Origin of the sequence: Chryseobacterium sp. Bi04 (genome assembly GCF_918698085.1) — a bacterium.
Taxonomy (GTDB): domain Bacteria; phylum Bacteroidota; class Bacteroidia; order Flavobacteriales; family Weeksellaceae; genus Chryseobacterium.
Genome location: NZ_CAKKLP010000003.1, coordinates 1 through 57671, shown reverse-complemented (window position 1 = coordinate 57671; position 57671 = coordinate 1). Strand labels below are relative to the sequence as shown.

The following is a 57671-nucleotide window of genomic DNA, read 5'->3' as shown; positions in this document are numbered from 1 at the left end:
GGTTCCTGCCAGGAAAAAGAAATCCCTTCCATCTCGCAGGCAGGTTCTTCTGTATACACCCGTAATTTCTGAAGATCATATTCAATGTCAGCTCTTACAATATCCTTTATAGTAAGCAGTATTTTATTGTTTGATCTGATATTCAGTTCTTCGTCAATTTCGATAACCGGCTTCTGGGTAAGGTAATGGCTCAGGCATAAAGTGGTTTCCCAGAAATTTATTGATCTTTTTTTTCCTTCACTTCCACAAATCTCGCAGGTTTCCATAGAAAGTGCGGTGTACTTTTGGGTAATATTTTTAATGACCGTGTTAAGCTCCTTATCTTCAGAATAGATGTAGCAACGGAGTTCTCCATATTTTTCTTTACCAAAAATATCTTTTTCAGTGTTCCAGCCTCCAATGGCAAATTCAAACAGCATTTGTTTGATCAGCGCATTCCATCCGGTGCTGTTCACCTGAAAATTTTTCAGATTACGTTCTATGAAAGCATTGATCACTTCCTGTTTCATGACAGTGTGCTTCCGGATTCTATTTCATAAGGTTCTTTATTTTTTTCAAAAATCCTGGTTAGCTCACTTCCTTCAACAGTAATGGAGTCTCCCGTTCTTCTGATCCAGTTTCCTTCTCTGAGTCCTACTACTTTACTATCATTCTGGGTAAGAAATTCTTTGATTCTGGTTTCTCTGGTTTCTCCGTTGTGTTTCAAATCCGGATTCGGATCAAGATAATGAGGATTAATATTGAACGGAACGAGTCCCATGCAGTCAAAACTTGGCGGATAAACAATCGGCATATCGTTCGTGGTTTTCATGTTTTGTCCACCAATATTACTTCCTGCACTGCATCCCAGATAAGCTTTACCACCTGTCACATTGTCTTTTAAAACAGACATCAGCCCTTCTTCATGCAGTGTTTTAACCAATAAAAATGTATTTCCGCCGCCTGTAAAATAACCTTTAGCCTGATGTAAGGCTTCAGCTTTATCTTCAAATTCATGAAGACCTTTTACTTTAATGCTGATGGTTTCAAAGAAGGAACGTACTTTTGCAGTATACTCATCATGAGAAATACCACCGGGTCTTGCAAAAGGAATAAAAACAATTTCGTCAATTCCTTTATATAACTGGATTAATTCTTCTCTTAAATATTCCAGATATTCTCCACCGAAAATGGTGGATGTGGAAGCTAATATGATATTCATACAGGGAAAATATATTGATTATTAAAAAAAATACTGAACTACAAAGATAAACTCAAACGGTAATGAATCAAAAATTAAACTAAAAAAAACATCAATCCCGTTAATATTTTCTAAAAAAACTTAAAGCTTCTAAAATTTGAGTTTTTATGGAATTATTATTGAATTTCAGAAGTTAGAATTTTAAATATAAGATTATGAAAACGGTTAAAGTTAATATTAAAAATCTATTTTTAGGTTTAATTCTAGTAGGAGGTACTAGTTTAGTAAGTGCACAAACCACTCAGGCAGACAGTACGAAGAATACGGCTAATACAGCTGCTGTGAGTCAATCGGGCAACTCTACTATTGAAGGTCTTAAAAAACAAATCGAAGCCAATCCAAAGGATACGGAATCGCTATCAAAACTGGCTGCGGCTTATCAGGATGCTTCAGACTGGACCAATGCGATTGATACATGGAAAAAAATATCTGCTTTGTTACCGGATTGGGCTCCGTCTTATTATAGCCAGGCATATGCCTACCAGTCTGCTAAAGATGATGCCAATGCAAAACTTGCTTACGAAAAGTATGTTGCTACGGTAAAACCTGAAGAAGTAGAGCAGAATAAGAAAAATCTGGCTTATGCCTATTTCTATATAGCTTTTGCAGAACAAAAAAGTGATCCCGGCAAAGCAAAAGAGCATATTGCTAAATCTTTACAGTATGACCCTACCAATCAGGATGCTATAAAACTTAGCAAGACTTTAAACTCATAAAATAAATAAAACCGGAAAATTTTCCGGTTTTATTATTTCTTGCCCTCTAATTTTTATTCTTTATTGTAATTGGAAACTATAAATTATCTCACCAGAATCTAAGATCCGTCATCTGAAATCTTGATTCTTGGCTCTTGATTCTTGGTTCTTTTTCCCCTAATCAATCCTTTTCCCAAAAAAGTCTGTTTCGCCGTGCAAATGCCGGATAATTTTTTCAATATTCCGCTGAATACCGGCTTCCGTTTTCAAATTATTGATATAGCGGATCAGTTCATGCCGTCTTGAAGGAATCAGTTTTTCAAAATTGGCTGTAGCCAGATTACTGTCCCTGATCGCCTGTTCCAACTGAGGATGGATGGCAACACTTCTGTCGGAATCATCATATTCCAATGTTACTTCAATGGTTTCGCCTATTCTTTTCGGAGAATTTTTCAACATGAGTAAATTCACATACAATCTCCATTCCCCTACATATTTCATCAGGTTCTGCTTAAACTCTTTACCGTTCACTGTTCCTTTTACCGGAATCGGACTCTTATTCCTTTCTGAATCCTCAAAAATCTGATCCAAAATTTCTTCAGGAACAAAAACAAAAGGATTAATCCCTATGATTTCCAGTGTTGCTGTAAAATGCTTTTTTTTCATGGAGTAACAAATGTACGATTTTAGAAATTAGACAAGAGACTTCGAGATTTGAGACTTATAGATTACCTTTCAAACAACAATTCCCATAAAGTTTCTCTAGATTTTCAGTTTCAGTTTTTCACACTCAAACACTCCCACCCTCAAACTCGTATCCCGCATCCCGAACCCCGGACCTCGTAACTCAAAATTCATACTCAGGAACTCAATTAATTCTCCTATCTTTGCAGAACTAAATCTATTTAATTTAACGAAATGAAATTTTTTATTGACACAGCTAATTTAGAGCAAATCAAAGAAGCTAAAGATCTTGGTATTTTGGATGGTGTAACTACCAATCCTTCATTAATGGCTAAAGAAGGAATCCAGGGAGCTGAAGCAATCAAAAACCATTATAAAACGATCTGCGAACTTGTAGACGGAGATATTTCTGCAGAAGTACTTTCTACAACTTATGAGGAAATGATCAAAGAAGGAGACGAATTGGCTGCTATCCACCCAAATATCGTAGTAAAGATTCCAATGATCAAGGACGGTATTAAAGCGTTAAAATATTTTTCTGACAAAGGAATCAAGACTAACTGTACGTTGATTTTTTCTGCAGGCCAGGCTCTTTTAGCAGCAAAAGCAGGAGCTACTTATGTTTCTCCGTTCTTAGGAAGACTGGATGATATCTCTACTGATGGATTAAACCTTATCCAGGAGATCAGACTTATTTTTGATAATTATATGTTTGACACTGAAATCCTTGCAGCTTCTATCCGTCACTCAATGCATATCATTGACTGTGCTAAAATTGGAGCTGATGTAATTACCTCTCCACTTCCTCCGATCTTGAGCTTGTTAAGACACCCATTAACAGACAGCGGACTGGCTCAGTTTATTGCAGATTCTCAGAAATTAGCATAAAATTGACAACAATCTAAAATATAAAAATCCCGAAACAATGTTCCGGGATTTTGTTTTAATAGCCTACTTATTTCAACAGGTCGAGCTCAAGGATATTATTTTCCTTCTGGATATCATTCCTTCGTTTTGTTTCTTTATCCCTTTTTTCTGAATCAGAAGCAGTGGTCATTTTTCCTGATGCATCTATTTCTTTAACAACAATCCCCTGGGCCATCATCTGTCTTTCGCTTTTCATCGGATCAGCACGATACTCTTTAAAAGCTTTTCTATATTTCTCTTCATTCACCGTAATGATCGGGTTAAATCGTGCTTTCTCTTTAGTACTCTTCCATTCATATCCTGCCGGAAGCTTTTTATTTCCTTTTAATTCAAATGAATGGGTGTGGGTAGTATCTTCAAGCTTTACAATTAATCCCGGAAGCCCGTGAAATTTATAGGGTCCATCCTGAATAGGAAGATCTGTGGTAAACCAGGCGGTCCATTTTCTGCCGATAAAGTCACAGACTGCCTTCTGGACGGTAAATTCTCCTATTTTTGTTTTATCTGAAAGAATGGTCCATTGTTGTTTTCTTCCATCTTTTACCATATATTCGTCAGCAACCAGGTTATTGAAAAAAATCACTGAATAATCCGGATATGTCTTTTCAACACTATACCGTATTTTACCTTTATATTGAATACCTGAGAGATTTAATTCTTTAGTTCCGGCCTTAAACTGTTTTTCCATAGTTGCAGCAATGAGAGAATCTGTTTCAAAGGTATCTTTACTGTAAAATTTTGAACCTTTTGAAACAACATCCAGCAGCATGATCTCCGTTTCCGGTTGATCTCCGGCAGTAGAATCTGTGACATACCGGTACTCATACATGAATCTCTGATTCTGTGCATTGGCTATCATGCCTACTAAAAGAATCGTTAAGGTGATTAGTTTTTTCATTGTTAGTTATTTTGTGTGATGTAATCTTATTTTTCTTCGGAAATATTTTTAACAACCCTGCAAGGATTACCTACAGCTACCACATTTTCAGGAATATCTTTAGTCACTACACTTCCTGCTCCTATTACGGAATTATCTCCTATGCTTACTCCGGGCAGAACAACAACATTTCCTCCCAGCCAGACATTGTTTCCTACAGTAATGGGATGAGCATATTCCAATCCTTTATTTCTCTGCTTTGCATCAAGTGGATGGCCGGCAGTATAGAAACTGCAATTGGGACCTATAAAAACATGATCTCCAAACCTTACTTTGGCACAGTCTAAAATAACCAGGTTGTGATTGGCATAAAAATCTTCGCCCACTTCAATATTATATCCGTAATCACACCAAAAAACAGGTTCTATGCAAATATTTTCCTTCGTACTTCCAATAATTCTTCTGATGAGCCGGCTTCTGTTTTCAGCGTCAGAGTTCTTCAATTCATTATATTCCTGGCACAGGTCTTTACAGGCAATACGCTCGCTGATCAGTTCCTTGTCATAGTTTGCATCATATAAAAGTCCGGCTGCACATTTTTCCTTTTCTGTCATAAGATGATAAGTTGAAAATTTATTTGTTGCTTAAAAGGTAAGAATATTTGCAATAATAGTAATAATAAGCCTGTTTAAAACTAATCAAGTTCAATAAGTATTCTTTTACACAGCAGATATTATTTTCTGATGTTGGCTATGGTCGATTCCTTAAAAAACAAAAACAGAATGCCGGTGACATTCTGTTTCAATAATAAATGATATAATTTAATTCACCAGGTCCGGTTCTATCGGATTGTTATCTTTTTGAAGCGATTCTTTTGTTCTTTTTTCCATTTCCCGGAAAACCTGACTGGGATCAGAAATTTCTTTTCCATCGGAGGTTTTCACCTTAAAGGCAAACTTAGTATTACCGTCTCCCCCATTTTTCATCATCAACTCTCTCATATTTTTAGTAGGATCATTCACATAGGCTTTCCATGCCTTTTTAAACTGATCTTTCGTTACCTCAATTTCTTTTCCGAATCCTAATATCTTTACATTTTCAGGAACCTGCATATCTTTTTCTGCATCTACAGATTTTACAGTTTTATTACCTATCAGCGTCATGCTGTGAGACCCCGTAGAATCTTCAATCTTTACAATAAGCCCTGGCAACCCGTAAAATTTATAAGGACCGTCCTGAAAAGGGATATCTGTAGTAAACCAGGCTGTCCACTCTCTTCCTCCAAAGCTTGTTGCTGCTTTCTGGGCATTATATTCTCCAATTTTTTGCTTATCAGGGAGTATTTTCCACTCAGGCTTTTTATCTTCCTTTACTTTATATCTGTCTGTAGAAATATTTTTGAAGAGAGAGGTTTTAAAATCCGGATATTCTTTGGTTACTTTATAAGAAACCTGCCCAGGTTTTTCCCGCCTGTTAACACTTATGTTTCCTCCTCCGGACTTCAGTTGTCTTTCAAGTTCGGCTCTTCCTATGGAATCTGCTACAAATTTATCATGGCTGTAATAACTGGATCCCTTTTTATCAATATCCAGCAACATCATTTCTTTTTTCACTTCTTCCTTATGATTGGAATCCGGAATAAAGTTGTATTCGTAAAAAAACCTATTGGTCTGGGCACTGGCGAAGATCCCCAGTAATATAAAGAACAGAATTTTATTTTTCATAATGATTTGTCAGTAAAAGCTTTGCCAATATCAATATTGACAAAGCCTGATGAAACGTTATTTCTTTGTCTGAATTCTTATTTCGTTCCGTGTGCCTTTAGCTTTGTTTTCTTTGAAAACAGTAACGCCTGCAATATTTTCAGGTTTTAAGGCATCCGCTTCTTCTTTAGATGCTTCTCTTCCATCTATATAGTATTTCAGATCATCCCATCCGCTTACCTTGAATTTTTTTATCCCATTCATGGCAATGTTCCCGTCACCATCTTTTTTAATATAATCCGCCTGCATTACCATCACTTTTGGAGAGCTGCCTACTGAGGTGAAACTTACTTTCCTGAAATTCTTTGTATTTTCCAAAGCGGCTTTTTCAGCTTTAATTCTTGCCTTCACTCCTTCTTTTCTGGCCACCTCACTTTCTAATCTTGCTTTAGCAGATTCTATTCTGGCTTTATCATTTTCTTTTCTTGCCTTTTCATTTTCCTTCATAGCATTTTTAGCCTCTTCCATTGCCTTTTTAGCTTCCTTCATCGCTTTTCGGACTTCTGCTTTTTCTTTTGGGCCCAGGTCTTTATAGAATACCGTTTTACTATTTTTAGAATATATTACAGTAGGACTTTTAGGCTCATCAGGAGAAGTAGGTCCTGCCAAAGGTTCAGGTATTTCAATCTCCATATTCTCAAGCGCTTCCATTTGATTTTTCCATTCAGGAGATTTGAAATATTCTTCCGTATCCTTAAGAGCTTTTTGGTCAGCAATCTTGCTTATTTCTGAAGCAAGTACATTTATTTCTTCAATTTTCTTATTAAAAGCATTGCTGCCGGGTTTCAGTTTATCCAGTTCCTTTCCTTTTTCATCCATCTTCTTTTGGATTTTAGACAACTTTTTATCATCATCAGAATCATTCGCCTTTATTTCCTGAATTTTCTTCTGTTCAGTTTCTCCGGGTCTTACTGTATCTTTTTGAATTTGTAAAACGGCATTTTTAATGGAGATATTCGTTTCTTCAATTTCTTTATTTTTAGCATTCACCATATAGGCAAAAGCCACTGAAAATAAAACCGGTAATGCAAAAATTCTTCGCGCATACCCGAATTTGGTGTTAGGTTTTTGTAACATTTTAAGTCTTTTTTTAAGGTTTGAACTTAGAAACGGACTGGCAGCAGGCAACTGTGTTCCGGAAAAGTGGCTTGCTAAAAGCATCTGCGCAAATGCTTTGGTGTCCGAATGTTTTACGGCTTTTTTGTCAGCCAGATATTCATGGATTAAATTAATTTCTCTTTTGATAAGGTGAAAAAATGGATTGAACCATAACACAGAGGTGATCACTTCAATAAAGATTTTATCAAATGAATGCTTCTGCTCAATATGTACCATTTCATGCTTTAAAATTTGTTCTCCGATATCAGAATTCAAGGTGATTGCATTCTTCCAGAAAAGGTTTTTAAAATATGAAAATGGGGCTTCTGTCAGGTCTGTACGGTAAAAATTAATGCCGTCAAAGCTTTCTTTCTGAAACTGTTTTTTAAACTGCTGGATTTTAAAAATCCCATAGCTCAGTTTTCCTATAAAATAGAGAGAAACCAGTCCCAGAGCTGAAAAAATAATGTTAAAATAAATGTGACCATGGTCTATATTTTTTGTTGTGTTAAAATTCTGAATCTTATCAAGAAGCATATACATATCATTATTTACTTCTATCGTAAAATCGTCTATCCTGATCAAAGGCAGCAATAATGAGATGAGTATTGCTGACAAAAGGTAAAATCTGTTATAATGATGAAATGTCTTGTCTTTTAAAGACAACTGATAATATAAAAACATTACACCAGAACATACAATTACTTTTCCAAAGTACAGAAGCAGTGTTTCCATGATTGTTAGCTTTTCTTTTTCAATTCATCTAATAGCATTTCAAGGTCCTGAACGGTCATTTCATTTTTCTCTACCAGAAACGAAACGGCACTTTTGTAGGAACCTTTAAAATAATTCTTCACAAGGCTTTTCATTGTTTTCCCCGAATATTGTTCTTTAGAAACCAACGGATAATATTCATGCTGTCTTCCGTAGACATCATAATCTACAAATTCTTTCTCCTTTAATACTTTCAAAATTGTAGAAACGGTATTGGTATGTGGTTTTGGCTCAGGAAAAAGATCAAGAATATCTTTAAGGAATCCTTTTTCTATTTTCCACAAATACTGCATTACCTGTTCTTCTGCTTTGGTTAAGGTTTGAATTTTCATATCCTTTTCATTTATCATTAAGGTGATATATGATCCATGCATCTTATATCACTAAGAAATTAGTTATACAAATGTAGATATAAAATTGAATCTAACAACTATTTTTTTAGTGATAAGAGATGCAAACATATTAAACCTCTGATAATCAGACAAATAAATTTACATTAAATATACATATTTTTTAATGGCAACAAATTATCAGCTATATAATCAGCAGAAAAGTGATGATTTCACCTTTAAATTCTTAAAACTTGTTAAAATTTATTAAATAAAATTAAAATGGATTTGTCTAAACCGGGAAATTATATTTATTTTAGTGCTTTAAAAATTTCTCATGAAAAGATATAATTTATTGATTGTACTATTACTGCTTATTTTTAACGTAACAACTGCACAAAAGAAGAATTCTCCGGCTGCTGATCTCAGTGTATTAAAGGAGACAAAATCTAAAATTGAGGCTACTGTTCCATTGGTAATGCAGCATCTTCAGAACATTGCTACCAAAGAAAGCGATAATAATATTGTCACAAACGGAAAAATTGCCGTGGGTAAAGAATATAAAATTTTGGAATCTGAATGGTTTTTATACAGAAACAATATGAAGAACTGTATTCTTAATAATTCTTCCAAGAAAGCTAAAAAATGTATGGAGTATCATACTCAATATCTGAGAAATACATTAATCAACTATAATAACTATATTACAAACCTTACCAAAAAAAATGGATACCTGGGAGTGGAAGGTGATACAAAATTTGATTTCAAACCTGCAGAACTTGCTACAAAGCTAAGTGAAGCTTATTTCAGTGCTAATGAGGCTGCCGGAAGGATGAAAGCAAATCAGAAAAGAGAGTTTTTGGATCAGACCATGTCTGATGATAATAAGCTGACTCCTTACGCTCAATTGGCTCCGTAATACAGAGGTAATGAATAAAAAAACAAAAGAGAATCACAAATGTGGTTCTCTTTTTATTTGAAGTAAAAAATCTCCGCCAAGCAGTTTTGTGGTACTAATCATAAAACCGTGGGGAAAAAGTAGAAAATGAGGCGGAGATTAATTTTCTTTCATAAGCTCTGTACTCAGCTGTCCTAATTCTGATTATTCAGAGCTCTTACAAAAATAGCTTTATGTCTCGTACAAGTAAAAGGATAGATGTAGAATTAAATAATAATAAATGTAGAACTAATACTACTATTTTATAGAAAAAACTAGAAAATGAAAAGCCCAAATCAGGCTACCGGCTATTATTTATCAACATATAAGATGAAATATCATACTTTAACACCGTAAGGTCAACACTTTACATCCCCTATCCACCCTCATTCTCACCTCCCAACTCTCAACTCTCAACTCTCAACTCATACCTCATACCTCATAACTCATAACTCCTCATCTATTTCCACCAGTAATAATAATTGTGAAGTCCGTCATATTCAAATCCACAACGTGGGTAAAGGGTATTTCCAATATCATTGGTTTTCTCTGTTTCAAGCATCAGTCCACATGCACCGGTCTCCTCACACCATTGTTTACAGCGGTCAATTAAAGCTACAGAGAGCCCTTTCCCTCTATAATCAGGATGTACAAACAGATCACTCAGCAGCCACTGTTTCTGTAGTTTGGTGTAATGAAAAAGCTTGTAAAGCTGGACAAATCCTACAGCTTTTCCGTCAGCTATGGCAAGAAACAGGTCTGATTCGCTGTTTAAAAACCTTTCTTTTAAAAAGGCCTTTCCTTTTTCCAGATCTGATTCCTGTCTGTAGAAGATACGGTAAAGATTAAACAGCTCTGCTGTTTCATTCAGATCTTCAAGACCCGCTTTTTTAATGGTGTAATTCATCGTTATACTTTATTTATATTAACGATGCAAAAGTATCTTTAAAGAGGACTGGTTTTATACTCCAGATTAAAGTTATAAAGCTAGTCCAGAACAAGATTTATTATGGTCATCCAGCCCATTTTCCGCATGCTTTGGATTTTATATTTATGAATAACATTAGATCTTTGCTATACATAAACAAAATCATGACAGATATTATTCAAAAAATCAACAATACAGACTGGCACTCTATTACTGAAGCTATGCATCAAAACGGTTATACCGTTATTCGTAATCTCTTATCAGAGGAAGATTGTAAGATGCTGAAGTCTAATTACAACCATTCAGAATCCTATCGTAAAACCGTTGTTATGGCCCGGCATCGCTTTGGCTTAGGGGAATATAAATATTTTAATTATCCCCTTCCTGCATTGATTCAAATGATACGGACCACCATATACCCTCATCTGGCTTCTATTGCCAATTCCTGGTTCAAGGCTTTACATATGGATACAACCTTTCCATTAGAGCATGCAGAATTCCTGAAGCAGTGCCACAGCAATGGTCAGCAGAAAGCAACTGTTTTAATCTTACAATATGAAAAGGGAGGTTTCAATACTTTACATCAGGATTTATATGGAGACCTGTATTTCCCAATCCAGATTGTTGCCATGCTCAGTGAGCCTGAAAAAGATTTTACCGGAGGTGAGTTTGTATTAACCCAACAGGTCCCAAGAGCACAGTCTAAAGCTATTGTTTTAAAACCCGGAAAAGGTGATGTGCTTATTTTTACCACCAATTTCAAACCTGAAAAAGGAACAAAAGGCTATTACAGGGTTAATATGAAACATGGGGTAAGCGAAGTAAAGGAGGGAAACCGATACGCCCTGGGAATCATTTTCCATGATGCTGCCAACTAAAACAATATGATACAGCATTCACAGCTATCAGATTCTGTTCTCAGAAGTAACATACACCACCGGAAAATTTGTTTTGGAGGAAATAAAAAACTAAAAATATATGGATTGCTTCATTGTAAGTCAGGCAAAAGAATGAACCGGGAAAACAGGGTTTTCTTTGTATCTGAGCAGGAAGCAATACAAAATAATTATCGCCCGTGTGGGCGGTGTATGAAAGAAAAATATAAAACTTGGAAAAATAAGTAGATTCTATTTAACACAAGGAGTTAATAAAATTTAAGCAAACAAGGTGTCATTCAGAGCGAAATGTAGTGTAGCGTCGTATCTATACTCTACTTTATGAGTTATCTGGTCTAGATTCCTGACGGAATGACAAAGAAAATGTTTGATCCCTTAGAGTAATCTTCCGGACCATTCTTACTTTTTATCAAGCAGCCTACCACATGTTAATTGTTTATTATCCATGTTTCATATTCTATGGATGTTCGTGATAAAAAAAAGAAGAAAAAAAGGATGAAAATCTGTTTAGAATAAGTAGAGATATCCTGAACCCATAGCATCATTAATTTTTTTCACCTCTTCAATTTCCCATTAATACTATCATATTAGAATATATTACATTAAACATCAATATTATGTGAAATAAATTAACATTATGTTAAATAAAATGATATATTAGTAACAAAACTATCACACATGAACAATGAAAATTTTAACACCCTTGAACTGCTTCGCAATCAGTTCAGGTATCCGTTCCCAACACTTAAAAATCCCAATGCCGAACAATTGCAGGAGATTACCGAGAAACAATGGATCGACGGGGAATACCTGTGGCTTTATGAGCAGAATCCCGATCTACGCAAAAAGTACAAAAAAACAAAGACGGCCCATATTGCGGCCCAATGGTTTCCAACTGCATCACCAGAACGGTTCAAACCCATTTGCAGGCTGATGCTGTGGACCCTCTACAATGATGACCTTTATGAAGAAAGTGAGCCTGAAGATATCGGACATATACATGCCCAATCAATTGCCATACTCAATGGCGAGATCAGTGCTGAAGATTCCGGAATACCTTTAGGACCTATGCTGGCCACATTAAGACAGGAGCTATTGCAGTTTATTCCTCAGGAATCGGTTTCCCGTTTTACACAAATGATCAGCAAATATTTTACAGGATTAGAAACCGAATTAAAATACAAGAAAAATAAAGCCTATCCCAGTGTGAGCGAATGTATTGCCTTACGTGAAAACTCTATCTGCCTTTATCCTTTCCTTCAGCTTACAGAGCTGGAAACAGGAATTATTCTTCCGAAGGAGATCCATGAGCACCCGGTGATCATCCGTTTACAGACACTGGCCTGTCATCTGGTTACCTTTTTCAATGAAGTACAGTCTGTATTGAAAGATGAGGCAACCGACAGTATTTATTACAATATTGTAAAGGTAATTCAACATGAACGTCAGATGTCTTTGAAAGAAGCCTGTCTTGAAGATTTGCGCCTTCATAATGAAGATCTGAAAGAATTCATAGAACTACAGGCTTCTTTGCCTGATTTTGGAATATGGCAGGATGCCGTTGTAAACTGGGTACACTATATGAGTATGGTGCTCAGTGGATGGAAAAATATATCTACAAAACTGGACCGTTACAATGCAATGGAGTTTCCAGAAGCGAGAGAACTGAAGGAAAAGCTCAACCATGTTAAATTTAGTAAATAGCAAAGTAGTATAAAATGTACTACAGCAATCTTTAATTGAAATTAAATTAAGTTTATTGTTTACTAAAATGCTTTCATTTTGACTACTTAACCATCCTATTAAAATAGATTTTAAATATTATGAATAGAGCTCATGTAAACTTTTATTTTAACCACAAATCGAAGATTCAACATAGCCGCAAAGTTTCTTGAACACTTAAGTTTAATAAAGCTCACATAAATTTTAAAAAAAATCAAATATTTTTTGCTTACGTGTACTTTTTATTTTTAATCAGCTTAAACTTAGAATAAACTAAAGTGTTTATAGTGTTTCACCCAGCTTTGTACCTACATTTTTAATTAGTTTAAACAGGCTTATATAGAAGAATTTGACGAAGCAAATTATTCCCAGGAAGTAATTATCTCTGGTCCGACATTATCAATCTACATGCAGAACAGATTAATTATTTTCATAAAAATTTAATATAATAAAAACAACTATGAAAACAGTATATGTCCCTATTCCCAGTTATCCATGGCCGAGAGTTTTCAGCCCTTTTACAGAGTTTCCCGAAGAGGAGAAATGGCTTAAAGAAGATTATGGTTTTTTGGAGGAAAAAACAAGAAACAGATACGGAAAGCAGCAGTTATATGATTTTGTCTTTAACATGTGGCCTGTTACAAGTAATCCTGAAATCATGCGTCCCATATTACGTTGTGGCTACTATCATACCATAATGGATGATTATGTAGGTATTATGCCGCTGGATGAGCTGAAAGCCTTCGCTGATCGCACTTATGAAATCATGCTGGAAAAAGACCCTCAACCAGATGAAATCGGTATTTTCCGCCAAATGGCAGCTGCCCGGAAAGAATGGATTGCAAATGGAATGCCGTTATTCTGGATAGAACGTATGGCAAGGGAGTTTCAAGAATATTTCACCTATGGTGTGATGGAAGAAACCCCATTTAAATTAAGCAATACCTATCCCTCGATTGGCCGTTATTTATTGATCCGAATGTACTCTATCGGACAGAAGGTCTTTGTTAACCTAACAGAGGCTGCAATGGGGCAAGCCCTACCCGTACACATTCACGAGCATCCTACCATGAACCGGCTAAGAGAGCTTCAATCAATGATCATTGCTATTCAGAATGATTTTGCATCGATAAGAAAAGAACTGGCTACAGATAATGAAACACTGAATATTATTCTGGTTGTAATGCATGAGTATAAAGTTCCATTGGAAGAAGCCATCGTAGAATCGCTCAAAATACATGATGAGATGGTTAGGGAAATTGATTCTATAACGACCTGTTTACCTGATTTTGGATTTTATCAGGAAATGGTAGAAGATTATATATATCATGTAAAGATAATGATCCATGGCCTCAATGCCTTCTATTATGAGTCGGGAACTAAACGCTATACTCAAGAAGGTTTTGCCATTGCCAAATATGGTACTGATGAACAGTCTCTTGATTTAGAGATAAAACATGTTGACCGTGAATATTGGATTAAAAATTTAAAAAACAACAATAAGCTTGTCTGATCTTAATCATCATCTTAAATAAACACGGAGTTCAGGATGTCAAATCAGAAAAACTGAAGGCAAAACATAAGATTATCAACTTACTTTATAATAATAAAACCATGAGAGAAGAATTAATAGTTCCCCAATGCCATTATCCCTGGCCAACAGTCAACAGCCCTATTGCCAATGCCTTTGATGAGGAAGAAAAAACCTGGTATGATGAGGATTACACTTTTATTTCTGAAGAAGGAATAAAAAGATGTAAACCTCAATTTCTGTCCCGGGTTGCTACTTATATGAATCCGACTTGTGATTCTATAGAACGTATGCGTCCTTGTGCAAGGTTGATGATCTATATCACACTTTTTGATGACTATTTCGGATTAACACCGGCAAAAGAACTTAAAGCAATGGCCGATAGAGTCTATGAAGTCATGATGGGGGATGAGCCGCATCCGGATGAAATTGGAATTCTGCGGCAGATGGCACAGGCAAGAAAAGAATGGGTGGCGAATGGAATGCCCCAATTCTGGATAGATCGTGTATCTATCAATTTTTATGAATTTATCATGTATGGCATGGCGGAGGAAATACCTTTCAAACAAGCTGAAATCAGAACCTATCCCCTGCTTGCTCATTACCTCAGTTTCCGGAAATATTCAATCGGTATGTGGCCTTATGGTGACCTTATAGATCCTGCCACTAATTTTGCACTGCCAGTTCATGTTTATAATCATCCTGTTGTACAGCGCTGCAGAGAGCTCCTTTCCCTGATTATTGTCATCCAGAATGATTTTGCCTCTCTGAAAAAAGAGCTTGAAATAGAAACTGAAAGTCTCAATATCATCTTTATTCTAAGTCATCAGTACAAGCTCTCTTATCAGGAAGCCTGTACAGAGGCTATGAGGCTGCATGATGCGTACGGCCAGGAGCTGGATGATCTTCATCAGTCGCTTCCCGATTTTGGGGAATTTCAGAAAGCAGCATATGATCATATCTATCACATAAAACTACAGATAAGTGGCTGTGCCAATTGGTATTATAATTCCGGTACAAACAGATATGAACCAAAAGGATTTATTGTACCTCAATATGGCAGAGAAGGAGATGATATTCTTATTCCGCACAGTATTTTTGTACAAAAATAAATCTGAATTAACGGATATATCTTTAGAGCTCAAAAACCTGTAAACTACCTTAAAAAGGTAGTTTTTTTATAAATATTATTCATCATATGCATAAGGCTGGCAATCGAACTGAAGTCCGGAAATGCTGATAGCGATAAGAAAATCGCCAATCAACCAATCTTGAAAAATCATCAATAATAAAATGTATCTACCCTCAATAGGGAATAAAATTATTTTATATATTTATCAAACCTCTTAAACAAATTTCAGGAAACGAAAACAATGATTGGAGGTGAAGAAGAGTTCCATACACTTTGCCCTCATAATTTTTAATACATGAAAAATTTACTTCTTTTTTGTTTTTTTCTACCTTCTATATATTTTTCTCAGAATATTAGATTGACCTATAACTATAAATTTGTGACAGATACTTTAAAAAGAGGCATCATCACTGATGAAATTGTAGTTTTAGACTTTAATAACAAAGAAAAGCAGTCTATTTTCACCGGGCTAAAGCATATTATATCTGACTCCACTATGGCAGTAATGTCTAAAAAAGGTGTTATGCTGTTTCCAGACGCCTCAATGAAAATAAAATATGTAGTTGAAAAAAATAGCGATGGCATAGTATACTTTTACACTCCTAATCATATGCCAAACACTGTTTTTAAAGTTAAAGATGACAGGAAAATAGATTGGAAAATTTCGGATGAAAAAGAAAAAATATTAGAGTACACAACTCAAAAAGCAACCGCTATTTTTGCCGGAAGAGAATGGAACGCCTGGTTTACTACAGAACTTCCAGTTTCCGATGGACCTTATAAATTTTGTGGTTTACCCGCGGCTAATTCTAAAAGTATATGATAAAACAAACACTCATTCATTTGAAATTATATCTGTAGAAAAACAAAAATCTAATTACGTTGTTTTAAATGATGACACTTATAAAGATGCAAAACAAATTACTTTAAATGAGTATAAAGAGATATCTAAAAAGAGTCCTTTGGAAAGATATAGGGATGAAGCTTTTACTGGCGATATTATTTTTAAAAGCAATGAAGAAAAGCAAAATTTTCTAAAAAATTTAGATGTTAAAATAAAAGAAAGTAAAATACATGATAATAATCCAATTGAATTAAATTAAAAAATAAACATCTCAATTTATTTTTATTTGGATATTGAACTTGTTTACATTTTTTATTTTGACCACAAATGGAAGATTATCTCCTTTCAGTCGATGAATGTTATTTCGACGCAGTCAAAAGTCACAAAGTTTTTTGAACACTTAAGTTTATAAAGCTGTGAAAATAAGCTCACTAAAGCTCACGTAAGTTTTAAAAAAATCAAAGATTTTTTGCTTACGTGTACTTTTTATTTTCAATCAGTTTAAACTTAAAATAAACTAAAGTGTTTATAACGTTTCACTCAGCTTTTGTGACTCAATTTTTGATAATCTGACCCCAACTTTTGAGACTGATCCCTGATCCTCCGATCCTCCGTCTTTTAGAGTAACCATTCATTTTCACACATAAAAAAGAGAAGCAGTACGTATTGCTTCTCTCATTGAGTAGCGGGAACCGGACTCGAACCGATGACCTTCGGGTTATGAGCCCGACGAGCTACCTACTGCTCCATCCCGCGGTGTATTTTTAGAGTGCCTACCGAAAGCACTTACTTAGTAGCGGGAACCGGACTCGAACCGATGACCTTCGGGTTATGAGCCCGACGAGCTACCTACTGCTCCATCCCGCGGTGTATTTTTAGAGTGCTTACCGAAAGCACTTAGCTTAGTAGCGGGAACCGGACTCGAACCGATGACCTTCGGGTTATGAGCCCGACGAGCTACCTACTGCTCCATCCCGCGGTGTATTTTTAGAGTGCTTACCGAAAGCACTTAACTTAGTAGCGGGAACCGGACTCGAACCGATGACCTTCGGGTTATGAGCCCGACGAGCTACCTACTGCTCCATCCCGCGGTGTATTTTTAGAGTGCTTACCGAAAGCACTTAACTTAGTAGCGGGAACCGGACTCGAACCGATGACCTTCGGGTTATGAGCCCGACGAGCTACCTACTGCTCCATCCCGCGATATTGGATTGCAAATGTACGACTTTTTTTTAAAAATCCTAATTTTTCTTTTAAATAAGGGACTTTTATGAAAACTATTTTATTATTTGTATCTTTGTTTTATGGCAAAAATACTAAAAATATACCCGGACAATCCTCAGGAAAATCTTGTAAACGAGGTTATTAAAACACTCAATAACGGAGGGCTTATTATATACCCTTCGGATACAATTTATGCGTTAGGCTGTAACATTTTTGATATAAAAGCCATGGAAAAACTGGCTCAATTGAAAAAAATAAAGCTGGAAAAAGCAAAATTTTCAATTATATGTAACGATCTCAGCCATCTTTCTGACTTTACGAGACCTATCGACACCTCGATATTCAGATTTCTGAAAAGTCATCTGCCGGGACCTTTTACATTTATCCTTGAAGCTAATAAAAGTTTGCCGTTAGCTTATAAAGGACACAAAACAATTGGTATCCGTGTTCCGGATCATCCTATTCCGCAGCTTATCGTTGAAAAACTGGGACATCCAATTGCTTCAACATCCATAAGAGATGATGATGAAATTATTGAGTATTCTACAGATCCTGAACTGATTGCTGAGAAATATGATCATCTTGTAGACATTGTCATTGATTCGGGATATGGTGATAATGTAGCTTCTACCATTGTAGATCTTACTTCGGGAGAACCGGAAATCATCCGCCAGGGAAAAGGAATAATATAATCAGGTTCACCTGAGATATAGCGTTTCAACAGCATAGCCTATAAGCATCCGGCTACATTTGCATTTTTTGTCTTCCAGTTGCTTATGATTTACCTATTCTTTCTCTGCCACTATTGAAAATTTTTGACCTATTGTAAAAAATAACATTCAAAACTTTAACATCCTGTTCAATGCCATTGCATGCTTACCTTTATTTCTGTGATGGTTCTGAATTTTATGGATTCAAAAAACTTATCTGTATTTTAACATTATGAAAATTGTAACATCGCCTGCCAAATTAATGAATATAGAAAATTCAACAGACCTGTTGAGATCTTCTACTCCAAGATTCATTGAAGATGCAGCACTTATACAGTCTTATTTAAAAGAAAAATCACCAAAATATCTTTCTGAATTAATGGAAATATCAACCAAGCTGGCTGATGAAAACTGGGAAAGAAATCAAAGATGGAAATCAAAGCCTACCGCCAAAGAGTCTGCACCTGCCCTGTTTGCTTTCACAGGTGAAGTATACAGAGGTTTAGATGCTAAAACCCTTGATAAGGCTTCTATAGAGTATCTGCAAAAAAATCATAGAATGCTTTCCGGATTATATGGTCTTTTGAAACCTTCTGATAAGGTAATGCTTTACAGGCTTGAAATGGGGCGCCCTTTTGCGTTCGAAGAGTATAAAAACCTGTATGAATTCTGGAGAGAAAAAATTACAGCGCAGCTGAATTCTGAAATGAAAAAAGGAGAAGTTCTGCTTCATCTTGCCAGCAATGAATATGGAAAGGTGATTGACAGAAAAAAATTAAATCACACCGTGATTGATTTTGATTTCTATGAATTGAAAGACGGTAAGCTCAAAACAATAGTAGTATACACCAAGCATGCAAGAGGTCTTGTTGTGAGGTTCTGCGCAGAAACGAATGCCAAAACGCTCAATGATGTAAAGGCTTTCAATTATGAAGGTTACAGAATTGACGAAGATAAATCTACAGATACAAAACTGGTTTTTACAAGATAGATGACAATTTCAGCTTTTAAAAAATATTTCAAAGAAACACTTTCCGACCTTTATACTGAGTCGGAAAGTGCTTTTTTATCCTCGTTATTTATTCATAAAATTGTAGGCTTTGATCATTTTCAGCAAAGAAGATTTTCTGAACAGGAGCTTTTAATGGAAGATGAAAACCAACTTTCCAGCTTAGTATCTGAGCTGAAGACCGGACGGCCTTATCAGCAGATTTTAGGGGAAACAGAGTTTTACGGAATGAAATTCTTTGTAGACGAAAATGTACTGATTCCCCGCCCTGAAACGGAGGAAATGCTCGAAATTGCTATTCCTGAGATTCAACAATACATTTCCAATGCAAGGTATAGAGATATAAGGTCTGAAGGGTTGGACAGTAAATGGACTGAAGAAACCCGGCATGCCTCCAGTGCTGAAAAAAAGAAAACTACAGCATTAAAAATTCTGGATATCGGAACAGGAAGTGGCGTCATTCCTCTGGTATTAAAAAAGCACTTTCCTGATGCTGAAGTTTCATCGGTAGATTTTTCTGAAAAAGCATTGTCTACTGCTCAAAAAAATGCAGAGTACCATCAGCTGAATATCAATTTCATACACGCTGATTATCTTGGTTTTGAGCCTAATGAATGTTATGATATTATCATCTCCAATCCTCCTTATATAGGAATAGAGGAAGAGGTTGAAATTGCAGATTCAGTAAAAGAATTTGAACCTAAAATGGCCCTTTTCTCTCCTACTTCTGATGCGCTGGTCTTTTACAGAAAAATTGCAGCAGACTGTAAAAAACATTTGAATGATCACGGTCTTTTATTTTTAGAAATCAATCAGAAGCTGGGTCCGGAAACCCTGGCATTGTATAGTGACTTTTCCAAGGCAGAGCTATTGAAGGATTTGTCTGACAATGACAGGTTTATCTATGGAAGGAAATAGGTACATTTACTTCCATAAAGTATAACCCATGAAAATTTCCTTATTCATTATCTTTGATATTATAAAGAATAGCTATGTTAATCAAATCCCATACGGTCAACAATATAAAAATAGCGGAAATAATTTCTGATGACATGCTCATTCAATCTGCAGAGGATGGATTGGATCTCATGGGCAATATTTATTATCAGGGATTCGATAAAGTAATTCTGTATGAAAAAAACATTACTCCTGATTTTTTTGATCTGAAAACAAAAATGGCAGGTGAAATACTGCAGAAATTCTCAAACTATCGTATCGGACTGGCCATAGTTGGAGATTTCAACCAATACCAAAGCCAGAGTATGAAAGATTTTATTTTTGAAAGCAATAAGACAAAACATATCAATTTTGTTGTCATGCTGGAAGAGGCATTAGAAAATCTCAGCAGATAATATTTTCAAAATTCTCCTGAGAGTTCAAATATTCAAAAACAAGGAACTTTATAAAACAGGCTCGATTCCCAAACAACACTCTGATAGTCAACCACTTAATTATCTAATATCTAGTATTACATCATCAATAGTCTCCTTTGTGATTAATACCTGCTTTTTTATATTGCAAGAACAGAGGCTTGTTTTATCTTCAAATTTCCGGATCATTTTGCAAGATGTTTAAGTTTATATTTCCGGAGTGAAATTCCAATCGATAATTTAAAAAAATACTTTGGTTTATTAATTTCTTATAGCAATAAAGACAAAACACAAACAATTGCATAATAAGTAAAAAATTAATTAAAAAATAATATTTAAACCAAAAAAATAATTTAATATAATTTTAATCACAATAATTTACTGATGTAAATGAATTATTCGTACTTTTGTAGAAACACAAGCATTATGAATATTATTATTTTACATACCATTAAAAGTCCGACATAGTAGACTTATTGCTAATCCTATTTTCAATTCTCTTAGCAAAATCAACAATAGCAAAAAATACATTTAACAATGAAGACTGTAGGTCATTATTGTGGTTAATATCTGTGTTTACATGCTTAACCTTTGACTATAATATATTCTAAGGAATTGTTATACATATTGTCTGCGGAACAATACGTTATCCGAAAACTAAAAAAAAACGAAAACCATTTTTAATTTAAAAGTACAGTGATGCTTTTAACAATCCATGTTGTTAACTTAAATATTATTAACATAAATAAATTTACTAATGATGAAACGTTTTTTCTTACAAAGTTCATTTTTTTTACTAAGCTCTTTTACATTCGCCCAGGTAGGGATTAATACTTCTAATCCTGATCAAAGTGCCATTTTAGATGTCTATAGCCAAAATAAAGGAATGTTGATTCCGAGGCTTACTACTGCAAAAAGGGATGCTATTTCCAATCCGGCGAATTCTCTTTTAATTTATGATACCGATAAAAAATGTTTAAGCCAAAATATAGGCACACCTTCCAGTCCTGATTGGTTATGTATCAGCAATAATGCTGTAAAAATGTTTTACATGCCTAGTGTTTCTTTTGATACTTCTACCACAGCAGCTGGTAGAACTAAAGACCTATATACATTATATAAAACTCAGTTCGGATCTCCAAAGGCAAAGAGCACCAGCGCTCCGGTATCTATTCCTTTTTTCCCATCCAGCAAGGATCTTTACTATTATGTAACGGATGCTGATCCTAATGTATTCAGTAATATTAGTATTTCTGATGACGGTGTCATGAAATATGATGTAAAAGCAGCGGCTACAGACTGTTCTTTTATTAATATTGTTTTTGTTGTCAAATAATTGAGCTATGATAAAAAGGACCTCAATTGTAAGATACAAAAGATTTTTGCTCACTTTTTCATTGTTCATTTTCTCCCAAAATATCATGGCGCAGAATGAACAGGGAACCGGATATCCGTATTTTGTTAACTTTACGCAGGGGTTGCAGCCTCAGGAAGCCTATAAAGTAGCAACAAGCGGTGTCCAGAATGACGCTACGTTTACTACAGACGGATTACGACTGACCCGAAGTGTAAATAATATTTCAGGAGGGGTAATCCTGGCTGATAAAATATTCAAAAGTGATCAGGGAATCAAGTTCGAATTTGAATTTGCCATTTATGGAGGAAATACCAACGGAGGGGATGGCATCTCTATATTTTTGGTAGACGGATCTATCCCTAAAACCCAACTTAATCTCGGATATTTTGGTGGAGGATTGGGATATAGTTTTATACGTGGAGGTGAATCTACGGAAGGGCTTAGAGGAGCTTATCTAGGAATAGGCCTGGATGAATACGGAAATTTTAAAACCAGCTTTAATCAGAGAGAAAGGGTTAGAAATGGAATTTTTGGAGTGGGACTAGCCGATGGGCGAAGCAATATTTCTTTAAGAGGTAAACGTGGAAACCAATATCTGTCGTCGGCTGAGCCTGCGGGATATAATGGCTATCCATTACTTTACAGTACAGCTACCAACGCCTCCCCTTCCAGCAGCAACAGATCTGCTTATCTGGATACTACAACAGGAAAGTTTATTGGTATTAAAAACACGGGTCTTCAGCAATTCAGCATTGAAAGTGGTGGAACTTCCTTTCCTCTCAATGAAAATGATGGAAGATTCCGTAAAGCTTATGTCACATTAGTTCCCAACCCTTCCGGTGGTTACAATATAACCCTGGAAATACAGCATGGAACTGTGAAAGAAAAAGTGATTGATAATTATTATTATCCAACTTCTCTGAAATATACTGAGACTACCATATCCAACAATACGGTAAGAACGCTGGATACATCACCTCCTTCTACCTTTAGAATTGGTTTTGCCGCTTCTACAGGAGCTGCTAAAAACATCCATTTATTGAGAAACTTAGGGGTTACCAGGCCTTATGCTGCTGAAGTAACAGATGATCTGTTCGCGGGATGTCCTGGGATAAAATCAACGTATTATCCTTTGCTTAATGATGCGGCTTATTCTTCAGCAAACGGGCAAAATCCGCCAACCCTTTCATACAACAACCTTGATTTTAATTCATTCCGTTTTTTGGATAGCAATGGCGCTGTAATTCCTAATATAACAGGCGGTGTTTATACGAACAGTCAAGGGACATGGACCTATTCATCCACTACGGGAGCCCTTTCTTTCAGGCCTGCAATTGGATTTACAGGGGTTGCCCAAATACAATATGATATTAAAGGGGGTGGAAGCAATGGTACTGAAGCTCCTTACAATACGGAAGAATACAGATCATTACCGGCACTCGTACAGGTTAATATTTCAAGTGCAAATAACTGCAGCAAAGCCTGTGTTATTTCCAACAAAAATGTAACTCAGAAAATAACAAGATAATTTGATAAAAACCAGCTTTTGAGAGCTGGTTTTTTATTTTTTTACGGAATGAAGGTCAATACGTATTGTTTTTAATAAAATACTGAACAGCATCTTCGATTGCCTTATCAATAGATTGGTATTTGATTCCCAGCTCCTTTACCGATTTTTGGTTAGAATAATAATTACAAATCTGCAGGGCTTTCATATTGGAAGTGCTGATGCTTGTTTTTATGTTTAATTTTCTCAAACCGTCACCAATCAATCCAAGGAGACTCAAAATTCTATTGGGAATGGCTATCATAATTGGGTTTTGATCAGTAATTCGGTTTACTTTCTTAAAAAATTCACTGTAGCTTAGGTTTTCATTGGCTAAAAGGTATTTTTCACCAGTTCTTCCATTTTCGATAGCATTTAATATGCCGTGGGCTGCATCTTCCACATGTACAAAGTTCTTCCCTCCTTTCGGATAAAAGACCAGTTTCTTTTTCCAGGTCCAGAAGATTATTTTCCCGGAACTTGGCTTGCTATCATAAGCTCCGATCATAAAAGTTGGATTAACAATGATAACCTCTGTATTTTTACGGTTCTGTAAAAGATACTCTTCCGCTGCCAGCTTACTTTGAGCATAGAAAGAATAAGTAAAAGGATAAAGCTGGGGGGATTTTTCACTTCCCCAGAAGCCTGTATTTCCAAATCCTAATGTATTTGCTGTACTCACAAACAAAAACTTTTTCACTCCCATTACCTCTGCATGGGTAAACAGGTTCACTACGGTGTCATAATTCACGTTCTTATACTCCTCATAGCTGAGGAGGTTCTGCCGTGTTTCTGCCGCAATATGAATGATACAGTCAGTATTGCTGAGATGTGATGAGATATCGGATGAAAGATCTGTTTCCACCAATTTCAGATTTTCGTTTTCTTCGCCCAGCCAGCTGCTTTTCTTGCGCACCAGAGCAGTAACAGAATAACCATTTTGTAATAACTTAATGATAACATTAGTTCCCAGAAGCCCTGTTGCTCCGGTTACACAAATTTTTTTCATGCTTCGATTTCTCTTTTTATTGCCTGGGTCATCAGCGGAAGTTTTATCCATATCGGTAAAATTCTCATGATCAGCCAGCTGATTGGGTTCACCATAATTACGGAATCTTTTTTAAATAACTGGTGAATACAGTAAGAAGCTACTTTATCAGGGTTTAAAAGGGTCAGCCTTCCTAAAAAGCCTTGTTTTTCAATCCGTTTACATACATCCGTATTGGTTTTCATGGCTCCGGGATTCACTACGCTTACAAAAACATTGGTATCTTTCAGCTCTTCATGTAAGCCTCTGGAAAAGGAATGGATAAAGGTTTTAGAAGCCGGATATACTGTTTTAAACCCTATAGGGGAAAAAGCGGCCATGCTTGAAACATTTAAAATATAGGCTTTCGGCTGCCTTAAAAGATTAGGAAGAAGCTGATGGGTAATAAGTGAAGTGGCAGCCACATTCACCTGAAGGATAGTATTGATGTAGTCTGAGCTGGCTTCTGTAAATTTTTTGGTTCCCCCAAGACCTGCATTATTGATCAGGATATGAATGTCAAAGGATTGATTAAGCCATGCTGTAAGTTTCATCACATTATCATGTACGGAAAGGTCTACTTCATAATAATGGGCTTTTATAGGATAGTTTTTTTCGAGTTCTTCTGTAAGCTCTTTTAAATTCTGATTGGGAAGACTTACCAGAATAACATTGATATTTTTCCTGGCCAGATTTTCGGCAAATGCTTTTCCCAGTCCCTGGCTGGCTCCTGTAATAACGGCGTATGATTCTTTGGTTTCCATAAAACAAAATTTATGGTACAAAGCTAGTATAGATGTAAAATTTTAATGTTCCGACTTATCTTAATGAACTCATTTTATGACAACACTCAAAAAATATTAAAATATTGAATTACAATGGATTATCAACATTAAAAAGGTAAACTTTATAAATCGGAACTTATTTTTTTAAATTCTGAAGGGGTCTGACCGGTGAGTTTTTTGAACGTAGTATTAAAAGAAGTCTTGGAATTGAATCCCGACTCATAGGCAATTCCTAAAATTGAAAATTTACTGTCCGTATCTTTGAGAAGTACTTTTGCATATTCTACCCTGTATCCGTTGACATACTGGAAAAAGTTCTTTCCAAAACCGGTATTGATGGCATAAGACAGCTGATGACTGGAAACTTCAAGTGTTTCTGCTAATTTGATCAGGTTCAGCTCACTATCCAAATAAGGCTTACCGGTCTCCATCATGTTTTCCAGCTGAATTTTAATCTTACTTAATTCTTCATCTGAGATCAGCTTTCTTTTCACTTCTTCTTCATCAGCATCTTCATCAATAGAGATCAGCTCCTGGCGTTGTTTTTCTTCTACAGGATAAATCTCCTTTTGCTTCAGAGAATAATAAGCGACCCAGTAAATAACCAGCAAAAAAACTGCATTAATGAAGAAATTTAAAGAGGTGGGATCATAAAACAGGTTGTAGATCACATAAATAATATTGACAATAAAAAGTACAACGATAATATACTCCAGCCAGTTTAGGTTAATTCCTTCTGTATTGGAGGAAAACTGCTGAATTTTTCTTTGATGCTTTCTGATGATAATATAAGAAAGTCCGGTGTAAAACAGGGCCTGAATGAGGATTAAAATAACACTCAGATATTCAAATGGATTACTGAGTCCGGATTTTATCAGGAAAAGACATACCAGAAAAGCTGCCGGAAGCAGTAGAAATTTAAGATCCGTAATTTTAAAAGTAAAAGAAGGATTGGTATAAAACAATACGCTGAAATAAAAAACAATGGGCGTTAGAAACTGGATAAAACGCACTACATACAGAGAATGGAACTCAATTACTGATCCGGTGATTAAAAACAGAACCTCATCCATCCAAAAGGTAGACCACAGAAACAGAAAAACCCCGAACCAGAAATTCGCTTTTCTGTTAACTTGTAAAGGGTTGGTGAGTTTCAGCAGGGAAAGCAAAACCAATGAACCATAGATAAGTATCACGATGAAACTGTTTAATTCTGATGTGTTCATTGGTTTTGATATTTTTAGTAAAAATAGTATTTTATCCTATTCTTTTCCTGACAAAGATCTGATATCCCAGATAAATCAACGGCAGTGACATCACCCCCAAGAAAAGCATATTACTCATTGCCAGCTGTGGGTGCATTACAATAGAATAAATAAGCCCAAAAAATGCACCTCCCAAATGAGCGGCATGTCCCAGGTTATCCCATTGTTTAGGATTCAGCATCATGTATACTGAATATCCAAAGTATAATGTTCCGAACAACCATCCCGGAAGGAAGTTAACACTGATTTCATTCGGTGCCATTGCAATAGATGCAAAAATAATTCCTGACACAGCACCAGAGGCACCAATAGCAGAATACCACGGTTGTTTTTTATAGATCTGCAGACTGAATAAATTCCCAAGAATCATTGATCCGAAATACACGATCAAAAATCCTATTTCTCCAAAGAAATGAATAACCACTCCCTGAAAAAAGTAGAGAGAAAGCATATTAAAAAATAAATGCATAAAATCTGCATGCAAAAATGCAGAACTGATAAGCCTGATATATTCTTTCCGATTGGCAATAGCCCCAACATTAAATTTATATTTTTCAAATAAACTTGTATTGTTGAGTCCCATGTAACTAAAAATACATGTAACAGCCATTATAATTAAAACAACTATATTCATCTGATGTCTTTTTTATCTATTTTTTTGATCTGAAATTCTTTATTTATTCAGATTCATTATTCTCTCCATCCTGAAACAGATCACCGATGATCCCTCCATCTTCATCCATATCTCCTGTCTGTTCCGGCTCTTCGTAAACTTCGGGTTCTTCTTCCACAGGTTCTGGAATCGTGATGTTGATTGCTTTCACCTTAAATTTCGTGAACTGATTTCCAATTGCTTTTATTCCTTTTACAGTAATAAACTCATCAATGTTGATAGTCTCAGGCTCACGGTCTTTTCCTTTATCTTTTGCAAAAATAATCTCAGCTGTTGCTTCGTTGGCCACGATTACATTTTCAATGAACGATTTTGGATGTTCTGAAGGCATAAAAGTCTGTACATTAACGGTATTTTCCAATAAGAATCTCTTGATAAAGTACATATCTTTTTCTCCGTCATAGTAAATACAGGTAATAGGCTGTCCGGGCCTCCATTTTTCAAGCACCAGGTATTCATCATCAAAACGGTTGCCCAAGTCGAAAGAAACCAGCTTTACTTCGCCATTGGTATTAATGGTCAGAATCTTGTCATCGCCTTTGAAGCTGCCTAATAAAGTTCCTCTTGCATCCGCATTCAGTCTTCTTACCGTATCGTCGAACCATATCTTTCTCGGGGCCAGTGTAGAAACACCCTCTTCCTTCATATCAACTTTCTTCACTGCATATTTGGTCACAAGATTTCCTTTGGAATCTCTTCCTTTAATGGCAAGTTCGGAGAAGTTGATCTCCATTTTATTTTTCCTGATCCTTGGGTTCGGTTTTAAAAGGACGGTCACGGTCTCCGCTTCCCCGTTAGGGTTAGCTGAAAAATACAGCATTTCTGAACCTTTTTTATCTGAAGCCAAAGGATAATCCGTATTTCTTGTTACTCCGGTTACAGAAAAACGTTTCATATAATAAGGACCATCTCTACCTTCGCGGTAAATCATATTATATACAGTCCTTTTATCATTTTTCTTCCAGATTGCCACGTGGAGAAGATCCTTTCCTATAAAAGTTTTAGCTTCCACTTTTACCACTTTCATGCTTCCATCTTTTCTGAAAGTAATGATATCATCAATATCAGAACAATCGAACATATACTGATCTTTTCTCAGGGATGTTCCGATGAATCCTTCTTCAAAATTGGCATAGAATTTTTCGTTTGCTACGGCTACTTTTGTTGCATCAATAGTATCGAAGATTCTAAGTTCTGTTTTTCTCTGCTTATCTTTTCCGTATTTCTTCTGAATATTTAAATAATACTCAATAGCATAAGGAATCAGATTAGCCAGGTTGTGTTTTACCTGTTCTATTTTACCTTCAAGGGAGGCAATATTTTCTTTAAATTTATCTAAATCGAATCTTGAAATTCTCTTGATCCTGATCTCTGTTAATCTTAAAATATCCTCTTCCGTTACTGCTCTTAAAAGATGTTTGGTATGAGGCTTTAATCCTTTATCTATTGTCTTTAGTACATCATCCCAGGTTTTTACCTCTTCAATATCGTGATAGATCCTGTTTTCGATGAATATCCTTTCTAATGAAGAAAAATGCCAGCTTTCCTGAAGTTCGTGAAGCTCAATTTCGAGTTCTTTTTTCAGCAAAGAAACCGTATGATCCGTATTCATTTTCAGGATTTCCGAAACATTCATAAACATAGGCTTATCTCCTACAATTACACAGGCATTGGGAGAAATAGTCACCTGGCAGTCTGTAAATGCATAGAGAGCATCAATTGTCTTGTCCGGTGAAACATCATGATGAATATGGATCAGAATTTCCACTTTATCTGAGGTATTGTCCTCAATTTTCTTGATTTTGATCTTCCCTTTCTCGTTCGCTTTTAAGATAGAATCTATCAGATCACTCGTAGTCTTGGAGTAAGGAAGTTCAGAAATAACCAGAAGATGTTTATCTGTCTGGGTAATTTTTGCTCTCGCTCTTACTTTTCCTCCTCTGTGACCGTCATTATATTCGGAAACATCCAGATAACCGGCCGTCAGGAAGTCAGGAAATATTTCAAATCTTTTTCCTTTTAAATAGGCTACGGAAGCATTGATCAGCTCATTAAAATTGTGCGGAAGTATTTTGGTGGAAAGCCCTACCCCAATTCCTTCCACTCCCTGAGCCAACAGCAAAGGGAATTTTACAGGAAGATCAATAGGTTCATTATTTCTGCCGTCATAGGATTTTGCCCATTCTGTTGTTTTGGGATTAAATACCACTTCCAGTGCAAAAGGAGTCAGCCTGGCTTCAATATACCTTGCAGCAGCTGCAGAATCTCCCGTATAGATATTTCCCCAGTTTCCCTGGGTATCTATCAGGATTTCTTTTTGCCCGATCTGCACCATGGCATCCGTAATGGAAGCATCACCGTGAGGGTGATATTTCATGGTATTTCCTACAATATTAGCTACTTTATTATATCGGCCATCTTCCAGTTCTCTCATAGAGTGCATAATCCTACGCTGAACAGGTTTCAGCCCGTCATACACCGAAGGGATAGCTCTATCAAGAATTACATAGGAAGCATAATCCAGAAACCAGTCTTTATAAAGCCCGGAAACTTTCTTTAAGCTTTCACCCTCATGCGAATATTCTTCTGTCATTTTTATTATTAATCTTTTTTCTCTTTATTAGCTTTCACTACTTTGTTCAGAGAGAGTTTTAAATCATTTACTTCTTTTCCGTTCAGATAAGAGATCTGGTACTTCAGTACTGTAGAGCCGTTATTCTTACTTGAAATGGTAATATATAGTCTTTTGATAAAGAGGATAGTTATTACATCATATTTTATCAGTTTATATTTTGGAAACTCATCATACAGAGGAGTATTCAAAAAAGGAATAATATTTCTGTTTTTAAAATTCAGGGCTTCTCCATCACTGTCATATTCAAAAATCTGTCGTCCGTTAAGATGGAAGGCGATTAACATCAGCACCGGGACGATAATCAGTAAATAGCTTTCATTTCCCAATGCATTAAACCTATATTCATTAGCTAAAAACCCGACTATTCCCAATACAACCATCATAAGGAGCAACGTATTGATAAAATTGTACAACGATGCTTTGTTACGGTTACTTAGTCTCATTAATTGTCATGTTTATTGTAAGTTTTAAGAGGTGCTTATTTCATCCAAAGCTTCTTTCTTATCAATATCCGTTTCCTCCACCACCAGATTTTCCAGGATAAATGTCTGCCTGTCCGGTGTATTTTTCCCCATATAAAATTCCAGAAGCTGTTCTATGGTCTGATCTTTTCCGATGACCACAGGCTCTAAGCGGATATCTTTTCCGATGAAATGTTTAAATTCATCCGGAGAGATTTCTCCAAGTCCTTTAAATCGGGTAATTTCCGGGTTTTTCCCAAGTTCATTTAAAGCTTTTATTCTTTCTGCTTCGGTATAGCAGTATCTTGTTTCTTTTTTATTCCTCACTCTGAATAACGGGGTCTGAAGAATATAAAGGTGATTGTTCTTGATCAAATCGGGGAAGAACTGCAGGAAGAATGTGATCATCAGTAAACGGATATGCATCCCATCAACATCGGCATCCGTGGCAATGATTACCTGATTATACCTAAGGTCTTCAAGACTTTCTTCAATATTTAAAGCAGCCTGAAGAAGGTTAAATTCCTCATTTTCATATACTACTTTCTTCGTAAGACCATAACAGTTCAAGGGTTTTCCTTTCAGTGAAAATACAGCCTGTGTTTCTACATCTCTGGATTTTGTGATAGATCCTGATGCAGAGTCACCCTCGGTAATGAATATTTGGCTATCGCCTTTTCTTTCTGCTTTCTGATCGTTATAATGCTGTCGGCAGTCGCGAAGCTTTTTATTGTGAAGAGACACTTTTTTGGCTCTTTCTCTTGCCAGCTTCTGTATTCCTGAGAGTTCTTTTCTTTCTCTTTCGGAAATCAATATTTTCCTTTGGATCGCTTCTGCAATTTCAGGATTTCTGTGCAGGAAATTATCCAGTTTGCTTTTAAGAAAATCAATGATAAAGGTTCTTACAGTAGGCCCGTTTGGTCCTATATCATTAGACCCTAATTTTGTTTTGGTCTGGGACTCAAAAACAGGTTCTTCTACATTGATGGAGATGGCAGCAATAATAGATTTCCGGATATCGGAAGCATCGAAATTTTTATTGAAAAATTCACGGATAGTCTTCACATATGCTTCACGGAATGCATTGAGGTGCGTTCCTCCCTGAGTTGTATTCTGTCCGTTTACGAATGAAAAATAGGTTTCCGTCTGGGATTTATCTGTATGAGTGATCGCCACTTCAATATCCTCATCTTTCAGATGAACGATAGGATAAAGGGTATCGCTTTCAAGTTCTTCTTCCAATAGGTCTTTCAGACCATTTTCAGAAAAATAGGTTTCTCCGTTGAAAAGGATTTTCAGTCCTGGGTTCAGGTAAGCATAGTTGCGGAGCATTCTTTCGATATACTCTTTTCGGTATTTAAAATGCAGGAATATTTCACCATCAGGAATGAAGGAAATCTCCGTACCGTTTCTGTCTGAAGTTTCTCTTTCCTCAAAGTTTTCCGTGATCATTCCCCGGGAAAATTCAGCTACCTTCATCTTTCCGTCACGGAAAGACCGTACTCTGAAATAGTCTGAAAGGGCATTAACGGCTTTGGTACCTACCCCATTCAGTCCGACTGATTTTTTGAACGCCTTACTGTCGTATTTACCCCCGGTATTCATTTTGGAGACGGCATCTACCACTTTCCCCAATGGAATTCCACGGCCAAAGTCACGGATCGTAACTTTACCGTCATCCACTTTTATTTCAATTCTTTTACCGGACCTCATCCTGAACTCGTCTATAGAGTTATCCAGAATTTCTTTAAGTAAAATGTAAATACCATCATCAGCGGAAGAGCCATCGCCGAGCTTCCCGATGTACATGCCGGGGCGCAGACGGATATGTTCCTGCCAATCGAGGGTTCTGATATTATCTTCTGAGTAGGTTGGATTTATTTCTTGTGACATATATGATTTCAGCAAACATACAAAAGTACGAAATTGTACAAAATTATCCGAATTTTTTCAATCTGTTTTTTAGTATTTTCTCTCATATTTTGCATTATTATCCTTCAAACTATATCTTTACATTATTATTCATATCCACGTGAAAAATTTATTTATTTTTCTGGTAATTTCTTATATTTTTCTTTTATCATCAATATTTTTTGCTCAAATCCCCGGATTGGTAAATTATAGTGAAGAGGAAGGACTGAACAGTTCATATACCTATACCTTAAGCCAGGACCTCAACGGTTTTATCTGGATAGGAAGTGATAATGGACTATTTCGCTTTGATGGAAAAGAATTTAAGCAGTATAATAAAGCAGACGGATTAAAAAACATTGAAGTCTTATCCTGTCATCAGTTATCGAATGGAGAAATTTTCATTTTATCTTTTCTTAATGATTTTGCGTATTTGAAAGACGGCAGAATTATTAATTCAGACTCGAATAAGGAGCTCAAAAAAATGCATTTTGAACATAATCCCAGCATTTATATTCATCAAGATGCAATCTATATGTATGCACCCGGCAATCCTAAGAATATGTATATTTACAGGAACGGAAAGGTTAATACAATCCCGTTATTCATTAATGGAGACGGCTCTTCTCATGCAATTTCTTTCGATCTTTCTAACCACCTCCTCTATTTGGCTGATAAAAGTGGAAAAAAGAATATTGAAGCTTATGACATTGTCACCAGAAAGAAAACATCCTGTAATATTCCATTAGGAAAAAAAACAATGGTATACAGGAAGGATAGCTTTTACATTTTTAAAAGCCAGGGAAAGATTGAAATTTATAAACTACACGATAAGTTCACTTTTAAAAAAATCCAGACCTACTTCACGAATGAGAATATCCAGCATGTATTTATAGATAAAAATTACGGAATATGGCTAAGCCTGGAAAATGGAGGTGCACTGCATTTCAAACAGACCTTACTGGACAGCAGGAAGCTTTCTGATCCGGTAAAATTCTTAGACCAATATGTCATCAACAGTATCCTGGCAGATCATGATAATAACATCTGGTTTTCTACCCAAAACAATGGGATTTATTTTATTACTGACAAGTTCCTTAAGAGTTATATGCATCTGCCCATCAAAAATAATTCGGCTTATATAACGGCTATTGCAGGAAATGACAGCGGTATTTTTTTAGGATACAACGAGGCAAAAAGCGGTATATACCGTTCCCATACCATAAAGGATATTGTTTTTGAAAAAAACAGGAAGATAGAGCATAAAGCTATATTTTCAGAAGGCAATACAGTAATATTTGGTTTAAGCAGAAGCCTTATCCAATACAACACAGCCACTAAAAAGAAATATATTTTAAATGCATCGGATTATAATCCAAAAAATGTTCTGCCATATATCCAAGGGTCCGTATTAATCTGTTCGAATGACGGCCTGACTGCTTATAATTACAATGCGCATACATATTCTAAAATTCTGCAGCAGGAAAGGATTTATACAGCGCTGCTCTATGATACGGACAGTCTGTTTGTGGGAAATTTTAAAGACCTCTATAAAATGAACACCCGGACAAAAAAGAAAAGTCTCTTCCTGGAGGGCTATTATTTTACAGATATAAAAAAGCTAAGTCATAATCTATATGTGGGAGCCACCAATTTAAATGGTATTATCCTCTTCAGCAACAGTAAAATTCTAAAAAGGTTAACACAAGGCAGCGGTCTTCTGACCAGCCAGATCAAAAAAATAGAAGTAGAAAATAAAAATGTTTTCTGGGCAAGTACCAATTCAGGCTTAAGTAGAGTTGAGATCCGAGGTACTGCTATAAAGATCAATAATTTCACACAGACTGACGGCTTGCCTTCAAATGTTGTAGCGGGATGTGTCATAAAAGGAGATACCCTCTTTGCCGGCACTTCAAAAGGATTAGGAATACTTTCAATCAGAAATTTATTATCGCAGAAGAAGTTCATTCATAAAAAGGTGATCATTAATTCTATTACGATTGGCAGTCAGGAATTCTTCAATCTGCAACAAAAACTTACAAGCCAGACTCCCAACAATAACATTGTATTTAACCTGAGTTTCCCGGATTATGCTTCACAGGGAAAAATAAGTTATAAGTATAAAATTGAAGGCCTGAATGATACCTGGGAAACCAGCAGTTCTTCTAAGATCATATTAAACTCCCTACCACCAGGAACTTACACTTTTAAGGTATTGGGATTAGGCTATAACGGAAAACAGTCATATACCTCTACAGATGTTAATTTTAAAATTGAACCTAAATTCTGGCAGACCTGGTGGTTTAAGTTCCTGATGATTGTTTTGGGAGCTGTAATACTTTTTATCCTGATCACTTTATATTTTCAGAAAAAAAGAAACAAGAAACTGGAAAACCTTTATTACGAGAAGAAGATTGCAGAACTCGAGCTGCAGGCGATAAAGGCACAGATCAACCCTCATTTTATTTACAACTGCCTCAATTCTATACAGTTTCTGCTGTATAAAAAAGATTATGCAGAAACAGAGAACTATTTGGATATTTTCTCACAAATGATCAGAAAAACACTTCATTATTCTGAAAAAACATTCATGCCTATACAGGAAGAAGTGGAATACCTTTCCCTGTATCTGAACATGGAGAAACTTCGTTTAAAAGAGCAATTTGATTATTCAATACATATATCGGAAACCGTGGACAAAAGCTGGACTATTCCTTCCCTTCTGATACAGCCTTTTGTTGAAAATGCAATAAAACACGGTGTTTCAGCATTAGCAGACCGGAAAGGAAAAATAGATATCAGGTTTGATTACAGCGGTTCGTCACTTTGTATAACGGTTGAGGATAACGGAAACGGAATAAGCAGCAAAGATCAGACGATTATAAAATCCGGTTCTTTTGGCGTAAAATTATCTCAAAAGAGAATTGAAACATTTAAGCAGCTTTTTGAGACTAATATCATTTTAGTCATTAAAAACCTTTCTGAGCAAGGACAGGAACACGAACAAGGAACTCAAATTAAAATTTATATCACCCCCCATGAAAACCAAAATACAAGCCTGCATCATTGATGACGAACAAGACGGAAGAGATTATATTGCTCTCCTGCTGCAAAACGAATTTCCGGAAATTCAGACTATATTTCAGGCATCAAGCATAGAGGAAGCTTATATTTATCTTTCCAGAAATTCACCGGACATTCTTTTTTTGGATATCCAGCTGAAAGATGGGACGGCCTTTGATCTGCTGTCTCAATTCAAATCGATAGATTCCCAGATTATTTTCATTACAGCATTTGAAAATTTTGCGATCCAGGCCATTAAAAATGGTGCTGCAGATTATCTTTTGAAGCCGATAAAAAAAATGGACTTCATCATTGCGGTTAATAAGACCCTAGAAAATATCAAAAAAAATAAAATAATTCCTGCAGGTTCTTCGAAGAAAAATAAAATCAGTCTACCTACTCTGCAAGGCTTTAAATTAACAGATATTAATGACATCATACGATGTGAAGCAGATTCAAGCTATACCACATTTTACCTCGCAGACAAAACCAAAATTATTGTTTCCAAAACTCTACACGAGTTTGAAGAATTCCTTTCGGAGTATAATTTTTTCAGAATCCATCATAAGCACCTCATTAATCTTTCTCACCTTAAAGAGTACATCAAAGGAAAAGGAGGCCAGGTAATCATGACAGACAACTCTGTACTGGATGTTTCTGTTCGCAAAAAAAATGATTTTTTGTCGAAAATAGAACATATGGAGTAAAAACAGATCCGCCCGTTTCTATTTTATTCTTTTACTGCTCAAGATGCAGTTCAATGAAACCTTCCAATACACTTATCGTATGACACTTCGGGTATGCTTTAGGAACATAATACCCAAAAGTCAATTCAGTATTTTAAACATCCATGCTTAATTCAACAGACCCTCAAACCAGAGTAGTCAGCATTATTCTATTAAAGATATCTGTCTCTATTTTCATTTAATCCGTCTTTATATACACTTATTGAAAAACCAATTACACTTACAAAGTGAAGATTGATTTCCATTAAAAATATATTTAATCTTGTATAGACAATAACAACTCATTATCAATAAGATACGGCGGGGTAAAAACAAAATGAAACTCAAAAAAAATTAAAAAACGCTGAAAATTACTCCATGGCGGGAAGACAGGAGTAAAAACTAAATTTCAATATCATGAAACTAGAAAGTTTAAAATCAGAAAAATTTAAAAAATTAGACAGTCACGCGATGCATGAAATTAAAGGAGGTCTTGTGGAAAGAACCGGGTCCGGCTCTCTTATTGGAACCCCGGGAGGAGGTATACGGACTGCCAGCTCTGATACATTAATCTGGGATGACAACGGTGGAGGCTTACAGCATGTAAGTTTCGTGGATGCAAAAACAGGGTTGGAAATATCCTATTTTATGTAATACAACCATAATTCTAATTCTTACAGGAACTATCAGGATAACAGTTGAACCTGAAGAATACTGTACGCTGAACAACAGTCTCAAGGCGAAAGACAGAGATAACTAAAAAATTTAATAATGAAACTAGAAAAATTAACATCAGAAAAATTCAGAGCATTACATAATGACCTGATGGGTAAAATTAGAGGCGGTCAGAATGTGGCAACCAACGCCGGGGCATTTATGAATGGCGGTGTTCCCGATATTTCGACTCATGACATCAACGTTTATAACGACAGAGGTACTCTCCTCACTCAAATCTTCTATGCTACCGATGGCAGTAAGCATGTTATATCTGTGTAAAAAAAATACGCTGAACAATTACTTCATGGCGGAAAGACAGAAGTAAAACTAAATCCAAAATTTATGAAAAAATTAGAAAGTTTGACGTCTTTGAAATTCAAAGAAATGACTACAAGCCAAATGAGCACATTCAAAGGAGGAGCTATTATTGCAACACAGGGTGCTTATTCTCCAGACCATGGAACATCATGGGTCCGATGCCCTGATAGAGAAGATACTGTTCTTAAATGCAAGGAATATCTTATTAATGATGTATGGTATGGAGGTACTTACTAGTGATTAGCATAATGGTCATTAGTAATATCTAAGTTATTGCGGGATGCGATAAGTATCCCGCATTTTAATTATAACTGATTGTCATAGAAGTAAATAAATATATGATGCACCTGATCCAAAGTAACAAAAATGACCGATCCACTAATGATGTGCTGGACTGGATTTTTTATCTGGAAAATAAAAATAAAATCTGCCGTATCAATAATGAAACAGTTATTCAAAGTATCAGTTTTAAAATATCAAATACAGAAGGCTTTTCAGTGGAGTTATCTACCGACCAGGGGAACATTAACAGCAAGGAAATTAAAAAATTCTGGTATAGAAGAGGAAACTTTAAAAGCAATAAGGGATTTACATTATCCATGCACGACACTAAGTTGAAACAAATGATTTTCCGGATTCAGGATAATTTTCAAAGAGAAAATGAAAGAATGATTGACAATGTCTACTCAGCTTTCGAAAAAGGAGGAAGGATAAACAGATTTCAGGAAAATGTTACCAATAAAGTGCATAATCTTAGCCTGGCCAATGATGCAGGATTAAAAATACCGGAAACATTAGTGACCAACAATATAGATGAATTATTAAGCTTTTCTGCGAGACATAATTCAATTATTACAAAAGATATTGAATTTAATTCATTTCAGTTTACCTATACAGAAGGTTCAGAGGTATATATCCATCAACCCGTTCTCAAACTTTCAAAAAGCGATATTCAAAATCTGAGCATACAAAACAATGGAAAAGAGTTCAGCCATTTTTCCATGTACCAGGAGTATACCGAAAAGAAGTATGAACTACGCATCTTTTATCTGAAAGGTAAGTTTTATACTATGGCCATTTTCTCACAAGCCAACGAAAAAACAAAAACTGATTTCAGAAACTATGATAATGAAAGACCAAATCGGTGTGTCCCTTATCAATTACCCAAAGAAATAGAGGTAAAATTAACCTCATTTATGCAAAGCATTGATATGAATTCCGGTTCTATTGATATGATCTATACTCCTGAAAAAGAATATGTCTTTCTGGAAGTAAATCCTATAGGGCAGTTTCAATGGTTGTCTAAATGCTGTAATTATGATATTGAGCGACAGATTGCTTTTGATCTATTAAAAGAAGAAATATGAAAAAAGAAGAGCAAGAAAAAATAAAAGAAGAAATACAAACCTGGATGGCAGAAAACAAAAGCCAGCTATCTTTACATTCACACACCTGGAATATAGATGTATTTGAAAGTAAAAAAAATAGTGATTTCCAGGAATCTTTAAAGCTGGGTAAGTACAATGCAGAGCTGGCAGAGGCTGACCCTTTTTACAAACCTTATTCTAAAATGCATATATTATAACTATGGATCACTTGCTGCTTTTATACAGTCACTGTATCATCGTAAAAGGAGCTTCCCGCTCGGTAATCTGCGATCTTCAGAGAAGGAAGATTTATCCTGTACCTCATTCTCTGGTGTCATTATTTACAGATGAAAGGTATATTAATGTCCCTGAAATCCTGATACAGCTCGATGATGATGAAAAAGAAATATTTCATGAGTATCTGGAGTTCATAGAAGAACATGAATTTGCATTCTACTGTTCTTCTGAAGAAATAGAATTATTCCCTAAAATGGCTGAAGAATGGTTGTTTCCGGCTCATATCTCTCACTGTATTCTGGATGCGGAGTATGAACTTCCATATTTCGACACCCAATTTCTTGAGCAGTTGGAAGCACTCTGCTGTAATTTTATTCAGTTCAGATTCTTTAAGGAAGCATCCTGGAATGAATTAGAAAGAATAATGAGTATGATAACTCCTTCACAAATAAAATCCGTGGAGATTATACTTCCCTGTAAAAATGAAGATCTTTTTTATCAAAGCATCGAATTATTTGTCAGGAAACATAAAAAAATAAGCAGTCTTACCATTACCGGAACCAATGTAACAAAAATTTATAAGGAAGGCAGTCACGGAACTGGTTATATATTGCAGACTGACAGGATTATTGACAGCGAAATTCACTGTGGGGTTATCGATAGCAGTTTATTCTCCATTAATATTACAACCTTTACCGAATCTTTGGCTTTCAACAGTTGTCTTAACCGGAAAATTGGTATCGACACTAAGGGTCATATTAAAAACTGCCCCAGCATGAAAAAAAGTTTTGGCCATATAAAGGATACCTCTTTGGAAGATGCTATAACCCAGCCGGATTTCAAAAAATACTGGACTCTCAGTAAAGATAAAATCTCAAAGTGTAAAGACTGCGAATTCCGTCATGTATGTACCGATTGCCGGGCCTATCTGGATGAACCTGGCAATATATACTCAGCACCGCTGAAATGTGGGTATGATCCTTACACATGTATCTGGGAAGAATGGAGTAATAATCCTTTAAAAGAAAAAGCAATACAATATCACCAGATGCAGGAACTGATGATCAATAGATGATACTTCCCAATTTCTATCTGGCTTCCAGCTTACCGATTACATTTTTCAGCATGGCCGGAACAATCAGTCTGTGAAAATGGCGAACCGGTAAAAAATATAAGATTCCCAGCCAGTTATGAAATTTTACAGTCGTAGAAATGGTCAGTGCTTTTTCAGTCTTATCATCCTGGATTTTATCAAGCAGCAGGGAAACTCTGAAGTCGAGATGTTTATCATCCTCTCCCAGTATAATTTCATTTTCTGTTTTTTCAAATACTGTAAAAATCCCCATACGTTCCCCCACTTCACACTGAAAGTGATCAGCAGCCTGAGCCTTATCAGGATCTGCTCCTGTTTTTAATCCAAATAATCCAACCACTTTATTCCTGAAGGCAAACATTTTCTTTCCCCATTGCGGACCACTGATAAAAAAAGCTTTCCCAACTTCTGAGATGTCAATATCTGACTTGCTGTTCATTACTTCACCCGCAAAGCTGTCAACATAATCAAAATCCTTTTGGTCTTTAGCTAACACCGATTTTTGCGGAAAGTCAATCTTCTTAATCTTCATTTTCATGGGTTTAATGGGTTATTGGTCTACCAAATGTAGGTATCTTCCAACGAAGTAAAAAGAAAAAAGCATCTTTTTTTAAACAAATGTTTATTTAATTTCTAACCTACAAATCTATCGCCATAAGCTGAGTTTCTATGAGAATAGCGCTTCTTATTAACCCAAATCAAATTCAGATTCAGAGAGAATTCTTGATTTAATTCTCGATCATTTCAAACTGTTTTAAATATTTCATTAAATTCGATACTGAAAAAATCGTTTTATGATACAACTTCCTTTATCAAAACTTTCCAATGTGGGAACTACCATTTTCAGCCAGATGACACAGCTGGCCAATGAGAATGAAGCCATCAACCTCTCTCAGGGCTTTCCTGACTTTATGCCTGATATGGAACTCTTAAACCATGTAGACCATTTCATAAAAAAAGGGTTCAATCAGTATGCTCCCTTAGGAGGAATGATTGGATTAAAGGAAGAAATTGCCCGGAAAATTGAAAACAGCCATCAGGCGACCTATCATCCGGACACAGAAATAACCATTACCGCAGGAGGTACTCAGGCCATTTTTACAGCAATTGCCGCTTTTATAAAAAAAGAAGATGAAGTTATTATCTTTGAACCTGCCTATGACTGTTATGAGCCTACGGTAGAACTTTTCGGAGGTGTCGTAAAGCGTTTTGAGATGAAAGCTCCGGACTATGAGATCAACTGGAATGATGCAAAAAAGCTGATCAGCGGGAAAACGAAAATGATCATTCTTAACAACCCTAATAACCCTTCCGGAAAGATCCTGAAAGAAAATGATATTCAGGAACTTATCAACATTGTAAAAGATACTTCCATTCTTATTTTAAGCGATGAAGTCTATGAAAATATTGTTTTCGACGGGAAACAGCACTTAAGCATCTGCCAGCATCCCGAACTTAAGGAAAGAAGCCTGCTGGTAGCCTCATTTGGAAAACTTTTCCATGTTACAGGCTGGAAAGTAGGCTATTGTGCAGCACCGAAAAACTTAACCGATGAATTCCGAAAAGTTCATCAGTTTAATGTTTTCTGTGTCAACACTCCTATTCAGCTTGCCCTGGCAGAATATATGAAAAATGACGAACATTATACTCACCTTAATCAGTTCTTTCAGGAAAAAAGAGATTTTCTGAGAGAAGGCCTTTCCGGGACTTCTTTTGAATTACTGGATTGTGAAGGAACTTACTTCCAGGCCGTCAAATACAATAAGATTTCTGATAAAAATGATTTTGACTTCGCAACCCTGCTAACGGTGGAACACAAAGTGGCAAGTGTTCCTTTTTCTTCCTTTTACAAAAACAAAATCAATGAAAATGTCATCAGATTATGTTTTGCCAAGAAACAGGAAACACTGGAAAAAGCTATTGAAAACCTTTCAAAAGTTTAGCTGCTTATCCTTTATATTTATCATACTTTGAACCGCCTGATCACAGTCGGTTCTTTTGTTTTCTCTTATTTTCATTAAGCAGAAAATAACATATAAAAGTAGACAACCTCTCAATTTTATCCACACAATGTGATATATTTCAACTATTTTACATATCTTAGTGAAAATCAAACAAATAAATATACTATGGAAACGAAAATCTTATCGAAAGGAAAAAAACTTAACAAAAAAGAGTTGAAAACGATTGCCGGAGGTATGCTGAACTGTATGCCTGCTCAGGAAATCTGTCCTCCGCATCTTGAACCGTGTGAATCTCATGTTGATGAGAATGGCTGTTCAATGATTTCTCCTTTTTGCGGCCAAAAAATATGCAGACCCCAATAATATTCAGCATACTCATTTAAAATTAAAACCATGAAAAAACAAACAGTAAACAAAGGAAAGAAGTTAAATAAGAAAGAATTGAAAATGATCACCGGAGGGCTTGTAAGATGTATCATTTCCGGTACACGCTGCCAGTACTACGGACCGGGTTGCAAAGAACCTCAGTGCCAGCCACCTACCCCCGTTGATCCCATCGAAATAGTGGATCCTGTATTTCCAATAAACTAGATTCAAACGTTATTACAAATAAAAAAGAACCAGCCCTCTCAGGGTTGGTTCTTTATTTATATCATTTCAGAGTGCTTATAAAAACATTCCTCCCGAAGCTTCAATTCTCTGCCCATTGATCCATCCTGCGTCTTCGGTACATAAAAATGCCACTACTCCACCTATATCGTCAGGAAGTCCAACTCTTCCTAAGGCTGTAGCCCCTGCAACTACGGCGTTTATATCTTTATCATCTCTTACTCTTCCTCCTCCAAAATCTGTTTCAATCGCGCCTGGAGCCACTACGTTAGCTTTAATTTTTCTACTTCCCAACTCTTTGGCCATGTACTTTGTCAGCATTTCTACCCCTGCTTTTATAGAACCGTAAACAGATGATCCCGGCGTAGCAAATCTTGCCAGCCCTGAAGAAATATTTACAATTCCTCCTCCATCATTGATAAACGGTAAAAATTTCTGAGTTAGGAAAAATACACCTTTGAAATGAATATCCACAATATCATCAAGCTGTTCTTCAGTAACTTCGGTAATAGGTGAATATAAAGCTGTCCCTGCATTATTGATCAGGTAATCAATAGTTGGACTTCCTGTATTTTGCTGTAAATGATCCGTAACTTCTTTTACGAATCCGTCAAAGCTCCTGATATCTTTTGTATCCAGCTGAAAAGCGGCTGCCTTTCTTCCCAACGCTTTAATTTCCTCTACTACAGCTTCTGCTTCTTCTTTATTGCTTCTATAGGTAATAATGACATCCAATCCTTTTTGAGCAATTTTAAGTGCAGAATTCTTACCCAATCCCCGGCTTCCTCCGGTTACCAGCGCAATATTTGTTTTTGTGTCCATTTTATTTTGATTATTTTGATGTTACAAAGTTGGGGTATTTTCAGCGTCAACGGTTTGCTTGAATCAATCTGAAATTTGCAAAATTCAAATCATGAACGAAATTCTAATGGGGCAAATGTTGTTTTTCTTTTAAAAAAGTTTGAAAAGTGGGCAATTTCTTCAAAACCCAAAGCATAAGAAATCTCAGAAACATTCCATTTAGTTTGTTTTAAAAGGATTTTAGCCTCCTGGATAATGCGGTCTGCAATAAATTCGGTAGTTGTTTTCCCTGTATTTTCTTTCAGCTTTTTATTTAAGTAATTAACATGAACAGCCAATCGGTCCGCATAATCTTTGGCCGTCTTCAACTGCAGTCTCTGTTCTGTAGATTCAATAGGAAACTGTCTTTCCAGCAATTCTATAAATAAAGAAACCACCCTCATGGAAGCATCGTTTGAAGTTGAAATATTGGATGCCGGCTGCAGTTTCTGTCCATAATGAATCAGTTCCAGTACGTAATTCCTGATCAGGTCATATTTATAGATATAGTCTGAAGCGATCTCTTTTTTTATTTTTTTAAAAAGAATTTCAATTTCTTCAGCCATCTCATCATCAATTTCAAAGACAGGCACTCCTCCCGGCTGAAAGATAGGAAGATCTTCCAGACTGTTATAGGATTTATCTTTTATAAAGAAATCTTCGGTAAACACACAAAAGCTTCCTGACTGTTCAGGAGATTCGGGAACCCAGTGGTAAGGAAGTTTAGGGGTTGCAAATAATAAAGCATTCTGGTGTATTGAAATGACTTTATCGGCATATTCAGCCCTGTTTTTGCCTCTTATAAAGCTTATTTTATAATACTTCCTTCTATTGTAAGGCATTTCTGAGGTTGTTTTTATCCTTTCAATAGTTTGGGCAATATCAAAAACATTAAAATGTCCGATGTCTTTATGGAGACCTTTTGGGAAAATACTTTCAAGGTCCTGTCCCAGCTTGGCTGCCATTTCTTTATAAAAATCTTCCAGTGAAGTATGAGCTATCTTTTCCATAGCAGATGATTTGTAAAATTCAAATATACAAAGTTGGATGTATATAAAAGTAAAATAATTATTTCATTCTTTTCTATATAAAGTGATATACTATAATAATTTTTACTACCTTAGTCTTCAGTAACTTACTAAAAATCAAAACTATGAAAAACCAAATTTAACAAGCCGGGAAAAAATTAAACAAGAAAGAGCTAAAAATGATTACCGGTGGTATGCTTGATTGCATGCAGCCTGTATTATGTCCTGAGTGGCCATGTGAGACGTATCCACCGGATGATCCCAGAAACTATACAACGATTTCCGTAGGCTGTGCTCAAAAAATATGCAGACCACAACTTATAGAATAATATATAACAGTTTATTGTGTGAAGTTCATACAACTTCTGAAAATACATTCAACCTATCAACTAAAATTAAATGCTATGAAAAACAGAAACTTAGACAAAGGAAAAAAATTAAACAAAAAAGAGCTGAGAACCATCACTGGCGGTTTACTGCAATGTGTTGATCTTATGACAGGTTTATGCAGAATCGTTGGAGCAAGCTGTGCAGAGAGACAGTGCAGATTTGTTCCAGGTCCAATATTACCATAATATAAATACTATTTAAAAAAATACCTATAACAACTAACCTATAAAATCAAGACAATGAAAAATCAAACATTAAACAACGGGAAAAAATTAAACAAAAAAGAACTAAGAATTATCACCGGAGGAAAAGAAATGTGTTTACTTGCAAACCTACAATGTAAGAGATACTCTCTAAGCTGTGCAGAGCCACAGTGCCAGCCGGGACCTATAGAACTTGAATAATATAATGATAATGAAACGCTTCCCATATGGAAGCGTTTTTTATGATAAAGATATATTCGGATTACTAAATACTAATTCCTCCAATATTACGAATAACCCATTTTCCTTTCTGATATTCTGCAGCATAATCATTTGTGAAACTGCTTCCTGATACATAAATATAAAACTTATTAGGATTTTTTACATCTTTTTTAATTTTTGAAATACTCCCTTGAAAAACATCAGTGATCCTGGTATAAGCAGTTTGTTTTCTTCTATTTTCAGGTACAAATAATACTCTCTGGTTAGGATTTATCTGATGAAAATAATCACAATCATTTTTATAAACAGCGAAGCTATAATACATTTGCTCAAGTTTTACATCACCATAGTTCGGCAACATTAATTCATAAAGTTGAGTAAATTTATTTTTTTCTGATTTAAATAAAGGATTCGTATCAGCAAAATCATTAATTCCATCTCTGTCTGTATCTGCATTATTAGGATTCAATCCAAAGCTTTTCTCAAAAATATCATTGTAACCGTCCTTATCAGAATCCTGTAACAAATATTTTAATTTTATCTTAAATAATTTTCCATCTTCCATTGCCGAATAATCATCATACCCCGGAAGTCCCGGAACTTTGATAATTTTCACCAAGCTCCCTTCAACCTGAAGATAATCTCCGTCTATAATAGGCTGTTTCTGAACAACATTAAAATAATAATGACTAAAACTTAACCCCATAAAATACGCTGAAGGTTTATCATTTTCAATTTTAAGCAACCAGTATCCTAAGTTATTTCTTGCTAATCCATATAAGATATTTCCAATTTTTTGTTGGCTGCAGTACCAAAATTGCATTGAAAATTTCTCATGAAATATTTTAAATTCTTCTTCCTGCGCTTTCCATTTTTTTTCCTCTTCATCAGAATTAGTATAAGCATGCAATTCAGTGCTGTCTTTCTTAAAATCTCTATATTTTGTAAGATTTACTATTTCAAGATAATCCGGTTTTTCATCAAGAATCTGTTTTACAGTATAAGATTTTTGTTCCTTATAGCCTTCAAATATTTGGTCTGTAAGGCTTATAAAACATCTGTCTTCTACAGTTTTTGAACAGGAAAAAAGCAGTATACAAGCAACAGAAAAATATATAGATTTCATCATCATTTTTTGACAAGCGTATGCAAAAAACGCTCCCAAATTCATGGAAGCGTTTTTTTATTACAAACTAACTTTAATATTTTTTCTCTTATACGTTGAATCTGAAGTGCATGATGTCACCATCCTGAACGATATATTCTTTACCTTCCACAGAAAGCTTTCCGGCTTCTTTAATCTTTACTTCAGAACCATAAGTCATATAATCCTCATACTTGATTACTTCGGCACGGATAAATCCTTTTTCAAAATCTGTATGGATCACTCCTGCTGCCTGAGGAGCTGTCCATCCCTGTCCGATAGTCCAGGCTCTTACTTCTTTTACTCCTGCTGTGAAATACGTTTGAAGTTTTAATAAGTCATAAGCCTTTCTGATCAAACGGTTTACGCCCGGTTCTGTAAGACCTAATTCTTCAAGGAAGATCTCTCTTTCTTCGAAAGTTTCCAATTCATTAATATCAGCTTCAATCTGAGCCGCTAAAACAACAACTTCAGCACCTTCATTTTTAGCCATTTCTTCAATCTTACCAATCCAGTCGTTTCCGTTCTTAATGGAATTTTCATCAACATTACAAACGTAAAGTACAGGTTTGTTGGTCAAAAGCTGTACTTCTGAAATCACTGATTTTGCGAAATCATCCATAGCAAATTCTCTTGCATTTTTACCGTCTTCAAGGAATTTCTGAAGATTTTGAAGTGTTTCATACGTCAATAAATCTTCTTTCTTTCCGGACTTGATGAATTTTTTTGCTTTTTCAACTGCCTTTCCTACTGTTTCAAGGTCTTTCAGCTGTAATTCGATATCAATAATTTCTTTATCTCTTAGCGGATCTACAGAACCTTCAACATGAATAATGTTTCCGTTATCAAAACATCTTAAAACGTGGATGATTGCTTCACACTCACGGATATTGGCCAGGAACTGGTTTCCCAATCCTTCTCCTTTGCTGGCTCCTTTTACAAGACCCGCAATATCAACGATTTCAACTACAGCCGGTAAAACTCTCTCAGGTTTTACGATTTTCTCCAGTTCAAACAATCTCTGATCCGGTACAGAAACCGTTCCAAGGTTCGGCTCAATAGTACAGAAAGGATAGTTTGCTGATTGAGCTTTTGCATTGCTCAGACAGTTAAAAAGAGTTGATTTACCTACATTCGGCAGGCCTACGATTCCACATTTCATATTGTAAAATTCAAAGTTTAAGGTTCAATTGTAATTCAAGTTTTCTCCAACTTTTACTGTTGAATACCGGACCTTGAATTATGAGTGTGCAAAGATAGTGATTTTAAAGGGAGATTCATAATAAAAAAATCTGCCAGCATTCTGACAGATTTTCAGGTAATTTTATTTTAATAAACAGGGTTCAGGGATTATCTCCCGTGGCATTCTGCGCCAATGGCACATCATTCGGGGTTTCCTGTAACGTTTTATCTAAAGTAAATAAAGATTCGTCGGTTGCCCTGTCACCCCCTGCAATTTTCAATTTATCAATTAAGTTCTGAGCCAGTGTTTCTTCTTCAATCTGTTCCTGTACAAACCACTGCATAAAATTCCATGTCGCCCAGTCCTTTTCTTCCATGGAAAGGTCTACAATCCTGTAGATAGCCGTTGTATTATCCACTTCATGTTTAAAGACTCCGTCAAAGCACGCGGTGAGTGTTTCAGGATCCGCCGGAGGAGCAGGAATGGCATCTACTTTTGGCTTACCTCCTCTGTTTAGAATATATTCCATGAATTTTATTGAATGATTCCGTTCTTCCTGAGCATGTCTGTACAGAAAGTTGGCAATCCCCTGATATCCTTTGTCATCAGCCCAAATTCCATAAGATAAAAAAACGTGTGATGCATGAATTTCTTTATTCATTTGGTCACTAAGTGCTTTTTCCATGTTTGCGGAAAGTCTGTTCGTATTCATAATGCTATATTTTGGTGATTATGGGATTTATAATGCAAAAATGGTTCCGACAATATCTTAAGTTTTTATATATAAAATCAAAATATATTTATATTTAACTGATTTTCATTATTTTAAATTAATAATTTATAGTTATTCTAAAATAAAACCCGGTTTATTTCAGAACCGGGTTTAATATTGTGAGTGAGCACAAAAACGCTGAGATTTTATACATTTTTATTGTTACGGTAGAGTAAAATCAAAAATCTCTGAAAGATAGACCGGCATCAATTGATATAACGATCCTTTATATTTCTCAGCTTCTCACAGCTCTTTTGTATCAAAAAATTTACTTGATTTTTTTTGCAATATAATCACTTTCATTTCCAAGTCTGTCAATAGCTTTGATGGCTAGAGCATTTAATTTTTTTCCATCCTTAAACTTTGGGATATCTTTGGAAAGGGTATCCAGTGTTACAATTTCGGTTTCCCACAGTCCGTTATACTGTGTAAAAAGTACCCATTGAAAAACCTCACCGATATTTTTGGTGCTCCAGTTTACCCGTGCAGAACTTCCGTTATCTGTAATGAACAGTGTAGGAGCCTGTAGTGGAGCAGCTTTTATCCATGGTGTTTTAGGGACTAAAGCTTTTTCACTGTAAGGTCCGTTTTTAAGGACCGGAAGCATATTTGGATTTTTTGTGAGCCCGGCAATACTCCAGTGGATTTCTCCGGCATCTTTTTTCAGGATGTTTCTGGAAATTTCAATCTGGTTTTTAATCTCCGCAGGGCGGTCAGAAACTTTGATCTCCACAGTATTTAATCCCGGCCATACATGGCGGTTCATGGTATTTTCTGCCTGCCACCAGCTTAACAGCGCTTCAAAGCCCTGGCCTTTTGAATCTATCGGCCAGTACAGCTGTGGTGAGAAATAATCTACCCATCCTTTATTCAACCATAATTTGGCGTCTGCATACAGTTCATCATATTGTGAAGACCCCACGATTCCTGCCGGATATCCCGGTTTCCAGATTCCAAACGGGCTGATTCCAAATCTTACATAGCTCTTTTCAGCATGGATTTCTTTATAGATACGTTCTACAAATTTATTTACGTTATCTCTTCTCCAGTCTGCTCTTGACAATGTTCCTCCGTTGCTTATATAAGCATTCCAGCTTGCATTATCGGGAAAATCTGCCCCTCTGTTATACGTAGCGTAAGGATAAAAATAGTCATCAAAGTGCACTGCATCAATATCATATCTTTTCACAATATCTTTTACAACATTGGAAACGTGGCCCTGTGTTTTAGGATTAGCCGGATCAAACCAATACATTCCATTCTTTAATCTTACTACAATATCGGAAAGTTTATTGGCCATGGACAAGCTGTTTACCGAACCTCCGTTGGAATGATGGGCACGGTAAGGGTTTAACCAGACATGAAGTTCCAATCCCCTTTTATGAGCTTCTTCAATCCAAAACTGAAGCGGATCGTAGTTTGGATAAGGAGCTGCTCCTGTTTCACCGGTTAAAAAATACGACCAGGGTTCAATATTACTGGTATAAAGAGCATCTGCAGAAGGTCTGATCTGGAAGATCGCGGCATTAAAATTATTATCTTTCAGCATATCAAGCATACTGATGGCTTCTGCTTTCTGCTGATCTACGGTCAGGTTATTTCTTGAAGGCCAGTTGATATTTGCAACACTGGCAATCCATGCTCCCCGGAATTCTCTTTTAATTTCCGGAAGAGTGGTTCTGAACGTTTCTTCTGCTGGAACTCCTGTTTTGGGCTTGGTTACCACTACAGGTTCTTTTGGCTGGGTTGTATTAATGTTGGGTTTTGTTGTGCTGTTTTTAGTGGGAGGTGTCTTTACAACATTGTTCTGAACGGAACATGAGGTGCTGTAAGACGCAAAAATTCCTAATAAAACGATAAGCTTTAATTTATTTATTCTCATATATTGATCTGAAGAAAGATTCTAAGATATTAAAAATGCAAAACTAATGATATAAAGATGATTATCCGAATTTGAAATATCTTTTTTAATGTTCCAAATAATTTCTGCATTGTTTTAGCTATCAAGCCTGTTTAAACCCATTAAAAATTGAGCCACAAAAGCTGAGTGAAACGTTATAAACACTTTAGTTTATTTTAAGTTTAAACGGATTGAAAATAAAAAGTACACTAAAGCAAAAAACTTTGATTTTTTAACTTACGTGGGCTTTAATAAGCTTATTTTCACAACTTTATTAAACTTAAGTATTCAAGAAATTTGTAACTTTTGACTACGTTGAATCTTCGATTGTAGTTAAAATAAAAAGTGTGAACAAGTTCATCCACAAAAGAATTTAAATCACCGTCAGCAATACCTGTACCGCTTTATTCTTCCACTTTCGTAAGATCAGTCTTATAGGTTTCCGGAATGAATACTATATTAACTATTATGGCTAAAACCACAAGAAATAACGGGTAAACTAATCCTATAAATGGCGAAAGAAATGCGCTTACTACAAAGCTGGTCTTGATAAATTCTGTTACGAATGCTGTAGCACCTCCAATAAAACCGTTTCCCATATTCTGGGCAAACCCCATACTTGTATATCGTATTTTTGTAGGAAAAATTTCCAGCATAAAAGCTCCCAAAGGGCCATAAGTAGCTGCTGCAGCCACTGAAAGCAGAAAGCTCAATCCTACGATTTTCAATGTGGCTTCGGTGCTGACTGAGTGCACTTCATTAATACCCTGAGGATTTCCTATCTTCATAAAAAGATAAAAAGACAGCGGAATCAGAATAAGACTGGAAACCAGGCCTCCGATAAGCACTTTTTTACGTCCAATTTTATCACTCAATGCACCAAAGTACTGATAAAAATATACACTTAAAAACATGGCTATTCCGGTAATCAGTAAAACGGTAGTATTTTCCAGCTTCACCGTATTCTGCAAAAAGAAAAATACAACAAACTGATTGGTCTGCATCACTGAACTTTGTGCGGCATTGCCTCCGAAAATAGCTTTCAGCATTGTTTTCACATTCCCTTTCGTTGTAAACGCTTCTTTAACCGGTGATTTGCTTGTTTTCCCGGATTTTTTAAGCTCTTCAAAAACAGGGCTTTCATGAAGTCTTTTTCGTATAAAATAGCTTAAAATCACCAATACAGCACTTAAAAGAAATGGAATTCTCCAGCCGTAACGGTTAAAATCAGCTTCAGACATTGTACTTTCTGTTATAAAAACAACACCCAGGCAAACCAACAGCCCTATGGGAACTGTAGCCTGAATAAATCCGGTATAAAATCCCCGTTTTTCCATTGGGGCATGTTCCGCTACATAAATGACAGCGCCGGCATATTCGCCGCTGATAGCTAATCCCTGAAACAATCTACACAGCAGTAAGAGAACCGGAGCAGCCCAGCCAATGCTTGAAAAATTAGGAATACATCCAATTAAGAATGTGGAAGCTCCCATTAAAACCAATGAAATAAGGAAGGAATATTTTCGCCCTATTTTATCTCCGATATTTCCAAAAATAAGGGATCCTATCGGGCGGAACATAAACGATGATCCTACGATGGCAAGGGTCTCCAGGAAGTGAGAACCTTCCGATGGGAATAAATTTATGGAAAGAACTTTTGCAAGAATTACAGCAAGCAGCATATCATACCACTCAATTAATGTTCCTACAGATGATGCAATAATAACAGTTTTTATATCGTTTTTATAGGCAGCTTTTGCAACGTCCATTTATTGTATTATTTTATAATTATACTATGTTTTTATTATCTATGGCAGCGTTTGGTAGTTTCATTGCTGCATGAGCAAACATACAATTATTTCCATATTAAAAACCAATAAAATAAAAAAAACATTAAAAAGCACCCTGGAATAGCTGAAAAACAAACACAACAATTAGGGATAAATAAAAACGCATTATCTTTAAATATACCGCTACAAAAGCAAAAAGCCCCGATAAATCGGGGCTTTAACTTTATATAAGAATATTTGATTACGCTTTCGCTGATCTTTCCATTCTTTTTCTTTCTTCTTCAGAAAGGATTTTCTTTCTCATACGGATGAAGTTTGGAGTTACCTCGATTGCTTCATCACCCTGGATATATTCCATACATTCTTCAAGAGAGAATAAGATTTTTGGAGCAACTCCTGTATCTTTATCTTTTCCTGATGCTCTCATGTTGTTCAGCTGTTTTGCTTCAACAATGTTTACCACAAGATCTCCAGGTTTGTTTTGTTCTCCAATGATCATACCTGCATAGATTTCCTCACCCGGATCCACAAAGAACTTACCTCTGTCCTGTAATTTTGCAATTGAATATTCTGTAGCAGGACCTTGAGTTTTGCTGATCAATACTCCATTATTTCTTCCAGGAATAGCTCCTTTGAAAGGCTTATATTCTGTGAAACGGTGTGCCATAATAGCTTCACCAGCAGTAGCTGTCAACATCTGAGAACGCAATCCGATCAAACCTCTTGAAGGAATTTCGAATTCCATGTGCTGCATTTCCCCTTTAGTTTCCATGATGTGAAGATCTCCTTTTCTCTGAGTTGCCAGGTCGATAACTCTTGAAGCATATTCTTCAGGAACATCAACAACCAAAGATTCATAAGGCTCACATTTTTCACCATCAATTTCTCTAAGGATCACCTGTGGCTGACCAATGGTCATTTCGTAGCCTTCTCTTCTCATTGTTTCGATCAAAACTGACAAGTGAAGAATACCTCTACCGAATACAAGGAATGTATTGGCATCATCAGTCTGCTGAACTCTTAATGCTAAGTTTTTCTCTAATTCCTTCGTTAATCTTTCTTTCAGGTGATTAGAAGTAACATATTTACCATCTTTTCCGAAGAAAGGTGAATTGTTGATAGAGAACGTCATGTTCAAAGTAGGCTCATCGATAGCCGTTCTTTCCAATGGCTCAGGATTTTCAAGATCTACAAATGAATCACCAATCTGGAAAGCATCAAATCCTACTACAGCACAGATATCTCCTGCCTGTACTTCAGTTACTTTTTTCTTTCCTAATCCTTCGAAAACGTAAAGTTCTTTTACTTTTCCTTTTACAATTTTACCGTCTGCCTGAGCAAGCCCAATCCACTGAGATTCTTTAAGCTCACCTCTTGTTACTTTACCGATCGCAATTCTTCCTAAGAAAGAAGAGAAATCAAGAGAAGTAATCTGCATCTGAAGAGTTCCTTCAGCTACTTTCGGTTCAGGAACATATTGTAAAATCCCGTCTAATAATGGTAAAATATCTTCAGTCTGCTCTAGTGAAGTATTGAACCAACCTTGCTTAGAAGAACCGTAGAATGTTGGGAAATCCAATTGTTCTTCAGTGGCTTCAAGGTTGAAGAATAAGTCGAATACCTGATCGTGAACCTCGTCCGGACGACAGTTTGGCTTATCTACTTTATTGATAACAACTAATGGTCTTAAACCTAGTTCCAATGCTTTCTGAAGTACGAATCTTGTTTGTGGCATCGGTCCTTCGAACGCATCCACCAACAAAATAACTCCATCAGCCATTTTTAATACTCTCTCTACTTCTCCACCGAAATCAGCGTGACCAGGAGTATCAATTACGTTAATTTTTGTGTCTTTATAAGTAACAGAAATATTCTTGGATAAGATCGTGATCCCTCTTTCTCTTTCAAGATCATTGTTATCCATAATTAATTCTCCACTCTCCTGATTTTCTCTGAAAATATTGGTAGCGTGAATGATTTTGTCAACCAAAGTCGTCTTCCCGTGGTCAACGTGTGCGATAATCGCAATATTTCTAATGTTTTGCATATAGGATTTTTACGGGTGCAAAAATAGTGATTTAAAATGAATTAATTAAAAAGTTTATGCAATATTTAACAATTTCATAATGAGAAATTTAGATAATTCCCATTTATAATCACTAAAAAAATATGTTGCGTCAAGTTCTGACGCTGGTCAATTTTACCTTTGTTCCTATAAAACAGCACCAAATACTCATCTCTTTAAAAAAACAAAAAAAATGACAAATAATTTAAGCATACTGACCATTAATGAATTCATTGATTCTCAGGATCCTGATTTAGATAAAGAAATTGTAACACTGATTGATCAATACAGCGGGGAACTTGTTAATTTCAGGAAACAGACTAAACCGGTTCCTGCCAATGGCCGTTATCTGTACCGTACCAAAATCAATAATGATGAGTCTACCGTGTATTATAAAAGAATTGTTACCCATGATATTTCTATAAGAATTGCGGAAGTATACGGCGATGGCAATACAGATGACTCCCGTGAAATCCAGCAGCTCATCAATGAAATGGAAACAGGACAGGTTTTACGTTTAGACAATAGAAGATATATGCTCCGAAGTCCGCTACAGATCAATAAAGCTATTAAAATTAAAGGTTCTTCTGTGAAAAGCAATATCAGCTTCCCTCCATTTCTGATCACCAACAACAATGACGGCATTATTCTCAATACCTCCGGAGTGGTTCTTGAGGGATTTGGAATTTATAATATCATATGGTACACCACATCTCCCAATACCATCACTGGAATTAAAGTGAATGGCACATTGGAAAATCATATCCATGACATTCTTTTAAGAGACCTAACGATCAGAGGATACCAAACCGCGTTAGAAGTCAATGATATGTCTTCCTCACAAATTCAAACCGTAAAAGCCGAAAACTGTAAGGTGGGAATCCATGTTAAAGGGCTATCTGCCCATAATGAAATCTCTAACAACACGTCAATTACGATTAACGGCCATTATGATATCCCGGGCAGCAAAGGCATTTGGTTTGAAGGCACTTCCCCGAAAAAAGGATTGAGAATTACCAATACGATCATCTGCAATGTCTACGAAGGAATCTATGCCGAAAATGCCTCACAGATTAATTTTAAAAACAATATCATTGATTTTTGCAGACATCGTGGAATTACCATAGCAGAAAACTGCAATAACTGGAATATCAACAGCAATTACATCGCTCTTTCCCAACCGGGATACGGAATATATTTGGATAATAATGCGCAGGGTTCAGCACTGACACGTGGAAACAAAATTGTGGATAATGACCTCTTACTCTATGATCATCCTGAAAACGACACCACTTCTATAGGCATTAATATTATGGGAAGAGGATCTCTTTATGATGAAGTAAGAGGAAATTCTTTCAAGAATTTTAAAGCATATGATATTAAAGCAGATACCGGATTAAAAACAACGATAACTCACAATAAATGCTTATCTGAAATGACTCCGAATATCATGGGCAACTTTATAACAAATGATAACCTGGGAACGGTCTGTTATCAAAAACTGAACGATCAACTTTTGCAATAAGAAATCCTATCAGTGTCTTACAAACCTGTAAAGCAATACAAGATCAACAAGAACCACCAAGATAAATTTCATCAGGAATGATTTTTTAGAGGTTTTATGGTTAAATATGATTATTCCGCCTACAAGTGAGAGTCCTAAAAGGGTATTTTCTGAAATCCTCCGTTGGTTTTTCTTTGCCTTCAGTTTATCAAACCCAAAAACACAGAATGTGACTACATTTACAATCAGCAGGCAGATAATTATTTTCAATATTAATTTTTAGCAAATATAAAAAGATTGCTCCTGATAAATACCATTCCTTTCAACACAAAAAGGCCCGGGCTTTGAAAGTACCGGGTCCTTTATACCGTGCTTCAGTATGGTTACAAACCCTGTCCGGCATGTTGTCCTTCTTTGATCTCTTCTACCATTTTAGCATTAAAGGCTGGTAAATCTTTTGGTGTTCTGCTCGTTACCAATCCATGATCTACAACAACTTCACGGTCTTCCCAATGTGCTCCCGCGTTGATCAGATCTTTACTGATTGAATTCACAGACGTCATATTTCTTCCATTCACAACTTTTGCATTGATTAAGATCTGCGGCCCATGACAGATAGCTGCAACAGGCTTATTTTGTATAAAAAAATCTCTTACAAATGATAGTGCCTGCCCATTTGTTCTTAGCTGATCAGGATTAATCACTCCGCCAGGCAAAACCAAAGCGTCATAGTCAGAAGCTGCAGCCTCATCCAATGTTTTATCTACCTCATATTCTTTTCCCCAGTCTTTTTCTGCCCATGCTTTAATGGTACCAGACTTTGGACTTACAATATCGGCAGTCCATCCCTGTTGTTCCAAATATTCTTTCGGTGATTTCAGTTCACTTTCCTCAAAGCCATTGGTGGCAAGAATTGCAATTTTTTTCGACATGATTTTACGATTTTAAGGTTACCCTGATAAAGAGAAAAAATAATGCCGCCTGTGTGTTATAAACTGCTAAAAAAAGTTAAAGATATGCATACAAAAAAAAAGCTGCTTTTAGTAAGCAGCTCTGTATTCTATTATTGGTCAGTCTATTATTTTTTAGCTTTTACATCAATGCCGATCTCGATGTCTTTGCTGATCATCCATTCTGCAGGATCTGCCTCTGAAGTACCGAATTTAAGCCCCCAATCCGCTCTGTTTACAGTAAATTTAGCCTGAATAGAAGCTGTATTATCTACTACATCTACTTTAGCCGGGAAAGTTACATTCATTGTTTTTCCTGATAAAGTAAGGTTTCCACTTACCGTTTTGTTAGCTCCTGCTACAGCATCTTTTGGTGCTTCTTTTAAATCTGCAACACTTGTAATTTTGAATTCTGAAGTTGGGTTTTTCGCCGCATCAAAGAAATCAGGGGTTTTCAAGTGAGTTTCCAGATCTGCCGGTTTTTTATCCTTCTCTGTTACTGAAGCCGGATCTACTTTAATAGAGTTCATGTCGATCACAAAGTTCCCTGCAGAAACCTGACCTCCATCAACGCTGATATCTCCTGATTTTACACTAAGTGTTCCCCAACGAGGTGCCATACCTCCTTTGTGATAAGCTTTCCAGTTTACTACTGAAGTTGCAGCATCTACTGCCAATACTTCTCCTTTGCTTTCTGCAACCGTCTGCTCCTGAGCTGTAGCCGCAGTATCTGCAGATTTTCCTTTATTACATGATGCTACAAGCAATCCTACTCCTACTAATGCAATTACGCTAATTTTTTTCATATTGAACTGTTTTAAAAAAGTTTGTATTTTAAGATTCCAAAAGTAAAAAAACTTTATTTCTGTTCCCTTACCATACATCAAGAAATGAAAAATCTTGGTTTTTATTGTGCAGCAGGTTATTTAATTCAACCTTTATTTATGATATTAACAAGCATCATAATTACACCACAAGACATCAGCCATTAGCTAACATGAAAATATAATATAGATCATATTCCAGATTTCAAACTTATTTAATTATCAAAAGGCTTTCATCTCGCTGTACACTATCTTTTCTTATACTATTAGCTAATTATCCCATTTTATTTCTGAAATCCTATATCACATCGAGTTATTAATTATCAATAATATTTAAATTTAACATATAAAGTAGCAAATATTAAAAGAAATTAGTATTTTAGCATAGATAAAATACTAAATATATAAAATAA

59 protein-coding genes and 5 tRNA genes (1 of these 64 running past the window's edge) are annotated in these 57671 nt (G+C 35.9%); 31 read left to right on the top strand and 33 right to left on the bottom strand.

Features of this window, described 5'->3' with window-relative positions:
• Both LQV47_RS06505 and pepE read right to left on the bottom strand, forming a co-directional pair.
• On the bottom strand, positions 1–509 hold the 5' portion of the coding sequence (locus tag LQV47_RS06505; protein ID WP_230035077.1) for a hypothetical protein. Its footprint begins 355 nt before the window's first position; the window shows 509 of its 864 coding nt (coding positions 1–509); its start codon is at positions 507–509; its stop codon lies beyond the left edge, outside the window.
• Positions 506–1201, bottom strand: a complete 696-nt coding sequence (gene pepE, locus LQV47_RS06500; protein ID WP_230035075.1) for a dipeptidase PepE — start codon at positions 1199–1201, stop codon at positions 506–508. The genes LQV47_RS06505 and pepE overlap by 4 nt, the downstream gene beginning before the upstream one ends.
• Positions 1202–1395: 194 nt before the next feature.
• On the opposite strand from pepE, the gene LQV47_RS06495 reads away from it, so the two are divergent.
• Positions 1396–1956 (top strand): hypothetical protein, encoded by a 561-nt coding sequence (locus LQV47_RS06495; protein WP_230035073.1) that lies wholly within the window; start codon positions 1396–1398, stop codon positions 1954–1956.
• Between the two features lie 156 nt (positions 1957–2112).
• On the opposite strand, the gene LQV47_RS06490 is transcribed toward LQV47_RS06495, so the two are convergent.
• Positions 2113–2601: a YdeI/OmpD-associated family protein gene (locus LQV47_RS06490; protein WP_230035071.1), complete on the bottom strand. Its 489-nt coding sequence runs from the start codon at positions 2599–2601 to the stop codon at positions 2113–2115.
• Positions 2602–2853: 252 nt separating this feature from the next.
• Between LQV47_RS06490 and fsa the strand changes: the two genes are divergently transcribed.
• Positions 2854–3507 carry a fructose-6-phosphate aldolase gene (gene fsa / locus LQV47_RS06485; protein WP_230035062.1) on the top strand — a complete coding sequence of 218 codons (654 nt, stop codon included), beginning with the start codon at positions 2854–2856 and terminating at the stop codon, positions 3505–3507.
• 67 nt (positions 3508–3574) lie between these two features.
• Here the strand turns inward: fsa and LQV47_RS06480 are convergent, their stop codons facing one another.
• The 5 genes from LQV47_RS06480 to LQV47_RS06460 all read right to left on the bottom strand — a co-directional run bounded on the left by LQV47_RS06480 (position 3575) and on the right by LQV47_RS06460 (position 8390).
• Complete coding sequence (locus LQV47_RS06480; protein ID WP_230035060.1) at positions 3575–4444, bottom strand: GLPGLI family protein; 870 nt, start codon at positions 4442–4444, stop codon at positions 3575–3577.
• Positions 4445–4470: 26 nt separating this feature from the next.
• Positions 4471–5037, bottom strand: coding sequence for a sugar O-acetyltransferase (locus tag LQV47_RS06475; protein ID WP_230035058.1), 567 nt, complete (start codon positions 5035–5037; stop codon positions 4471–4473).
• Positions 5038–5244: 207 nt separating this feature from the next.
• Entirely contained in the window at positions 5245–6147 is a 903-nt protein-coding gene (locus LQV47_RS06470; RefSeq protein WP_230035057.1) for a GLPGLI family protein, read from the bottom strand.
• 57 nt (positions 6148–6204) lie between these two features.
• The gene (locus LQV47_RS06465; protein WP_230035054.1) at positions 6205–8019 is read right to left on the bottom strand and encodes a M56 family metallopeptidase; all 1815 of its coding nucleotides are present in this window, start codon (positions 8017–8019) and stop codon (positions 6205–6207) included.
• A 5-nt stretch (positions 8020–8024) separates the two neighbouring features.
• Positions 8025–8390, bottom strand: coding sequence for a BlaI/MecI/CopY family transcriptional regulator (locus LQV47_RS06460; RefSeq protein WP_230035052.1), 366 nt, complete (start codon positions 8388–8390; stop codon positions 8025–8027).
• Between the two features lie 334 nt (positions 8391–8724).
• Between LQV47_RS06460 and LQV47_RS06455 the strand changes: the two genes are divergently transcribed.
• Positions 8725–9306 carry a hypothetical protein gene (locus tag LQV47_RS06455; RefSeq protein ID WP_230035050.1) on the top strand — a complete coding sequence of 194 codons (582 nt, stop codon included), beginning with the start codon at positions 8725–8727 and terminating at the stop codon, positions 9304–9306.
• A gap of 478 nt (positions 9307–9784) precedes the next feature.
• Here the strand turns inward: LQV47_RS06455 and LQV47_RS06450 are convergent, their stop codons facing one another.
• Positions 9785–10231, bottom strand: a complete 447-nt coding sequence (locus LQV47_RS06450) for a GNAT family N-acetyltransferase (protein ID WP_230035048.1) — start codon at positions 10229–10231, stop codon at positions 9785–9787.
• Between the two features lie 185 nt (positions 10232–10416).
• Here LQV47_RS06450 and LQV47_RS06445 point away from each other — a divergent pair, with 185 nt between their 5' ends.
• The 7 genes from LQV47_RS06445 (at position 10417) to LQV47_RS06415 (ending at position 16636) form a co-directional block, all read left to right on the top strand.
• A complete protein-coding gene (locus tag LQV47_RS06445) occupies positions 10417–11130 on the top strand; it encodes a 2OG-Fe(II) oxygenase (protein WP_230035046.1) in 714 nt (237 codons plus the stop codon).
• Positions 11131–11136: 6 nt separating this feature from the next.
• Positions 11137–11376 carry an Ada metal-binding domain-containing protein gene (locus LQV47_RS06440; protein ID WP_230035044.1) on the top strand — a complete coding sequence of 80 codons (240 nt, stop codon included), beginning with the start codon at positions 11137–11139 and terminating at the stop codon, positions 11374–11376.
• 450 nt (positions 11377–11826) lie between these two features.
• Positions 11827–12852, top strand: a complete 1026-nt coding sequence (locus LQV47_RS06435) for a hypothetical protein (RefSeq protein ID WP_230035042.1) — start codon at positions 11827–11829, stop codon at positions 12850–12852.
• Positions 12853–13330: 478 nt separating this feature from the next.
• Positions 13331–14383, top strand: a complete 1053-nt coding sequence (locus LQV47_RS06430; protein WP_230035040.1) for a terpene synthase family protein — start codon at positions 13331–13333, stop codon at positions 14381–14383.
• A gap of 101 nt (positions 14384–14484) precedes the next feature.
• Complete coding sequence (locus LQV47_RS06425; protein ID WP_230035038.1) at positions 14485–15513, top strand: hypothetical protein; 1029 nt, start codon at positions 14485–14487, stop codon at positions 15511–15513.
• A gap of 315 nt (positions 15514–15828) precedes the next feature.
• Entirely contained in the window at positions 15829–16356 is a 528-nt protein-coding gene (locus LQV47_RS06420) for a GLPGLI family protein (RefSeq protein ID WP_230035036.1), read from the top strand.
• Positions 16304–16636 (top strand): hypothetical protein, encoded by a 333-nt coding sequence (locus tag LQV47_RS06415; protein WP_230035034.1) that lies wholly within the window; start codon positions 16304–16306, stop codon positions 16634–16636. Before LQV47_RS06420 ends, LQV47_RS06415 begins: the two co-directional genes overlap by 53 nt.
• Positions 16637–17060: 424 nt before the next feature.
• On the opposite strand, the gene LQV47_RS06410 is transcribed toward LQV47_RS06415, so the two are convergent.
• From LQV47_RS06410 to LQV47_RS06390, 5 genes are all read right to left on the bottom strand, one after another.
• Positions 17061–17133 (bottom strand) — tRNA-Met (locus LQV47_RS06410).
• A 38-nt stretch (positions 17134–17171) separates the two neighbouring features.
• Positions 17172–17244: transfer RNA gene (locus LQV47_RS06405), tRNA-Met, on the bottom strand.
• Positions 17245–17283: 39 nt separating this feature from the next.
• Positions 17284–17356, bottom strand: a tRNA-Met gene (locus LQV47_RS06400).
• Positions 17357–17395: 39 nt separating this feature from the next.
• Positions 17396–17468, bottom strand: a tRNA-Met gene (locus LQV47_RS06395).
• 39 nt (positions 17469–17507) lie between these two features.
• Positions 17508–17580, bottom strand: a tRNA-Met gene (locus LQV47_RS06390).
• Between the two features lie 101 nt (positions 17581–17681).
• Here LQV47_RS06390 and LQV47_RS06385 point away from each other — a divergent pair.
• The 6 genes from LQV47_RS06385 (at position 17682) to LQV47_RS06360 (ending at position 23575) form a co-directional block, all read left to right on the top strand.
• The gene (locus LQV47_RS06385) at positions 17682–18293 is read left to right on the top strand and encodes an L-threonylcarbamoyladenylate synthase (RefSeq protein ID WP_230035032.1); all 612 of its coding nucleotides are present in this window, start codon (positions 17682–17684) and stop codon (positions 18291–18293) included.
• A 250-nt stretch (positions 18294–18543) separates the two neighbouring features.
• Positions 18544–19302 (top strand): peroxide stress protein YaaA, encoded by a 759-nt coding sequence (gene yaaA, locus LQV47_RS06380; protein WP_230035022.1) that lies wholly within the window; start codon positions 18544–18546, stop codon positions 19300–19302.
• A complete protein-coding gene (gene prmC, locus LQV47_RS06375) occupies positions 19303–20238 on the top strand; it encodes a peptide chain release factor N(5)-glutamine methyltransferase (protein WP_230035021.1) in 936 nt (311 codons plus the stop codon). It begins immediately after the preceding gene.
• 74 nt (positions 20239–20312) lie between these two features.
• Complete coding sequence (locus LQV47_RS06370; RefSeq protein WP_230035019.1) at positions 20313–20672, top strand: DUF4180 domain-containing protein; 360 nt, start codon at positions 20313–20315, stop codon at positions 20670–20672.
• A 775-nt stretch (positions 20673–21447) separates the two neighbouring features.
• Positions 21448–22026 (top strand): hypothetical protein, encoded by a 579-nt coding sequence (locus tag LQV47_RS06365; RefSeq protein WP_230035017.1) that lies wholly within the window; start codon positions 21448–21450, stop codon positions 22024–22026.
• Between the two features lie 85 nt (positions 22027–22111).
• Positions 22112–23575, top strand: coding sequence for a hypothetical protein (locus tag LQV47_RS06360; RefSeq protein ID WP_230035015.1), 1464 nt, complete (start codon positions 22112–22114; stop codon positions 23573–23575).
• A 55-nt stretch (positions 23576–23630) separates the two neighbouring features.
• On the opposite strand, the gene LQV47_RS06355 is transcribed toward LQV47_RS06360, so the two are convergent.
• The 7 genes from LQV47_RS06355 to LQV47_RS06325 all read right to left on the bottom strand — a co-directional run bounded on the left by LQV47_RS06355 (position 23631) and on the right by LQV47_RS06325 (position 32332).
• Complete coding sequence (locus tag LQV47_RS06355; protein ID WP_230035014.1) at positions 23631–24602, bottom strand: NAD-dependent epimerase/dehydratase family protein; 972 nt, start codon at positions 24600–24602, stop codon at positions 23631–23633.
• The gene (locus LQV47_RS06350) at positions 24599–25384 is read right to left on the bottom strand and encodes an SDR family NAD(P)-dependent oxidoreductase (RefSeq protein ID WP_230035012.1); all 786 of its coding nucleotides are present in this window, start codon (positions 25382–25384) and stop codon (positions 24599–24601) included. Before LQV47_RS06350 ends, LQV47_RS06355 begins: the two co-directional genes overlap by 4 nt.
• 143 nt (positions 25385–25527) lie before the next feature.
• Entirely contained in the window at positions 25528–26631 is a 1104-nt protein-coding gene (locus tag LQV47_RS06345) for a helix-turn-helix domain-containing protein (protein WP_230035010.1), read from the bottom strand.
• A 31-nt stretch (positions 26632–26662) separates the two neighbouring features.
• Positions 26663–27304 (bottom strand): rhomboid family intramembrane serine protease, encoded by a 642-nt coding sequence (locus LQV47_RS06340; protein ID WP_230035008.1) that lies wholly within the window; start codon positions 27302–27304, stop codon positions 26663–26665.
• Positions 27305–27347: 43 nt separating this feature from the next.
• Positions 27348–29936 (bottom strand): DNA gyrase/topoisomerase IV subunit A, encoded by a 2589-nt coding sequence (locus LQV47_RS06335; RefSeq protein ID WP_230035006.1) that lies wholly within the window; start codon positions 29934–29936, stop codon positions 27348–27350.
• Positions 29937–29944: 8 nt separating this feature from the next.
• A complete protein-coding gene (locus LQV47_RS06330) occupies positions 29945–30421 on the bottom strand; it encodes a hypothetical protein (RefSeq protein WP_230035004.1) in 477 nt (158 codons plus the stop codon).
• A gap of 24 nt (positions 30422–30445) precedes the next feature.
• Positions 30446–32332, bottom strand: a complete 1887-nt coding sequence (locus LQV47_RS06325) for a DNA topoisomerase IV subunit B (RefSeq protein WP_230035002.1) — start codon at positions 32330–32332, stop codon at positions 30446–30448.
• Between the two features lie 217 nt (positions 32333–32549).
• Here LQV47_RS06325 and LQV47_RS06320 point away from each other — a divergent pair, with 217 nt between their 5' ends.
• The 8 genes from LQV47_RS06320 to gwsS all read left to right on the top strand — a co-directional run bounded on the left by LQV47_RS06320 (position 32550) and on the right by gwsS (position 39852).
• The gene (locus LQV47_RS06320; RefSeq protein WP_230035000.1) at positions 32550–35420 is read left to right on the top strand and encodes a histidine kinase; all 2871 of its coding nucleotides are present in this window, start codon (positions 32550–32552) and stop codon (positions 35418–35420) included.
• Positions 35389–36120 carry a response regulator gene (locus tag LQV47_RS06315; protein ID WP_230034998.1) on the top strand — a complete coding sequence of 244 codons (732 nt, stop codon included), beginning with the start codon at positions 35389–35391 and terminating at the stop codon, positions 36118–36120. The genes LQV47_RS06320 and LQV47_RS06315 overlap by 32 nt, the downstream gene beginning before the upstream one ends.
• A 435-nt stretch (positions 36121–36555) precedes the next feature.
• A complete protein-coding gene (locus LQV47_RS06310) occupies positions 36556–36792 on the top strand; it encodes a hypothetical protein (RefSeq protein ID WP_230034996.1) in 237 nt (78 codons plus the stop codon).
• 117 nt (positions 36793–36909) lie between these two features.
• On the top strand, positions 36910–37134 hold the full coding sequence (locus LQV47_RS06305) for a hypothetical protein (RefSeq protein WP_230034994.1): 225 nt from the start codon (positions 36910–36912) through the stop codon (positions 37132–37134).
• A 63-nt stretch (positions 37135–37197) separates the two neighbouring features.
• On the top strand, positions 37198–37410 hold the full coding sequence (locus LQV47_RS06300) for a hypothetical protein (RefSeq protein WP_230034992.1): 213 nt from the start codon (positions 37198–37200) through the stop codon (positions 37408–37410).
• 101 nt (positions 37411–37511) lie between these two features.
• On the top strand, positions 37512–38540 hold the full coding sequence (gene gwsG, locus LQV47_RS06295) for a grasp-with-spasm system ATP-grasp peptide maturase (protein WP_230034990.1): 1029 nt from the start codon (positions 37512–37514) through the stop codon (positions 38538–38540).
• Entirely contained in the window at positions 38537–38758 is a 222-nt protein-coding gene (locus LQV47_RS06290; RefSeq protein ID WP_230034988.1) for a hypothetical protein, read from the top strand. Before gwsG ends, LQV47_RS06290 begins: the two co-directional genes overlap by 4 nt.
• Before the next feature lie 2 nt (positions 38759–38760).
• On the top strand, positions 38761–39852 hold the full coding sequence (gwsS, locus tag LQV47_RS06285; protein WP_230034986.1) for a grasp-with-spasm system SPASM domain peptide maturase: 1092 nt from the start codon (positions 38761–38763) through the stop codon (positions 39850–39852).
• A 13-nt stretch (positions 39853–39865) separates the two neighbouring features.
• Here gwsS and LQV47_RS06280 read toward each other — a convergent pair whose 3' ends face one another.
• Positions 39866–40402, bottom strand: a complete 537-nt coding sequence (locus tag LQV47_RS06280) for a DUF2867 domain-containing protein (RefSeq protein WP_230034984.1) — start codon at positions 40400–40402, stop codon at positions 39866–39868.
• A 262-nt stretch (positions 40403–40664) separates the two neighbouring features.
• Between LQV47_RS06280 and LQV47_RS06275 the strand changes: the two genes are divergently transcribed.
• The 3 genes from LQV47_RS06275 (at position 40665) to LQV47_RS06265 (ending at position 42425) form a co-directional block, all read left to right on the top strand.
• Positions 40665–41813 (top strand): methionine aminotransferase, encoded by a 1149-nt coding sequence (locus LQV47_RS06275; protein ID WP_230034982.1) that lies wholly within the window; start codon positions 40665–40667, stop codon positions 41811–41813.
• Positions 41814–41999: 186 nt separating this feature from the next.
• The gene (locus LQV47_RS06270; protein ID WP_230034980.1) at positions 42000–42197 is read left to right on the top strand and encodes a bacteriocin; all 198 of its coding nucleotides are present in this window, start codon (positions 42000–42002) and stop codon (positions 42195–42197) included.
• A 30-nt stretch (positions 42198–42227) separates the two neighbouring features.
• The gene (locus tag LQV47_RS06265) at positions 42228–42425 is read left to right on the top strand and encodes a hypothetical protein (RefSeq protein ID WP_230034978.1); all 198 of its coding nucleotides are present in this window, start codon (positions 42228–42230) and stop codon (positions 42423–42425) included.
• A 75-nt stretch (positions 42426–42500) separates the two neighbouring features.
• Here LQV47_RS06265 and LQV47_RS06260 read toward each other — a convergent pair whose 3' ends face one another.
• Both LQV47_RS06260 and LQV47_RS06255 read right to left on the bottom strand, forming a co-directional pair.
• Positions 42501–43265 (bottom strand): SDR family oxidoreductase, encoded by a 765-nt coding sequence (locus LQV47_RS06260; protein WP_230034977.1) that lies wholly within the window; start codon positions 43263–43265, stop codon positions 42501–42503.
• An 89-nt stretch (positions 43266–43354) separates the two neighbouring features.
• Entirely contained in the window at positions 43355–44293 is a 939-nt protein-coding gene (locus tag LQV47_RS06255) for an AraC family transcriptional regulator (protein WP_230034975.1), read from the bottom strand.
• A 212-nt stretch (positions 44294–44505) separates the two neighbouring features.
• Between LQV47_RS06255 and LQV47_RS22485 the strand changes: the two genes are divergently transcribed.
• The 3 genes from LQV47_RS22485 (at position 44506) to LQV47_RS06245 (ending at position 45105) form a co-directional block, all read left to right on the top strand.
• Positions 44506–44640, top strand: a complete 135-nt coding sequence (locus LQV47_RS22485) for a hypothetical protein (RefSeq protein WP_290368639.1) — start codon at positions 44506–44508, stop codon at positions 44638–44640.
• Positions 44641–44715: 75 nt separating this feature from the next.
• Positions 44716–44886: a bacteriocin gene (locus tag LQV47_RS06250; protein WP_230034973.1), complete on the top strand. Its 171-nt coding sequence runs from the start codon at positions 44716–44718 to the stop codon at positions 44884–44886.
• A 54-nt stretch (positions 44887–44940) separates the two neighbouring features.
• The gene (locus LQV47_RS06245) at positions 44941–45105 is read left to right on the top strand and encodes a hypothetical protein (RefSeq protein WP_167449386.1); all 165 of its coding nucleotides are present in this window, start codon (positions 44941–44943) and stop codon (positions 45103–45105) included.
• A 64-nt stretch (positions 45106–45169) separates the two neighbouring features.
• On the opposite strand, the gene LQV47_RS06240 is transcribed toward LQV47_RS06245, so the two are convergent.
• The 6 genes from LQV47_RS06240 to typA all read right to left on the bottom strand — a co-directional run bounded on the left by LQV47_RS06240 (position 45170) and on the right by typA (position 53962).
• Positions 45170–46258, bottom strand: a complete 1089-nt coding sequence (locus tag LQV47_RS06240; protein ID WP_230034971.1) for a hypothetical protein — start codon at positions 46256–46258, stop codon at positions 45170–45172.
• Positions 46259–46340: 82 nt separating this feature from the next.
• Positions 46341–47432 (bottom strand): redox-regulated ATPase YchF, encoded by a 1092-nt coding sequence (gene ychF / locus LQV47_RS06235; RefSeq protein ID WP_209802760.1) that lies wholly within the window; start codon positions 47430–47432, stop codon positions 46341–46343.
• A 181-nt stretch (positions 47433–47613) separates the two neighbouring features.
• On the bottom strand, positions 47614–48165 hold the full coding sequence (locus tag LQV47_RS06230; RefSeq protein WP_230034969.1) for a ferritin: 552 nt from the start codon (positions 48163–48165) through the stop codon (positions 47614–47616).
• 328 nt (positions 48166–48493) lie between these two features.
• Positions 48494–50107 carry a family 10 glycosylhydrolase gene (locus LQV47_RS06225; protein ID WP_230034967.1) on the bottom strand — a complete coding sequence of 538 codons (1614 nt, stop codon included), beginning with the start codon at positions 50105–50107 and terminating at the stop codon, positions 48494–48496.
• 422 nt (positions 50108–50529) lie between these two features.
• A complete protein-coding gene (locus LQV47_RS06220) occupies positions 50530–51894 on the bottom strand; it encodes an MFS transporter (protein ID WP_230034965.1) in 1365 nt (454 codons plus the stop codon).
• Positions 51895–52156: 262 nt separating this feature from the next.
• Complete coding sequence (gene typA / locus LQV47_RS06215) at positions 52157–53962, bottom strand: translational GTPase TypA (RefSeq protein WP_230034963.1); 1806 nt, start codon at positions 53960–53962, stop codon at positions 52157–52159.
• A 211-nt stretch (positions 53963–54173) separates the two neighbouring features.
• On the opposite strand from typA, the gene LQV47_RS06210 reads away from it, so the two are divergent.
• Positions 54174–55505, top strand: a complete 1332-nt coding sequence (locus LQV47_RS06210; RefSeq protein ID WP_230034961.1) for a right-handed parallel beta-helix repeat-containing protein — start codon at positions 54174–54176, stop codon at positions 55503–55505.
• A gap of 9 nt (positions 55506–55514) precedes the next feature.
• Here the strand turns inward: LQV47_RS06210 and LQV47_RS06205 are convergent, their stop codons facing one another.
• From LQV47_RS06205 to LQV47_RS06195, 3 genes are all read right to left on the bottom strand, one after another.
• Entirely contained in the window at positions 55515–55754 is a 240-nt protein-coding gene (locus tag LQV47_RS06205; RefSeq protein ID WP_230034959.1) for a DUF1294 domain-containing protein, read from the bottom strand.
• A gap of 113 nt (positions 55755–55867) precedes the next feature.
• Positions 55868–56416, bottom strand: coding sequence for a type 1 glutamine amidotransferase domain-containing protein (locus LQV47_RS06200; protein ID WP_230034957.1), 549 nt, complete (start codon positions 56414–56416; stop codon positions 55868–55870).
• A 146-nt stretch (positions 56417–56562) separates the two neighbouring features.
• The gene (locus tag LQV47_RS06195; RefSeq protein WP_230034955.1) at positions 56563–57240 is read right to left on the bottom strand and encodes a YceI family protein; all 678 of its coding nucleotides are present in this window, start codon (positions 57238–57240) and stop codon (positions 56563–56565) included.
• Positions 57241–57671: the final 431 nt, after the last annotated feature.

Coding starts and splice junctions, on each gene's coding strand:
- pepE (WP_230035075.1), bottom strand. CDS start 1,201: ATGAATATCATATTAGCTTCCACATCCACCATTTTCGGTGGAGAATAT.
- LQV47_RS06495 (WP_230035073.1), top strand. CDS start 1,396: ATGAAAACGGTTAAAGTTAATATTAAAAATCTATTTTTAGGTTTAATT.
- LQV47_RS06490 (WP_230035071.1), bottom strand. CDS start 2,601: ATGAAAAAAAAGCATTTTACAGCAACACTGGAAATCATAGGGATTAAT.
- fsa (WP_230035062.1), top strand. CDS start 2,854: ATGAAATTTTTTATTGACACAGCTAATTTAGAGCAAATCAAAGAAGCT.
- LQV47_RS06480 (WP_230035060.1), bottom strand. CDS start 4,444: ATGAAAAAACTAATCACCTTAACGATTCTTTTAGTAGGCATGATAGCC.
- LQV47_RS06475 (WP_230035058.1), bottom strand. CDS start 5,037: ATGACAGAAAAGGAAAAATGTGCAGCCGGACTTTTATATGATGCAAAC.
- LQV47_RS06470 (WP_230035057.1), bottom strand. CDS start 6,147: ATGAAAAATAAAATTCTGTTCTTTATATTACTGGGGATCTTCGCCAGT.
- LQV47_RS06465 (WP_230035054.1), bottom strand. CDS start 8,019: ATGGAAACACTGCTTCTGTACTTTGGAAAAGTAATTGTATGTTCTGGT.
- LQV47_RS06460 (WP_230035052.1), bottom strand. CDS start 8,390: ATGAAAATTCAAACCTTAACCAAAGCAGAAGAACAGGTAATGCAGTAT.
- LQV47_RS06455 (WP_230035050.1), top strand. CDS start 8,725: ATGAAAAGATATAATTTATTGATTGTACTATTACTGCTTATTTTTAAC.
- LQV47_RS06450 (WP_230035048.1), bottom strand. CDS start 10,231: ATGAATTACACCATTAAAAAAGCGGGTCTTGAAGATCTGAATGAAACA.
- LQV47_RS06445 (WP_230035046.1), top strand. CDS start 10,417: ATGACAGATATTATTCAAAAAATCAACAATACAGACTGGCACTCTATT.
- LQV47_RS06440 (WP_230035044.1), top strand. CDS start 11,137: ATGATACAGCATTCACAGCTATCAGATTCTGTTCTCAGAAGTAACATA.
- LQV47_RS06435 (WP_230035042.1), top strand. CDS start 11,827: ATGAACAATGAAAATTTTAACACCCTTGAACTGCTTCGCAATCAGTTC.
- LQV47_RS06430 (WP_230035040.1), top strand. CDS start 13,331: ATGAAAACAGTATATGTCCCTATTCCCAGTTATCCATGGCCGAGAGTT.
- LQV47_RS06425 (WP_230035038.1), top strand. CDS start 14,485: ATGAGAGAAGAATTAATAGTTCCCCAATGCCATTATCCCTGGCCAACA.
- LQV47_RS06420 (WP_230035036.1), top strand. CDS start 15,829: ATGAAAAATTTACTTCTTTTTTGTTTTTTTCTACCTTCTATATATTTT.
- LQV47_RS06415 (WP_230035034.1), top strand. CDS start 16,304: ATGGACCTTATAAATTTTGTGGTTTACCCGCGGCTAATTCTAAAAGTA.
- LQV47_RS06385 (WP_230035032.1), top strand. CDS start 17,682: ATGGCAAAAATACTAAAAATATACCCGGACAATCCTCAGGAAAATCTT.
- yaaA (WP_230035022.1), top strand. CDS start 18,544: ATGAAAATTGTAACATCGCCTGCCAAATTAATGAATATAGAAAATTCA.
- prmC (WP_230035021.1), top strand. CDS start 19,303: ATGACAATTTCAGCTTTTAAAAAATATTTCAAAGAAACACTTTCCGAC.
- LQV47_RS06370 (WP_230035019.1), top strand. CDS start 20,313: ATGTTAATCAAATCCCATACGGTCAACAATATAAAAATAGCGGAAATA.
- LQV47_RS06365 (WP_230035017.1), top strand. CDS start 21,448: ATGATGAAACGTTTTTTCTTACAAAGTTCATTTTTTTTACTAAGCTCT.
- LQV47_RS06360 (WP_230035015.1), top strand. CDS start 22,112: ATGGCGCAGAATGAACAGGGAACCGGATATCCGTATTTTGTTAACTTT.
- LQV47_RS06355 (WP_230035014.1), bottom strand. CDS start 24,602: ATGAAAAAAATTTGTGTAACCGGAGCAACAGGGCTTCTGGGAACTAAT.
- LQV47_RS06350 (WP_230035012.1), bottom strand. CDS start 25,384: ATGGAAACCAAAGAATCATACGCCGTTATTACAGGAGCCAGCCAGGGA.
- LQV47_RS06345 (WP_230035010.1), bottom strand. CDS start 26,631: ATGAACACATCAGAATTAAACAGTTTCATCGTGATACTTATCTATGGT.
- LQV47_RS06340 (WP_230035008.1), bottom strand. CDS start 27,304: ATGAATATAGTTGTTTTAATTATAATGGCTGTTACATGTATTTTTAGT.
- LQV47_RS06335 (WP_230035006.1), bottom strand. CDS start 29,936: ATGACAGAAGAATATTCGCATGAGGGTGAAAGCTTAAAGAAAGTTTCC.
- LQV47_RS06330 (WP_230035004.1), bottom strand. CDS start 30,421: ATGAGACTAAGTAACCGTAACAAAGCATCGTTGTACAATTTTATCAAT.
- LQV47_RS06325 (WP_230035002.1), bottom strand. CDS start 32,332: ATGTCACAAGAAATAAATCCAACCTACTCAGAAGATAATATCAGAACC.
- LQV47_RS06315 (WP_230034998.1), top strand. CDS start 35,389: ATGAAAACCAAAATACAAGCCTGCATCATTGATGACGAACAAGACGGA.
- LQV47_RS06310 (WP_230034996.1), top strand. CDS start 36,556: ATGAAACTAGAAAGTTTAAAATCAGAAAAATTTAAAAAATTAGACAGT.
- LQV47_RS06305 (WP_230034994.1), top strand. CDS start 36,910: ATGAAACTAGAAAAATTAACATCAGAAAAATTCAGAGCATTACATAAT.
- LQV47_RS06300 (WP_230034992.1), top strand. CDS start 37,198: ATGAAAAAATTAGAAAGTTTGACGTCTTTGAAATTCAAAGAAATGACT.
- gwsG (WP_230034990.1), top strand. CDS start 37,512: ATGATGCACCTGATCCAAAGTAACAAAAATGACCGATCCACTAATGAT.
- LQV47_RS06290 (WP_230034988.1), top strand. CDS start 38,537: ATGAAAAAAGAAGAGCAAGAAAAAATAAAAGAAGAAATACAAACCTGG.
- gwsS (WP_230034986.1), top strand. CDS start 38,761: ATGGATCACTTGCTGCTTTTATACAGTCACTGTATCATCGTAAAAGGA.
- LQV47_RS06280 (WP_230034984.1), bottom strand. CDS start 40,402: ATGAAGATTAAGAAGATTGACTTTCCGCAAAAATCGGTGTTAGCTAAA.
- LQV47_RS06275 (WP_230034982.1), top strand. CDS start 40,665: ATGATACAACTTCCTTTATCAAAACTTTCCAATGTGGGAACTACCATT.
- LQV47_RS06270 (WP_230034980.1), top strand. CDS start 42,000: ATGGAAACGAAAATCTTATCGAAAGGAAAAAAACTTAACAAAAAAGAG.
- LQV47_RS06265 (WP_230034978.1), top strand. CDS start 42,228: ATGAAAAAACAAACAGTAAACAAAGGAAAGAAGTTAAATAAGAAAGAA.
- LQV47_RS06260 (WP_230034977.1), bottom strand. CDS start 43,265: ATGGACACAAAAACAAATATTGCGCTGGTAACCGGAGGAAGCCGGGGA.
- LQV47_RS06255 (WP_230034975.1), bottom strand. CDS start 44,293: ATGGAAAAGATAGCTCATACTTCACTGGAAGATTTTTATAAAGAAATG.
- LQV47_RS22485 (WP_290368639.1), top strand. CDS start 44,506: ATGCTTGATTGCATGCAGCCTGTATTATGTCCTGAGTGGCCATGTGAG.
- LQV47_RS06250 (WP_230034973.1), top strand. CDS start 44,716: ATGAAAAACAGAAACTTAGACAAAGGAAAAAAATTAAACAAAAAAGAG.
- LQV47_RS06245 (WP_167449386.1), top strand. CDS start 44,941: ATGAAAAATCAAACATTAAACAACGGGAAAAAATTAAACAAAAAAGAA.
- LQV47_RS06240 (WP_230034971.1), bottom strand. CDS start 46,258: ATGATGATGAAATCTATATATTTTTCTGTTGCTTGTATACTGCTTTTT.
- ychF (WP_209802760.1), bottom strand. CDS start 47,432: ATGAAATGTGGAATCGTAGGCCTGCCGAATGTAGGTAAATCAACTCTT.
- LQV47_RS06230 (WP_230034969.1), bottom strand. CDS start 48,165: ATGAATACGAACAGACTTTCCGCAAACATGGAAAAAGCACTTAGTGAC.
- LQV47_RS06225 (WP_230034967.1), bottom strand. CDS start 50,107: ATGAGAATAAATAAATTAAAGCTTATCGTTTTATTAGGAATTTTTGCG.
- LQV47_RS06220 (WP_230034965.1), bottom strand. CDS start 51,894: ATGGACGTTGCAAAAGCTGCCTATAAAAACGATATAAAAACTGTTATT.
- typA (WP_230034963.1), bottom strand. CDS start 53,962: ATGCAAAACATTAGAAATATTGCGATTATCGCACACGTTGACCACGGG.
- LQV47_RS06210 (WP_230034961.1), top strand. CDS start 54,174: ATGACAAATAATTTAAGCATACTGACCATTAATGAATTCATTGATTCT.
- LQV47_RS06200 (WP_230034957.1), bottom strand. CDS start 56,416: ATGTCGAAAAAAATTGCAATTCTTGCCACCAATGGCTTTGAGGAAAGT.
- LQV47_RS06195 (WP_230034955.1), bottom strand. CDS start 57,240: ATGAAAAAAATTAGCGTAATTGCATTAGTAGGAGTAGGATTGCTTGTA.